Annotated in this window: 44 protein-coding genes and 1 pseudogene; 30 read left to right on the top strand and 15 right to left on the bottom strand. The window is 72.4% G+C overall.

Going from position 1 to position 51,542, the window contains the following annotated elements; genetic code table 11:
- Positions 1–201: 201 nt before the first annotated feature.
- On the bottom strand, positions 202–405 hold the full coding sequence (locus tag ACWGKU_RS18655; RefSeq protein WP_188301247.1) for a cold-shock protein: 204 nt from the start codon (positions 403–405) through the stop codon (positions 202–204).
- Positions 406–788: 383 nt separating this feature from the next.
- On the opposite strand from ACWGKU_RS18655, the gene ACWGKU_RS18650 reads away from it, so the two are divergent.
- From ACWGKU_RS18650 to ACWGKU_RS18620, 7 genes are all read left to right on the top strand, one after another.
- Entirely contained in the window at positions 789–1,721 is a 933-nt protein-coding gene (locus tag ACWGKU_RS18650; RefSeq protein WP_401053589.1) for a menaquinone biosynthetic enzyme MqnA/MqnD family protein, read from the top strand.
- A 233-nt stretch (positions 1,722–1,954) separates the two neighbouring features.
- On the top strand, positions 1,955–3,721 hold the full coding sequence (locus ACWGKU_RS18645) for a protein kinase domain-containing protein (protein ID WP_452179470.1): 1,767 nt from the start codon (positions 1,955–1,957) through the stop codon (positions 3,719–3,721).
- 195 nt (positions 3,722–3,916) lie between these two features.
- A complete protein-coding gene (gene mqnC / locus ACWGKU_RS18640; RefSeq protein ID WP_452179471.1) occupies positions 3,917–5,137 on the top strand; it encodes a cyclic dehypoxanthinyl futalosine synthase in 1,221 nt (406 codons plus the stop codon).
- 144 nt (positions 5,138–5,281) lie between these two features.
- On the top strand, positions 5,282–6,103 hold the full coding sequence (locus tag ACWGKU_RS18635; protein ID WP_452179472.1) for an amidohydrolase family protein: 822 nt from the start codon (positions 5,282–5,284) through the stop codon (positions 6,101–6,103).
- A 250-nt stretch (positions 6,104–6,353) separates the two neighbouring features.
- Positions 6,354–6,941 (top strand): hypothetical protein, encoded by a 588-nt coding sequence (locus ACWGKU_RS18630; protein ID WP_387691510.1) that lies wholly within the window; start codon positions 6,354–6,356, stop codon positions 6,939–6,941.
- Positions 6,942–7,170: 229 nt separating this feature from the next.
- Positions 7,171–7,866, top strand: a complete 696-nt coding sequence (locus ACWGKU_RS18625; protein ID WP_359902232.1) for a demethylmenaquinone methyltransferase — start codon at positions 7,171–7,173, stop codon at positions 7,864–7,866.
- A 156-nt stretch (positions 7,867–8,022) separates the two neighbouring features.
- On the top strand, positions 8,023–9,333 hold the full coding sequence (locus ACWGKU_RS18620; protein WP_359902234.1) for a geranylgeranyl reductase family protein: 1,311 nt from the start codon (positions 8,023–8,025) through the stop codon (positions 9,331–9,333).
- A 131-nt stretch (positions 9,334–9,464) separates the two neighbouring features.
- Here ACWGKU_RS18620 and ACWGKU_RS18615 read toward each other — a convergent pair whose 3' ends face one another.
- From ACWGKU_RS18615 to ACWGKU_RS18605, 3 genes are all read right to left on the bottom strand, one after another.
- Positions 9,465–9,821 (bottom strand): MazG-like family protein, encoded by a 357-nt coding sequence (locus tag ACWGKU_RS18615; RefSeq protein WP_452179473.1) that lies wholly within the window; start codon positions 9,819–9,821, stop codon positions 9,465–9,467.
- Between the two features lie 113 nt (positions 9,822–9,934).
- Positions 9,935–10,600 (bottom strand): peptidylprolyl isomerase, encoded by a 666-nt coding sequence (locus ACWGKU_RS18610; RefSeq protein WP_401047858.1) that lies wholly within the window; start codon positions 10,598–10,600, stop codon positions 9,935–9,937.
- A gap of 123 nt (positions 10,601–10,723) precedes the next feature.
- Positions 10,724–11,383, bottom strand: coding sequence for a TetR/AcrR family transcriptional regulator (locus ACWGKU_RS18605; RefSeq protein ID WP_452179474.1), 660 nt, complete (start codon positions 11,381–11,383; stop codon positions 10,724–10,726).
- A gap of 302 nt (positions 11,384–11,685) precedes the next feature.
- Here ACWGKU_RS18605 and ACWGKU_RS18600 point away from each other — a divergent pair, with 302 nt between their 5' ends.
- Positions 11,686–12,690, top strand: a complete 1,005-nt coding sequence (locus ACWGKU_RS18600; RefSeq protein WP_452179475.1) for a DMT family transporter — start codon at positions 11,686–11,688, stop codon at positions 12,688–12,690.
- A 13-nt stretch (positions 12,691–12,703) separates the two neighbouring features.
- Here ACWGKU_RS18600 and ACWGKU_RS18595 read toward each other — a convergent pair whose 3' ends face one another.
- Positions 12,704–13,288, bottom strand: a complete 585-nt coding sequence (locus ACWGKU_RS18595) for a hypothetical protein (RefSeq protein ID WP_452179476.1) — start codon at positions 13,286–13,288, stop codon at positions 12,704–12,706.
- A gap of 202 nt (positions 13,289–13,490) precedes the next feature.
- Here ACWGKU_RS18595 and ACWGKU_RS18590 point away from each other — a divergent pair, with 202 nt between their 5' ends.
- From ACWGKU_RS18590 to ACWGKU_RS18495, 20 genes and pseudogenes are all read left to right on the top strand, one after another.
- Positions 13,491–14,570: a sensor histidine kinase gene (locus ACWGKU_RS18590; protein ID WP_452179477.1), complete on the top strand. Its 1,080-nt coding sequence runs from the start codon at positions 13,491–13,493 to the stop codon at positions 14,568–14,570.
- 36 nt (positions 14,571–14,606) lie between these two features.
- Positions 14,607–15,308 (top strand): response regulator, encoded by a 702-nt coding sequence (locus ACWGKU_RS18585; RefSeq protein WP_380538434.1) that lies wholly within the window; start codon positions 14,607–14,609, stop codon positions 15,306–15,308.
- Between the two features lie 759 nt (positions 15,309–16,067).
- A complete protein-coding gene (locus ACWGKU_RS18580; RefSeq protein ID WP_030060100.1) occupies positions 16,068–16,427 on the top strand; it encodes an NADH-quinone oxidoreductase subunit A in 360 nt (119 codons plus the stop codon).
- Positions 16,428–16,555: 128 nt separating this feature from the next.
- The gene (locus tag ACWGKU_RS18575; RefSeq protein ID WP_074005520.1) at positions 16,556–17,110 is read left to right on the top strand and encodes a NuoB/complex I 20 kDa subunit family protein; all 555 of its coding nucleotides are present in this window, start codon (positions 16,556–16,558) and stop codon (positions 17,108–17,110) included.
- Positions 17,107–17,820, top strand: a complete 714-nt coding sequence (locus ACWGKU_RS18570) for an NADH-quinone oxidoreductase subunit C (RefSeq protein WP_401044030.1) — start codon at positions 17,107–17,109, stop codon at positions 17,818–17,820. Before ACWGKU_RS18575 ends, ACWGKU_RS18570 begins: the two co-directional genes overlap by 4 nt.
- On the top strand, positions 17,820–19,160 hold the full coding sequence (locus ACWGKU_RS18565) for an NADH-quinone oxidoreductase subunit D (protein ID WP_401044027.1): 1,341 nt from the start codon (positions 17,820–17,822) through the stop codon (positions 19,158–19,160). The genes ACWGKU_RS18570 and ACWGKU_RS18565 overlap by 1 nt, the downstream gene beginning before the upstream one ends.
- Positions 19,161–19,177: 17 nt before the next feature.
- Entirely contained in the window at positions 19,178–20,017 is an 840-nt protein-coding gene (gene nuoE, locus ACWGKU_RS18560) for an NADH-quinone oxidoreductase subunit NuoE (RefSeq protein WP_452179480.1), read from the top strand.
- On the top strand, positions 20,017–21,378 hold the full coding sequence (gene nuoF / locus ACWGKU_RS18555) for an NADH-quinone oxidoreductase subunit NuoF (protein WP_452179478.1): 1,362 nt from the start codon (positions 20,017–20,019) through the stop codon (positions 21,376–21,378). Before nuoE ends, nuoF begins: the two co-directional genes overlap by 1 nt.
- Positions 21,375–23,852 (top strand): annotated as a pseudogene (locus ACWGKU_RS18550) (NADH-quinone oxidoreductase subunit G); the annotation flags it as partial. The gene nuoF and the pseudogene ACWGKU_RS18550, both read left to right, overlap by 4 nt.
- Before the next feature lie 173 nt (positions 23,853–24,025).
- On the top strand, positions 24,026–25,354 hold the full coding sequence (gene nuoH, locus ACWGKU_RS18545; protein WP_359902264.1) for an NADH-quinone oxidoreductase subunit NuoH: 1,329 nt from the start codon (positions 24,026–24,028) through the stop codon (positions 25,352–25,354).
- 6 nt (positions 25,355–25,360) lie between these two features.
- Entirely contained in the window at positions 25,361–25,969 is a 609-nt protein-coding gene (nuoI, locus tag ACWGKU_RS18540) for an NADH-quinone oxidoreductase subunit NuoI (RefSeq protein ID WP_401044021.1), read from the top strand.
- On the top strand, positions 25,969–26,886 hold the full coding sequence (locus ACWGKU_RS18535; RefSeq protein WP_401044036.1) for an NADH-quinone oxidoreductase subunit J: 918 nt from the start codon (positions 25,969–25,971) through the stop codon (positions 26,884–26,886). The genes nuoI and ACWGKU_RS18535 overlap by 1 nt, the downstream gene beginning before the upstream one ends.
- The gene (gene nuoK / locus ACWGKU_RS18530) at positions 26,883–27,182 is read left to right on the top strand and encodes an NADH-quinone oxidoreductase subunit NuoK (RefSeq protein ID WP_195911268.1); all 300 of its coding nucleotides are present in this window, start codon (positions 26,883–26,885) and stop codon (positions 27,180–27,182) included. The genes ACWGKU_RS18535 and nuoK overlap by 4 nt, the downstream gene beginning before the upstream one ends.
- 14 nt (positions 27,183–27,196) lie before the next feature.
- Positions 27,197–29,125, top strand: coding sequence for an NADH-quinone oxidoreductase subunit L (gene nuoL / locus ACWGKU_RS18525; protein WP_452179479.1), 1,929 nt, complete (start codon positions 27,197–27,199; stop codon positions 29,123–29,125).
- 111 nt (positions 29,126–29,236) lie between these two features.
- Positions 29,237–30,856 (top strand): NADH-quinone oxidoreductase subunit M, encoded by a 1,620-nt coding sequence (locus tag ACWGKU_RS18520; RefSeq protein ID WP_380538445.1) that lies wholly within the window; start codon positions 29,237–29,239, stop codon positions 30,854–30,856.
- Between the two features lie 11 nt (positions 30,857–30,867).
- Positions 30,868–32,490: an NADH-quinone oxidoreductase subunit NuoN gene (gene nuoN, locus ACWGKU_RS18515; protein ID WP_401044033.1), complete on the top strand. Its 1,623-nt coding sequence runs from the start codon at positions 30,868–30,870 to the stop codon at positions 32,488–32,490.
- Between the two features lie 311 nt (positions 32,491–32,801).
- Positions 32,802–33,812: a polyprenyl synthetase family protein gene (locus ACWGKU_RS18510; RefSeq protein WP_359902275.1), complete on the top strand. Its 1,011-nt coding sequence runs from the start codon at positions 32,802–32,804 to the stop codon at positions 33,810–33,812.
- A 116-nt stretch (positions 33,813–33,928) separates the two neighbouring features.
- Entirely contained in the window at positions 33,929–34,591 is a 663-nt protein-coding gene (locus ACWGKU_RS18505; RefSeq protein ID WP_380538449.1) for a response regulator, read from the top strand.
- A gap of 278 nt (positions 34,592–34,869) precedes the next feature.
- The gene (locus ACWGKU_RS18500) at positions 34,870–36,867 is read left to right on the top strand and encodes a 2-oxoacid:acceptor oxidoreductase subunit alpha (protein WP_380351861.1); all 1,998 of its coding nucleotides are present in this window, start codon (positions 34,870–34,872) and stop codon (positions 36,865–36,867) included.
- Complete coding sequence (locus tag ACWGKU_RS18495) at positions 36,864–37,919, top strand: 2-oxoacid:ferredoxin oxidoreductase subunit beta (protein WP_401054562.1); 1,056 nt, start codon at positions 36,864–36,866, stop codon at positions 37,917–37,919. Before ACWGKU_RS18500 ends, ACWGKU_RS18495 begins: the two co-directional genes overlap by 4 nt.
- A 106-nt stretch (positions 37,920–38,025) precedes the next feature.
- Here ACWGKU_RS18495 and ACWGKU_RS18490 read toward each other — a convergent pair whose 3' ends face one another.
- The 3 genes from ACWGKU_RS18490 to ACWGKU_RS18480 form a co-directional block, all read right to left on the bottom strand.
- Complete coding sequence (locus ACWGKU_RS18490) at positions 38,026–38,406, bottom strand: VOC family protein (RefSeq protein ID WP_380538453.1); 381 nt, start codon at positions 38,404–38,406, stop codon at positions 38,026–38,028.
- A gap of 167 nt (positions 38,407–38,573) precedes the next feature.
- A complete protein-coding gene (locus tag ACWGKU_RS18485; RefSeq protein WP_452180729.1) occupies positions 38,574–40,196 on the bottom strand; it encodes an LCP family protein in 1,623 nt (540 codons plus the stop codon).
- Positions 40,189–40,542 carry a DUF6542 domain-containing protein gene (locus tag ACWGKU_RS18480; protein ID WP_401045600.1) on the bottom strand — a complete coding sequence of 118 codons (354 nt, stop codon included), beginning with the start codon at positions 40,540–40,542 and terminating at the stop codon, positions 40,189–40,191. The genes ACWGKU_RS18485 and ACWGKU_RS18480 overlap by 8 nt, the downstream gene beginning before the upstream one ends.
- Before the next feature lie 476 nt (positions 40,543–41,018).
- On the opposite strand from ACWGKU_RS18480, the gene ACWGKU_RS18475 reads away from it, so the two are divergent.
- Positions 41,019–41,681 carry a TetR/AcrR family transcriptional regulator gene (locus tag ACWGKU_RS18475; protein WP_380538459.1) on the top strand — a complete coding sequence of 221 codons (663 nt, stop codon included), beginning with the start codon at positions 41,019–41,021 and terminating at the stop codon, positions 41,679–41,681.
- 26 nt (positions 41,682–41,707) lie between these two features.
- On the opposite strand, the gene ACWGKU_RS18470 is transcribed toward ACWGKU_RS18475, so the two are convergent.
- The 6 genes from ACWGKU_RS18470 to ACWGKU_RS18445 all read right to left on the bottom strand — a co-directional run bounded on the left by ACWGKU_RS18470 (position 41,708) and on the right by ACWGKU_RS18445 (position 48,932).
- Entirely contained in the window at positions 41,708–42,415 is a 708-nt protein-coding gene (locus ACWGKU_RS18470; protein ID WP_401045606.1) for a hypothetical protein, read from the bottom strand.
- Positions 42,416–42,614: 199 nt separating this feature from the next.
- Positions 42,615–43,397, bottom strand: a complete 783-nt coding sequence (locus ACWGKU_RS18465; RefSeq protein ID WP_452180728.1) for a GNAT family N-acetyltransferase — start codon at positions 43,395–43,397, stop codon at positions 42,615–42,617.
- Positions 43,398–43,457: 60 nt separating this feature from the next.
- On the bottom strand, positions 43,458–44,024 hold the full coding sequence (locus ACWGKU_RS18460) for an RICIN domain-containing protein (protein ID WP_401045613.1): 567 nt from the start codon (positions 44,022–44,024) through the stop codon (positions 43,458–43,460).
- A 44-nt stretch (positions 44,025–44,068) separates the two neighbouring features.
- Positions 44,069–44,923: a peptidoglycan-binding protein gene (locus ACWGKU_RS18455; RefSeq protein ID WP_401045616.1), complete on the bottom strand. Its 855-nt coding sequence runs from the start codon at positions 44,921–44,923 to the stop codon at positions 44,069–44,071.
- Positions 44,924–44,965: 42 nt separating this feature from the next.
- On the bottom strand, positions 44,966–45,868 hold the full coding sequence (locus tag ACWGKU_RS18450; RefSeq protein ID WP_401045619.1) for a CAP domain-containing protein: 903 nt from the start codon (positions 45,866–45,868) through the stop codon (positions 44,966–44,968).
- A gap of 133 nt (positions 45,869–46,001) precedes the next feature.
- Positions 46,002–48,932 carry an AfsR/SARP family transcriptional regulator gene (locus ACWGKU_RS18445; protein ID WP_452180726.1) on the bottom strand — a complete coding sequence of 977 codons (2,931 nt, stop codon included), beginning with the start codon at positions 48,930–48,932 and terminating at the stop codon, positions 46,002–46,004.
- Positions 48,933–49,062: 130 nt separating this feature from the next.
- On the opposite strand from ACWGKU_RS18445, the gene ACWGKU_RS18440 reads away from it, so the two are divergent.
- Positions 49,063–50,505, top strand: a complete 1,443-nt coding sequence (locus tag ACWGKU_RS18440; RefSeq protein ID WP_401045624.1) for an AfsR/SARP family transcriptional regulator — start codon at positions 49,063–49,065, stop codon at positions 50,503–50,505.
- Here the strand turns inward: ACWGKU_RS18440 and ACWGKU_RS18435 are convergent.
- Positions 50,499–50,999, bottom strand: a complete 501-nt coding sequence (locus tag ACWGKU_RS18435) for a hypothetical protein (protein ID WP_401045627.1) — start codon at positions 50,997–50,999, stop codon at positions 50,499–50,501. The genes ACWGKU_RS18440 and ACWGKU_RS18435 overlap by 7 nt on opposite strands.
- Positions 51,000–51,542: the final 543 nt, after the last annotated feature.

The following is a 51,542-nucleotide window of genomic DNA, read 5'->3' as shown; positions in this document are numbered from 1 at the left end:
CTCCCGGTGACGGGAGAGGGCCCTTTCCGCATTCCTTCGCTCCGTGCCCGAACTTCCACTCCGGGACGGGCTTTCGAAAAGGCAGGGGGCCCGCCGACCGGCGGGCCCCCTTGGGTACTGCTCTTGTGCTCATGGTGGCGGCTGTCGGGAGCCGCCGGCGGACCCGTACGGGTCCCGAGCGATCAGAACATCAGAGGATGGTCAGACAGCGGTGACGTTCTCCGCCTGCGGGCCCTTCGGGCCCTGGGTGACGTCGAAGGTGACCGTCTGGTTCTCCTCCAGCGAACGGAAGCCGTTCGCGTTGATGGCGGAGTAGTGAACGAAGACGTCGGGGCCGCCGCCATCCTGGGCGATGAAGCCGAAGCCCTTCTCAGCGTTGAACCACTTGACGGTTCCCTGAGCCATGCCGTTCTCCTTGCGATGCGTGTCGGGGGCCACACCGTGTGACACCCGGTCCGCTGCGCTGATCGCCCTGCCTCCGGACGTGTCCGAAATTTTTCGATATTGCTGAAAAACTACAAAAAGCCTGCGGTTACATGCTCCGCAGGCTTCAAGTACTGCAAGGGGAATCAAACTGCAACTGAGGGCAACGCTAGCATGCGGCCGCTGTGACGACCAGAGGTCACTTGCGGCGTGGAAGGCGCGTGTCGTAAGGCCCGGAGCGGGCGTGGAAAGGAGCGTCGACGCCGCGTCGACGGCGCGTGAGGGCGTGTCGGACGGCCGGTGCGAGCCGCCGCGAACAGCAGGCATACGCTGCGGGGAGGCACGAACAGCAAGGGAGCGGCGCAGTGGCAGCACCGGAGGCACGGACACCGGACGCGCGGACGCGGGAGCCCCAGGAGAACACACCGGTCAGGCCCCGGGTCGGCCACATTCAGTTCCTGAACTGCGTACCCCTCTACTGGGGACTCGCCAGGACCGGGAACCTGCTCGATCTGGACCTCACCAAGGACACCCCGGAGAAGCTGAGCGACCAGCTCGTCGACGGCACCCTGGACATCGGCCCGATCACCTGCGTGGAGTACCTGCGCAACGCGGACGACCTGCTGGTCCTGCCGGACATCGCGGTCGGCAGCGACGGCCCGGTGATGTCCTGCCTGATCGTGAGCAAGGTGCCGCTCGCCGACCTCGACGGCCGCCGGGTCGCCCTCGGCTCCACCAGCCGCACCTCCGTACGGCTCGCCCGGCTGCTCCTGGAGGAGCGCGAGGGCGTGCGCCCGGACTACTTCAGCTGCCCGCCGGACCTCAGCGCGATGCTCGCCGAGGCCGACGCCGCCGTCCTGATCGGCGACCCGGCCCTGCGCGCCTACCTCGGGCAGGCCGCCGACCTCGGGCTGACCGTCCACGACCTCGGCGAGATGTGGAAGGAGTGGACCGGCCTGCCCTTCGTCTTCGCGGTCTGGGCGGTGCGGCGCGAGTTCGCCGAGCGCGCCCCGGAACTGACCGCCGCGGTGCACCGGGCCTTCCTGGAGTCCCGCGACCTGTCGCTGGTGGAGGCCGGCAAGGTCGCCGAACAGGCCGCCCGCTGGGAGGCCTTCGGGGCGGACGTGCTGGAGCGGTACTTCAGCGAGGCGCTCGACTTCTCGCTCGGCGAGCGGCAGCTGGCCGGCGTCACGGAGTTCGCCCGGCGGGTCGCGCACGACAGCGGGTTCGCCCCCGACGTCGCGGTGCGGCTGCTGGAGCCGGCGGCGTTGCCGCTGGGGATGCAGCAGGGAATGTAGGGGAGGTAGGGGGAGGCAGGGGATGTAGGGGCGCCGTCCGGCTGCGGGGTTCCCGCACCTGTTCGCGGGCCCCTGCCCGTCTTCGTACGACCGGCGCCGCCGCGCGGGCGGAAGGGTGAAGACAGGCCCGAGGGCCGGGCGGAGCACCGCCCGGCCCGGTACGGTCTGCACCCGAGGCGCGTCCGGTGGGCGGTCGGCGGAGCGCGCGTGCGAGGGCGAGGGGAGCGTGCGGGATGCGGGCACTGGGGTCGGACGATCCGCGCCGGGTGGGCGGCTACCGGCTGCTGCGGCGGCTCGGCTCGGGCGGAATGGGCCGGGTCTACCTCGGCCGGACGGCCGGCGGGCGCACCGTCGCCGTCAAGGTGGTGCGGTCGGAGCTCACCGACGACGCCGAGTTCCGCGCCCGCTTCCGTCAGGAGGTCGCCGCCGCCCGGCGGGTCGGCGGCGCCTGGACCGCGCCCGTGCTGGACGCCGACACCGAGGGCGCCCGCCCCTGGGTCGCCACCGGCTACGTGGCGGGCCCCGCGCTCGGCGACGCCGTCCGGACGTACGGGCCGCTGCCCGAGCCGGCCGTGCGCTCGCTCGGCGTCGGGCTCGCCGAGGCCCTGGCCCACGTCCACGGACTCGGCCTGGTGCACCGGGACGTCAAACCGTCCAACGTGCTGCTCACCCTGGACGGACCGCGGCTGATCGACTTCGGGATCGCCCGGGCCCTGGACGCCGCGGGCGGCCTCACCCGTTCCGGTTACGTGGTCGGGTCGCCCGGCTTCATGTCACCCGAGCAGGCGAACGGGCAGGCGGTCGGGCCGGCCGGGGACGTCTTCTCGCTCGGCGCCGTCCTCGCCTTCGCCGCCACCGGCGTCCACCCCTTCGGCGAAGGGGTCAGCGCGGCCGTGCTGCTCTACCGGGTGCTGCACGAGGAGCCGGACGTGGCCGGGCTGCCCGAGCCGCTGCGCGGGATCGTCCTCGGCTGCCTGGCCAAGGACCCGGCCGCCCGGCCCACCCCGCGGCAGCTGCGCGCCCGGCTGGACCCGGACGGTACGGCCGCCGCCCGGCTGGCGCAGGGCGGCTGGCTGCCGGGGGAACTGGCGGCGGGGGTGGGACGCAGCGCGGTGGAACTGCTGGACCTGGACCTGGACGGGGAGATGGGGGAGCCGGGGGAGCAGGGGGAGACGGGGGAAGCGGCTCCGGACGGGGTGGGCGCGGACGCGGGTGCCTCCGGTGCCTCGGCCAGGGCGGTGCGGACACCGACCTTCGTGTCCGCGGGCGGGCCGCAGGGCGCGGGGGAGCACCCGCCGCTGAGCGGGGCCGTCCGGGACGGGATCGCGAAGGGGGCGCGGCCGCGGCGGGCGCGGAACGCGGCGGCGGTCGCGGCGGTGCTCGTGCTGCTCGGGGGCGGTGGGTACGGGCTGTACGGGTGGCTGCACCGGGCCGAACCGGCGGTGTCGGGCCCCACGGCGGCGCCGCTGCCGGAGGCGTCCGCCGACCCGGGCCGGGCCGTCCCGCCGAGCGGCGTCGTCACCTCCGGGTCCACCTCGGCCTCCGGCGCTCCGGGAAGCGCGACGGCGTCCGCCCCGGGTGCGGTGCCGCCCGGGACGGGCGGGCCGAGCGTGGTGCCCGCCGCCTTCCTGGGCACCTGGAGCGGGGACATGGTCACCGACAAGGGGCTGCCCGGCGGGACCACCACGCTCACCGTCCGTCCGGCGGCGATCGGTCAGGAGAGCACCACCAGCCGCAACGCCGTCTCCGGGCTGCTCTCGATCAGCTGCGAGGGCGCCTGGACCCTCAAGTCGGCCTCCGCCACCAAGCTGGTGTTCCAGTCCCGACTGGTCCGTTCCTCGATCCCCGGCGCCTGCACCGGCGGCTCCAACGCGGAGACGCTCACCCTGCAGTCCGACGGGACGATCCGTTTCGCCTCCGCCGACCCGCCGGCCGGGAACCCGGCCGGCACGATGCGCAGGGCCGACGGGGCTGGCGGGGCTGGCGGGGCCGACGGCTGAGGGTTGCGGCGGGGACGGGCCGGGGCATGGTCCGGTCGCGGTCCGATCGTGTTCCGGTCGCGGTACAGGGGTGGCCCGGACGCGGCCCGGGGCGGCCCGTGCGCAGTTCAGCGGGCTGACGCGGGCGGCGGAATGTGCTGGCGTAGGCTGGTTCGGCCGTACCCGAGTAGCACTTGAGAGAGAGAAGGCCGCCAGGTGACCGAGCTCGCAGCGACCACCCTCGATGCGTCCAGCACCGACCTGAAGGCCGTGCTCGACCGCGCCACCGCCGGTGACCGGATCACCCCGGAGGAGGCGCTGGAGCTCTACCGCTCGGCGCCGCTGCACGCGCTCGGCTCCGCCGCCGACGCGGTGCGCCGCCGTCGCTACGCGGGTACCGAGCACATCGCGACGTACATCATCGAGCGCAACATCAACTACACCAACGTCTGCGTGACGGCGTGCAAGTTCTGCGCCTTCTACGTGCCGCCGAAGAGCGACAAGGGCTGGTCCCGCGAGCTCGACGAGATCCTGCGCCGCTGCGCCGAGACGGTCGAGCTCGGCGGCACCCAGATCATGTTCCAGGGCGGCCACCACCCGGACTACGGCGTGGAGTACTACGAGCGGGCGTTCTCGGCGATCAAGGCCGACTTCCCGGAGCTGGTGATCCACTCGCTGGGCGCCTCCGAGGTCGAGCACATGGCGCGGATCTCGGGCGTCTCCGTCGAGGAGGCCATCACCCGGATCCACAAGGCCGGCCTGGACTCCTTCGCCGGCGCCGGCGCCGAGCTGCTGCCGGAGCGGCCGCGCAAGGCGATCGCCCCGCTGAAGGAGTCCGGCGAGCGCTGGCTGGAGATCATGGAGATCGCCCACGGCCTCGGCGTGGAGTCCACCTCCACCATGCTGATGGGCACCGGCGAGACCAACGCCGAGCGGATCGAGCACCTGCGGATGATCCGCGACGTGCAGGACCGCACCGGCGGCTTCCGGGCCTTCATCCCGTACACCTACCAGCCGCAGAACAACCACCTGAAGGGCTCGACCCAGGCCACCGTCTTCGAGTACCTGCGGATGATCGCGATCGCCCGCCTGTTCCTCGACAACGTCGCCCACATCCAGGGCTCCTGGCTCACCACCGGCAAGGAGGCCGGCCAGCTGTCGCTGCACTACGGTGCGGACGACCTCGGGTCCGTCATGCTGGAGGAGAACGTCGTCTCGGCGGCGGGTGCCAAGCACCGCTCCAACCTCACCGAGCTGATCCACCTCATCCGGGCCGCCGACCGCGTCCCGGCGCAGCGCTCGACCACCTACGAGCACCTGCGGGTGCTGGACGACCCGGCCAATGACCCGGTCGACCCGCGCGTCGCCTCGCACATCGCCTCCACGGCGATCGAGGGCGGCACCGCGCACCCCGAGCTGAAGATCCTGGACAACTGAGTCCCCTTCTCCTCCTCTCCTTCTGGCCCTTCCCGTGCCGGTGTCGTTGATGCCGGTGTCCCTGTTGCTGTTGCCGTTGCCGTTGCCGTTTCCGCTGGCGTTGGCATTGCCGCCGGCGTTGCTGTCGAAGTCGAAGGCGCTGTTGTGCTGACTCTGCACCGGGCGGCGTTCGTGCTGCCCGACCCGGCCGATCCCACCGCCCCGTCCATCGCCGACGGGGCGGTGGTGGTGCGTGGCGAGCTGGTGGAGGCGGTCGGGCCGTACGGGGAGCTGGCGGCCGCCCACCCGGGCGCGCGGGTACGGGACTGGGGCGCGGCCGTGCTCACCCCCGGGCTGCGCAATCCGTACGGACACCGGCTGCTGGAACGGGCGTACCACCCCGATCCGCGGGAGGAGGTCGGCGTCGAGCCGGTGGCGGACGGGCTGGCCGGGTCCACGGACGAGGCGCGGTGCGGGGCCAGCGCACGGCGGGGACTGCAGCGGATGCTCGGGTACGGCGTGACGGCGGTGGCCGGGCCCTTCGAACGGGCCTCGGTGCGGACGGCGGTGGCGCGGTCGGGGGTCGTGGGACTGCCCGGGGCGTCCGCTTCCGCCGGTTCTGCTGCTTCTGCAGGTCCTACTGGTCCGGCCGGTCCTACTTGTCCGGCCGGACCTGCCGGTTCGTCAGGAGGGCCGGGCGACGAAGGCGCGGGGTCGCTGGACCCGCTGGCCGTCCTGCCGCTCGCGGAGGCCGTGTACGGGCGGGTGGCGGCCGGGCGGCGGGCGGACTTCGCGGTGTTCGCGGTCGCGGGGGGCGGGATCGGGGACGGGGGCGCGGAAGCCGTGTCGGGCGCGGACGTGGGCGCGGGTACGGGTACGGGTACGGGTACGGGCGCGGCGGCGGGCGCGGCGGCGGGCGCGGAGCCGGCGGCGGGTGGGTGCCTGGCCACGGTGCTGGGCGGGCGGTTGGTGTACCGCCGACGGTGAGACGGTCGTCACGGCGGGCGTGACGTACTCGTCAGTAGCCGGATTTTCTTGTGGCGAACGGGACTTCCTTCGTGTGCACCCGAACTCCGGTGCCGGTGCCGGAGAGTGATTGTCCCTTCATCGTGACCTGAGGGCCCGCCAGCGGATACGATCCCGGACAGCTCACTCCGTACCCTCACCACACCACTGCCCGCGCCCGCGGGCGGCGGGGCCGTGTCCCCGGCCCCGAAGGCAAGCCAGGACAGGAACCATGCAAACCGCGACCGTTCCCCCGCCGCGCACCCCGCGGATGGGCCGTGGTTGGTACCTCGCCGCCGTGCTCAGCGCCGTGCTGGCCGTCGGCATGTGCCTGCTCGGTTGGCGCCAGGCCGACCAGGCCGACCGGATCGAGGCGCACCCGGTGAGAGTCGAGGGGGTCGTCACCCAGCTCCCGACCGGCGGCGGCACCTACAGTGCCGTCAGCTACCGGGCCGGCGGGGAGCCGCACACCGCGGCCGCGCTGCCGCTCTCGGACAGCGCCAGGCTCGGCGACAGGATCTGCCTGGAACACGCCGCCGACGACCCGGGCGCGGTGCGGATCTGCGGCGACACCTACCCGCAGCCCGTCGGCGTGGGCCTGGCCCGGTTCAGCGTGCCGGTGGCCGTCGTGCTCTTCGTGATCTGCGTGCTGCGCATCCGACGGCATCACAAGGCCCTCGCGCTCCGCGGCGGGCAGGGGAAGCTGGCCGCCAACCTCGCGCTGGCGACGGGGGCGCTGGCGGACGGGATGCCCGCGATAACGCACGGCAAGCGGTCGCGTCGGCGGCGCCGCGCGGGCGGGCGGCGCGCTCAGCACTGACCGGCCGAGCCCGGTACGGGTGGGCCGGGTCCGGCACCGGCGGGCCGAGCCCGGTAGCGGCGGGCGGCTGCTAGACGTCGGGCGCGTGCCGGGTCCGGCCGCGGGCCCGGCGATCGGCCCCGGGCCCGCGGGCGCGGGCCGGGGTTCGGCCGGGTTCGACTCCGGGGTCGGGTCCGGGTCGGTGTGCCCCGTTGGTCGGGGCGTCCGTGCGAGGGTGAACAATGGGGGCGTGACCCGAGCCTCTCTGGACAAGCAGCCGCACGAAGTCGCCGCCATGTTCGACGACGTCGCGGCCAAGTACGACCGCACCAACGACGTGCTCTCCCTCGGCCAGGCCCGTGCCTGGCGTCGGGCGGTGGCCGAGACGGTGGCCGCCGGGCCGGGGGACCTCGTGCTCGACCTCGGGGCCGGCACCGGCACCTCCTCACTGCCCTTCGCCGAGGCCGGGGCCGAGGTCGTCCCGTGCGACTTCTCGGTCGGCATGCTCGCCGAGGGCAAGCGCCGCCACCCCGAGCTGGCGCTCACCGCCGGCGACGCCACCCGGCTGCCGTTCGCGGACGACACCTTCGACTCGGTGACGATCTCCTTCGCGCTGCGCAACGTCCAGGACACCGACGCGGGGCTGCGCGAGATGCTGCGGGTCACCAAGCCCGGCGGCAAGCTGGTGATCTGCGAGTTCTCCACCCCGACCTGGACGCCGTTCCGGACGGTCTACACCGAGTACCTGATGCGCGCGCTGCCGCCGGTGGCCACCGCCGTCAGCAGCAACCCGGACGCGTACGTCTACCTCGCCGAGTCCATCCGGGCCTGGCCGGACCAGCCCGGGCTGGCCACCAGGCTCCAGGACAACGGCTGGTCGAAGGTCGCCTGGCGGAACCTGACCGGTGGGATCGTCGCGCTGCACCGGGCCTACAAGATCGCGTAGCCGGGCTCGGCCGATCCGGCCCCGGCCGATCCGGGCGCGGGCCCGCGGCGCGGGTCCGGCGGTCGGGGGCGGGGGCGCATCCGGTGACGTGAGCGGAACTAGACTGCCGGAGACAGAGCCGCCGTCCCCCAGCCGCAGTTCCAGGAGTGTGTCCACGTGTCCGAGACCGCAGCCGATCTGACGAAGCCGGACAGCCCCGTGGAGAGCACGGCCGACGTCATCGTGGTCGGCGCGGGCCCGGCCGGCTCCACCACCGCGTACTACCTGGCCCAGGCCGGGCTGGACGTGCTGCTGCTGGAGAAGACCGCCTTCCCGCGCGAGAAGGTGTGCGGCGACGGCCTGACCCCGCGTGCCACCAAGCAGCTGGTGGACATGGGCATCGACGTCTCCACCGAGAACGGCTGGCTGCACAACAAGGGCCTGCGCATCATCGGCGGCGGTGTCCGGCTGGAGCTGGACTGGCCCGAGCTGTCCTCCTTCCCCGACTACGGCCTGGTGCGCAAGCGCGCCGACTTCGACGAGCTGCTCGCCCGTCAGGCCGAGAAGGCCGGCGCGCGGCTCTACGAGCGCTGCAACGTCAGCGGGCCGGTCCTGGACGAGCGCACCGGCCGGATCGTCGGCGTCACCGCCAAGCTCGGCGACGAGAAGCGACCGGTCACCTTCCGGGCCCCGCTGGTGGTCGCCGCCGACGGCAACTCCACCCGGCTCTCCCTCGCCATGGGTCTGCACCGGCGCGAGGACCGCCCGATGGGCGTCGCCTACCGCACCTACTTCACCTCGCCGCGCCACGACGACGACTACCTGGAGTCCTGGCTGGAGCTGTGGGACACCCGCGGCAGCGAGCGCAAGCTGCTGCCCGGGTACGGCTGGGTCTTCGGCATGGGCGACGGCACCTCCAACGTCGGCCTCGGCATCCTCAACTCCTCGCCGGCCTTCGGCGAGCTGGACTGGCGCGAGGTGCTCAAGGCCTGGTGCGCCGGCATGCCGGAGGAGTGGGGCTACACCCCCGAGAACATGACCGAGCCGATCCGCGGCGCCGCACTGCCGATGGCCTTCAACCGGCAGCCGCACTACACGCGCGGCCTGCTGCTGGTCGGCGATGCGGGCGGCATGGTCAATCCCTTCAACGGCGAGGGCATCGCCTACGCGATGGAATCCGGCCAGATCGCCGCCGGGGTCATCGTGCAGGCCCTCGCCCGGGTCACCGACGGCGGCCGCGAGCGTGCCCTCCAGGCCTACCCGCGCATCCTCAAGGACGTGTACGGCGGCTACTACACGCTGGGCCGCGCCTTCGTGAAGCTCATCGGCAACCCCAAGGTGATGCAGATCGCCACCCAGCGCGGCCTCACCCACCCGATGCTGATGCGCTTCACCCTCAAGCTGCTCGCGAACCTCACCGACCCGCAGGGCGGCGACGCGATGGACCGCGTGATCAACGGTCTCGCCAGGGTCGCGCCGAACGCCTGACCAGGATCGGGTGCCCGGTCCGGTTCGGTGCCCGGTCCGGTTCGGCGCCTGGTCCGGTCGGGTGTCTGGCCCGTCCGGGCCAGGAGGAGGCCTGACCCGAGGGGACGGCGCGCCTCTGACGGGGGCGTCGCCTATGCCTCATCGACCGCCGGGGGTTCCTCCGGTGCCCGCCGGGAGGCGGTGGAGCGCTGTTCGACGTAGGCGAGGCGCTCGGCGAAGACCCGGGCCGCGTCGGGGGTGAGGGTCCTCAGAGCGACGAGGGCGGAGAAGACGACGTCGCAGAGCTCGTGCTGGACGTCCTCCCAGGTGTGGGTGACCCCCTTGCGCGGGTTCTGGCCGGTGGCACCGACCACCGCCGCACCGACCTCGCCGATCTCCTCGGAGAGCTTGAGGATCCGCAACAGTCGCTCCTCCTGGGGCGACTGCGTGCTCTGCTCGTCCAGCCATGCGACCAAGTGGTCGACGCTCTCCCAGATCCGGCTGTCCATGCGGTGCTGCTCCTGCTCCCGTTGCGGTGTCGTTGGTGCTGCCACCGTACGGGAGCGGGGAGCGGGGAGCGGGGGATGGCGGGTGGCGGGCCGGGGCTGTCCGGCCCGCCCGGTCAGCGGGCGTTGATCTTCACGTTGCGGATGTTCACCGGGAGCGTGGGGAAGCCGTCGCCCGGGTTGTTCTGGTCGTCCTCGCCGCCGGCGGCGATCTTCTGGAGCACGTCCAGTCCGGCGGTGATCCGGCCGAAGGGCGTGTAGGCGGGGGAGAGCTTGGTGTCCTTCCAGACGAAGAAGAACTGGCTGCCGTTGGTGTTCGGGCCGGCGTTGGCCATGGCCACGGTTCCGGCCGGGTAGGTGGCGCCGGTCAGGTTCTCGTCCGGGAAGGAGTAGCCCGGACCGCCGCTGCCCGTGCCGGTCGGGTCGCCGCACTGGAGGACGTAGATCCGCTGGGTGGTGAGGCGGTGGCAGTGGCTGCGGTCGAAGTAGTCGTGCTCGGCGAGGAACCGGAACGAGAAGGTGGTGCAGGGCGCCTTGTCGGTCAGCGCCTCGAAGGTGATCTGGCCCTGGCTGGTCCGCAGTGTCGCGCGGTAGGGCTTCGCCGCCTTCTTGGCGTCGAACACCGGGATGCCCTTGAAGTTGTCGGCCGGGACGGCCGGTGTGTAGGTGCAGCCGGCGGTGGGGGTGCCGGCCGCGGGGGCGTCCGCGACGGCGGTGCCGGTGCTCGCCACGAGCGGGAGGACGGTGGCGGCGGCGACCAGCGCCCAGTGCGTGCGCTTCACGTGACGGACCTTCCGGGGAGTGGACGGCGGGGTTGTCATGGGTGCATCATCCACGGCCGGATGGGGATGCGGTAGGGGTTGGGGCGGCCGTGGCTCCTCGGGCGGCAGTGGTGTGACGGTTTGTCAGTTCTGTTCCGTGGTGGTCGTGGTGGTCGCGGTGGTCGTGAAGAGCCCGGCGCTCGCGGCCAGGGCGGCGGCGTCGGCGGCCCGCTCGGCGGTGCGGGCGTCCAGGGGCTCGCCGGAGACGAACAGGCGGTAGTAGAGCGGTGCGGTGGCGGCCCGGACCACCTCGGCACCGTCCGTCCCCGTGGGGAGCTCGCCCCGGGCGACGGCCCGTTCGGCCACCTCGGCGGCCTGGCGGTGCCGGGCCGCGAAGAAGGCGCGGAGGGCGGCCGCGCCGGCGTCCGAGCGCTGGGCGGCGGAGATCAGCGCTATCGGTGTGGGGCCGAGCACCGGGTCGGTGAAGACGCTGAACACCTCCTGGGTGATCCGGCGGAGGTCCTGCTGGAGGTCTCCGGTGTCGGGCAGGGGCCAGGGCTGGTCGGCGGAGGCGGTCAGGGCGTCGGCGACCAGGCCGTCCACTCCGCCCCAGCGTCGGTAGAGGGTCGCCTTGTGGGCGCCGGAGCGGGTGGCGACCGCCTCGACGGTGAGGCCGTCGTACCCCTTCTCGGTGACTTCGGCGAGCGTCGCGGCGACCACTTCCGCTCGGACCCGGGCGCTGCGGCCGCCCGGGCGCGGGGTGGGGGTGCGGGGTTCCGGCGCGGGGTGGGTGGCCTCAGTCAAAGTCGACTCCGGTCGCGTCAGGGATTGCTGTGGCGTGACGGTCGCGCCGTGCTCATCGTAATGCGACTCAAGTTGCATTACGAGCAGAGCCTGCCGGCCCGCCGCGGCCCCCTGCTCGTCGCCCGACCCATCGGTGCCCGCGCAGGGCATTGATCATCGGCGGTTTGGTGCGCGAGGATGGCGCACCTTTGCTCCACGCTCCACCTCGTCCACCGCCGGGCTCTCCGCCCGGCCTTTGGGTCCGTCCGACGCCGTACGGTACTCGCGCCCGCCGGTTCCGTCCGTTCGGAGGGATCTTTCGCATGTCAGCCTCCTTGTCCGACCTGCCCGAGGGTTCGTCCTCGTCGGTCCTTCGTGATCTTCCGGTCCTGCTCGTGGCCGTGGTGTGGGGATCGAGCTTCCTCGCCGTCCAGCGCGTGGCCGAGCCCGGGACGGTCGTGGCGATGCTCGTGCTGCGGTTCGGGCTGGTGCTGCCGCTGCTCGGGATGGTCGCCTGGCGCGCCCTGCGGAGGCTGAGCCGTGCCGAGTGGCTCGGCGGTGCCGCACTGGGGCTGGTGCTCAGCGGGATCTTCCTGCTGGAGACCTACGGAGCCGTGCACACCTCCGCGACCAACGCCGGACTGATCATCAGCCTCGCCATGGTGCTCACCCCGCTCGGCGAGAGCGCCCTCGGCCGGACCGCACCACCGAAGGCCTTCCTCGCGGCCGCCGGGCTGGCCGTCCTCGGTGTCGCCCTGCTCACCGGCGACGGCGGGCTGCGCCCTCCGACGCTCGGAGATCTGCTGGTGCTGGGCGCCGCCCTCGTCCGCTCGGCGTACGTCCTCGCGATGGCCCGCACCCGAGCCGTCCGTGACACCGACATGCTCGCCGTCACCTGGGTCCAACTCGCCGTGGCCACCGGCGTGTTCTCCGTCGTCGCGCTGTCGGTCGGCCCTGCGCCGTGGACGGTCGCCCGTTCGTACGGAGCCGGCCAGTGGGCCTGGCTGCTGCATCTGTCCTTGTTCTGCACTCTGTTCGCCTTCTTCGTCCAGATGTGGGCCGTGCGGGCCACGTCGCCCTCGCGGGTGAGCCTGTTGCTCGGCACCGAGCCGTTGTGGGCCGCCGTCTTCGGGATCACCCTGGCCGGGAACCGGATGGGCCCGCTCGCCCTGCTCGGCGGAGCCCTGGTGCTGGTCGCGACGGAGTGGGGCCGGCGCACGGCCCCCGCGTCGGCCCCCGCGCCGGCCCTGATCCGGAACGAGGGCGAGGGCGAGGGCGCGAGCGGGAGGGATGCGGTGGGGCCGAGCGCGGAGCCGGCCCAGGGGTGACCGGCCGCCCTCGTCACCGGTGCCGCCACAGCGTCCGGCGGGCGTAGTCGAGGGTGACCGCACCGAGCAGCGGGCCCCAGGCGACCAGGGGCAGGTAGGCGAGCGTCATCACCACGCCGGCCAGCCCGTGCGGAGAATCCGGTTCGGCCAGGTTGCGGGCCCAACCGCCGAGGAGCGCGGTCGTACCGAGGGAGGTGAGGATCACCGAGCCCAGCAAGGCCGGGACGATCGCGGCGAGTGGCCGGACCCGTCGGCCGCCCAGCAGCGGTATCCACCGGGGCGCCACCAGCCCCCAGGGCCGGACCAGGCCCAGGGTCAGGAAGGCCAGCGACTCGGCCAGGGCGCTCAGCGCCACGCAGTAGAGCGTGCCCCAACCCGGTTGGTGCTCGGCGTACGCGGCGAGCGTCGCGCCGCTGAAGCCGACCGGGACGCCGAAGCCGAAGGCGATCCGCCACAGCCCCGAGGGGACGGTGGTCAGGACGGCGGCCTTGGCGGCGAGCCGGGCCCAGCGCGGCGCGGGCGGGACGTCCGGGACGTCCGGGGTGTCCGCCGCGGCCCGGTGGGCGGTGCCGCGGGCGTTGATCACGAGCTTCGACATGGTGGTGGACTCCCTTCGGCTCCGGCCTCCGTGGCCGGTGCGACGACTCAAGACTGGAGCCCCGCCAGGGGTTCGCGGCAGATGCCGATCGGGCTGTTCCTCCTGCTCAACCCGCCTTTGAAATATGCCGATCGGCACAGGCGCGGCGCATGGGCGGCGTCGTAATGTGACGGCAGTCGAGGAGTCGAGGAAGGTGGTGACGATGACTCAGATCCTGTCCGGGGTCGTCCTGGTCCTGGTGCCGACCGCCTGGTCGGTGCGGCGGCGGTACGGGGCGGCGGCCGCGACCATGGCGCTCGGGGCTGCGTCGGTCGCGGTCACGGCCGCCGTCTGGTTCCTCGGCCGCTGGGTGGAGGGGCAGCGCTGGGCCGGGCTGTTGGGCCTGGTGGAGCTGGCCGTCCTGCTGCTGTCGGTGGTCGTCGGCCTGCGCGCCGAGGACGGCCCGTGGTGTGCAGCGGCCGCCTGGACGGCCTGCGGAGCGGTCGCCCTCTGGCCGTCCCGGTTCGTGTTCATCGAGGGGCCCGCGGACACGCTCACGCTCTTCGGGTTCGGATCGATGCTCTCCCTGCCGGCCGTGCTGATCGGGCTCTACCTGCGGGGCCTGGACGAGGTGCGCAACAAGGCAGTGGCCGAGGCCAGGCGGGCGCAGCGGCTGGAGCTGGCCCACGACCTGCACGACTTCGTGGCGCACGATGTCAGCGGCATGGTCGCCCAGGCCCAGGCGGGTGCCTACCTGGCCGGGATCGATCCGGCCCGGGCGGCGGAGATGTTCCAGCGAATAGAGCAGGCCGGGCAACGGGCGCTGGCCTCGCTGGACCGGACGGTACAGCTGCTGCGCAGCGAGGAGGGCGGAGGCCGCGGTCCGCAGCCCGGACTCGCCGAACTTGCCGAGGTGGCCGAGCGGTTCACCGCGACGGGTGGAGCCGAGGTCCGTCTGGAGCTGCCGGAGGAGCCGGTGCCGCGCGAGGTGGAGGGCACCGTCCACCGGATCGTGGTCGAGTCCCTGACCAATGTCCGGCGGCATGCTCCGGCCGCGCGGGAGATCGAGATCCGGGCCCGCCGCAGCGGCGGACGGCTGGAACTGATGGTGACCAACGACGGTCGGGCCCCGGGCCCGGCAGGGCGGCCGCGCCGGGGCGGCGGCAGCGGCCTGCCGGGCTTGGCGGCCCGGGTCGAGGCCCTCGGAGGTTCGCTGGAAGCCGGCCCGCACGAGCGGGAGGCCTGGCGGGTGACGGCGGTGCTGCCACTGGAGGTGGCCGGTGCGGGGCCGACGGGTTCGTAGGAGCCGAGGCGGGACGGGTAGCGGGGAGGTACGGAGATGGGCAGCGGCACAGGGCCGATTCGGATTCTGATCGCGGACGACCAGGCGGACGTGCGCAGTGCGTTCCGGATGATCCTGGACGTTCAGCCGGACATGGTGGTGGTGGCGGAGGCGGCAGACGGTGCCGCTGCGGTGCAGGAGGCCAGGAGGCTGCGGCCGGATGTGGTGCTCGCGGACATCCGGATGCCGAAGCTCGACGGTCTGGAGGTCACGCGGCAGTTGGCCGACCAGTGCAAGGTGATCGTGGTGACCACCTTCGACCTGGACGAGTACGTGCACACGGCACTGCGGCACGGGGCGGCCGGATTCCTGCTGAAGCGGTCGGGGCCGGTGCTGCTGATCGAGGCGGTCCGGGCGGCGATGGCGGGGGATGCGTTGATCAGCCCGCAGATCACCGTCCGGCTCCTGCGGCACATGGCACTCCCGGGTGCGGAGCCGGTGCCCGGGCGGGGCGGCGCCAAGGCGGCCGCGGTGGCTCCGCAGTCGACAGCCGGCCCGACGGAGGAACTGACCACGAGGGAAAGGGAGATCGCCGAGCTGGTGGCAGACGGCGCGACCAACGCCGAGATCGGCGCGGGGCTGTTCATCTCGCCGGGGACGGTGAAGAACCACCTCGCCAACATCCAGCGCAAGATCGGAGCCCGTAACCGGGTGGGCATCGCGGCCTGGATCTGGGAGCAGGCGGCCGGCCGCCAGTAGCCGGCCCCAGTCCGGGGCGAGGGCCCGGAGGCGAGGGACCGGGGCCGTCCGCACCCCGCCTGCCCCACCCCGCCTGCCCCACCCCGCCTGCCCCACCCCGCCTGCCCCGCCCTGCCCTGCACGCCTCCCCTTGCGCGCCTCCCCCTGCGGGCCTGCACCGGGCACCCCGTCTGCGCGCCTCGGCCCGCTCGAAATGCCGGGCCGAGGCGGGCCTGTCCGAGGCGACACGGAGGCGGCACGGAGGCGACGCGGAGGTGGCACGTGAAGGTGCCCGATGGAGGAATCGGGCGGCTGGGGGAGCGCCAGGGGAACCCCGTTCAACGACAAGCTCGCGCGCTTGTGAACGAAGGGTCAAGCGAGCGTTCGGACCCCCGCCACCCCTGCGAGTGAGCCTCTATAACACGTCAACATGACGCCTGGAAATTTGCTCAGGTCGACGCATAGTTGATATAGGAACACGCCCCTGACCTGCCGCTTCACAGGTAAATGCGACTGCTTGTGATCATTTGACTGCTTTGCGTCGACAAATCTGGGCATGTTCATATTCGACCCCATTCGAAGGGTGTCGTAGATCACAAAGGTGACCGTGAACTGCGTGTCGCAGATCACAAGCCGACGGGCATAGGATGCGCTCGTTCCAGGCTTTGTGAACTGCCTCACATGAGGTGGATCTCGGGAACTGGAACGCGGGTTCACCTCTGTGTGACCCGCCGGTTCCGATCTGCAGTCAAGGACGACTGGACGGAGGGAGCGGGGGCTATGAATGCCTACGCGCCGATCCTCGTACTCGGTGCCATCGCGGCGGCGTTCGCGGTCGGCTCCGTCGTGATGGCCTCACTCACCGGCCCCAAGCGCTACAACCGGGCCAAGTTGGAGGCGTACGAGTGCGGCATCGAGCCGACCCCGCAGCCCGTGGGCGGCGGTCGGTTCCCGATCAAGTACTACCTGACGGCGATGCTCTTCATCGTCTTCGACATCGAGATCGTCTTCCTCTACCCCTGGGCGGTGACCTTCGACGCCCTGGGGATCTTCGGGCTGGTCGAGATGCTCCTGTTCATCGCCACCGTCTTCGTCGCGTACGCCTACGTGTGGCGGCGCGGCGGCCTGGAGTGGGACTGAGCGCGGGGTGGTCCGAGCGCGGGGTGGCGACCCCACCCGTCCGCCGGCTGCGCGCCCGCTTGTGAACGAGCGGACAAGCCAGAACCGGCCCACGTATCAGCGGACTCGAGGGCATTGAGAGGGATCTGATGGGAATCGAGGAGAAGCTGCCGAGCGGCTTTCTGCTCACGACGGTGGAGACGGCCGCCGGCTGGGTGCGCAAGGCGTCACTCTTCCCGGCCACCTTCGGTCTGGCCTGCTGCGCGATCGAGATGATGACCACCGGGGCGGGCCGTTACGACCTGGCCCGGTTCGGCATGGAGGTCTTCCGGGGCTCCCCCCGGCAGGCCGATCTGATGATCGTGGCGGGGCGGGTGAGTCAGAAGATGGCCCCGGTGCTGCGCCAGGTGTACGACCAGATGCCCAACCCCAAGTGGGTCATCTCGATGGGCGTCTGCGCCTCGTCCGGCGGGATGTTCAACAACTACGCGATCGTCCAGGGCGTCGACCACATCGTGCCGGTGGACATCTACCTGCCCGGCTGTCCGCCCCGTCCGGAGATGCTGATGGACGCCATCCTGAAGCTGCACGACAAGATCCAGCACGAGCCGCTGGGCGTGAACAGGCGCCGGGCCGAGGAACTCGGTGAGGCGCTCGCCCTGAAGGCCACCCCGATCAGCGAGATGCGGGGGCAGCTGCGATGAACGACCAGGTACCCGAGACCCGCCGCGAGCAGCCGGTCCGTGAGATCCCGGTCGAGGTGGTCGGCCGCCGCCAGGGCATGTTCGGTGCCACGGGCAGCGGCGACACCTCCGGCTTCGGAGGTCTGGCCGACCCGATCGTGCTGCCCGGTCCGAGCGAACGCCCGTACGGCGGCTGGTTCGACGAGGTCGCCGACGAGCTGGAGGGCGCCCTGGAGGAGCAGGGCCTGGACCCGGTCGAGGTGATCGAGAGGACCGTGGTCGACCGCGGCGAGCTCACCTTCCACATCGACCGCGACCACCTGCTGGGGACCGCCCGCATCCTCCGCGACGACCCGGCGCTGCGCTTCGAACTGTGCCTGGGCGTGAGCGGCGTGCACTACCCCGGCGACAAGGGCCGCGAGCTGCACGCGGTCTACCACCTGCGCTCGATCACCCACGGCCGGCTGATCCGGCTGGAGGTCACCGCACCCGACGCCGACCCGCGCATCCCCTCCGTGGTGAGCGTCTACCCGACCAACGACTGGCACGAGCGCGAGGCCTACGACTTCTTCGGCCTGGTCTTCGAGGGCCACCCTGCGCTCACCCGGATCATGATGCCGGACGACTGGCTGGGCCACCCGCAGCGCAAGGACTACCCGCTCGGCGGCATCCCCGTCGAGTACAAGGGCGCCCAGATCCCGGCTCCCGACCAGCGGAGGTCGTACAGCTGATGAACACCCAGCACTTTGGAGAGACCGAGGAAGCGGACGCCCGCGATACCACCGAGGGCCGGGTCTTCACCGTCACCGGCGGTGACTGGGGCGAGGTGGTCGAGGCGGTCGGCCGGGCCGACGACGAGCGCATCATCGTCAACATGGGCCCCCAGCACCCGTCCACCCACGGCGTGCTGCGGCTGATCCTGGAGATCGACGGCGAGACGGTGAAGGAGGCCCGCTGCGGCATCGGCTACCTCCACACCGGCATCGAGAAGAACATGGAGTTCCGCAACTGGGTCCAGGGCACCACGTTCGTGACCCGTATGGACTACCTGACCCCGCTGTTCAACGAGACCGCCTACTGCCTGGCGGTCGAGAAGCTGCTCGGCATCACCGACGACGTCCCGGACCGCGCCAACGTCATCCGCGTGATGATGATGGAGCTCAACCGGATCGCCTCGCACCTGGTCTGCCTGGCCACCGGCGGCATGGAGATCGGCTCCACCACCCTGATGATCTACGGCTTCCGGGACCGCGAGCTGATCCTGGACGTCTTCGAGCTGGTCACCGGTCTGCGCATGAACCACGCGTACGTGCGCCCCGGCGGCCTCGCCCAGGATCTGCCGCCCGGCGCCGTCGACCAGATCCGCGAGGCGGTCAAGGTCTTCCGCTCCCGGATGCACGAGTACGACAAACTCGCCACCGGCAACCCGGTGTTCAAGGCCCGCCTGGTCGACGTCGGCTTCCTGGACCTGCCCGGCTGCCTGGCCCTCGGCGCCACCGGCCCGATCCTGCGCGCCACCGGCCTGCCGCACGACCTGCGCAAGACCGACCCGTACTGCGGCTACCAGGACTACGACTTCGAGGTCGCGATCGCCGACAGCGCCGACTCCTACGGCCGCTTCCTGATCCGCCTGGAGGAGATGAAGCAGTCGCTGCGGATCGTCGAGCAGTGCCTGGACCGGCTGCGTCCGGGCCCGGTCATGGTGGCCGACAAGAAGATCGCCTGGCCCGCCCAACTGGCCGTCGGCCCGGACGGGCTGGGCAACTCCCTCGACCACATCCGCAAGATCATGGGGACCTCGATGGAGGCCCTGATCCACCACTTCAAGCTGGTCACCGAGGGCTTCCGGGTCCCGGTCGGCCAGGCGTACGTGGCGGTCGAGTCGCCCAAGGGCGAGCTGGGCGTGCACGTGGTCAGCGACGGCGGGACGCGCCCGTACCGGGTCCACTTTCGGGATCCGTCGTTCACCAATCTGCAGACGATGGCGGCGATGTGCGAGGGCGGCCAGGTGGCCGACGTGATCGTCGCGGTGGCCGGGATCGACCCGGTGATGGGAGGCGTGGACCGGTGACCAACGTCGAACTCGGACTGCCGGCACTGCCGGCCGCACCGTACTCCGAGGAGGTGCACGCCAGGCTGGCCGCCGACGCCGCCGAGCTGATCGCCCGCTACCCGCAGCCCCGCTCGGCGCTGCTGCCGCTGCTGCACCTGGTGCAGGCCGAGGAGGGCTTCGTCAGCCCGACCGGGATGCGCTTCTGCGCCGAGCAGCTGGACCTCACCACCGCCGAGGTCACCGCGGTCGCGACCTTCTACACCATGTACCGGCGCCGCCCGGCCGGGAAGTACCACGTCGGGGTCTGCACCAACACGCTGTGCGCGGTGCTCGGCGGCGACCAGATCTTCGCCGAGCTCCAGGAGCACCTGGGTGTCCGCAACAACGAGACCACCGAGGACGGCGAGGTCTCGATCGAGCACATCGAGTGCAACGCGGCCTGCGACTACGCGCCCGTGGTGATGGTCAACTGGGAGTTCTTCGACAACCAGACCCCGGAGAGCGCCCGGCAGCTGGTCGACGACCTGCGCGCCGGCCGTGAGGTCCGGCCCACCCGCGGTGCCCGGCTGTGCGGCTTCAAGGAGACCGCCCGGATCCTGGCCGGCTTCCCGGACGAGCGTCCGGGCGCCAACGACGAGTCCGGAGCCGGCGGCGCGCCGTCCCTGGCCGGTCTGCGGCTGGCCCGCGGCGAGGCGCTGCCCGGCACCGCCGGCACCAAGGTGGTCTCCCCCCGCCCCGCGTCCCCCCGCCACGAGGGCAGCGGCCAGGCGAGCAACGGCCAGGCGAGCAACGGCCCGGCAAGCAACCCCCAGGCGAGCAACAGCCAGACGAACAACGGCCAGGCGGGCAAGGGCCAGGAAGGGAGCGAAGCGTGATGACCTCCGCCGAGCCGGCCGAGAAGCTGCTCACCCCGGTCCTGTCCGACTCCTGGGACGACAGCCGCCCCTGGACGCTCGACACCTACCGCCGCCACCACGGCTACGAGGGCCTCAAGGCGGCCCTCGCCATGCCGCCGGACGACGTGATCGCCCTGGTCAAGGAGGCCGGCCTGCGCGGCCGCGGCGGCGCAGGCTTCCCGACCGGCATGAAGTGGCAGTTCATCCCCCAGAACGACGGCAAGCCGCACTACCTGGTGGTCAACGCGGACGAGTCCGAGCCGGGCACCTGCAAGGACATCCCGCTGCTGTTCGCCAACCCGCACGCGCTGATCGAGGGCATGATCATCGCCTCCTACGCGATCCGCTGCGACCACGCCTTCATCTACCTGCGCGGCGAGGTCGTCCCGGTGCTGCGCCGGCTGCACGCGGCCGTCGCCGAGGCGTACGGGGCCGGGCTGCTGGGCCGGAACATCCTCGGCTCGGGGATCGACCTCGACATCACCGTGCACGCCGGGGCCGGCGCCTACATCTGCGGCGAGGAGACGGCGCTGCTGGACTCGCTGGAGGGCCGCCGCGGCCAGCCGAGGCTGCGGCCCCCGTTCCCGGCGATCGCCGGCCTGTACGCCTGCCCGACGGTGGTCAACAACGTCGAGTCGATCGCCTCGGTGCCGCCGATCCTGTCCCGCGGCAAGGAGTGGTTCAAGGCCCTGGGCACCGAGAAGTCCCCCGGCTTCACGCTCTACTCGCTCTCCGGCCACGTCACCAACCCCGGCCAGTACGAGGCCCCGCTCGGCATCACGCTGCGCCAGCTGCTCGACCTCAGCGGCGGCATCCGCCCCGGGCACCGGCTGAAGTTCTGGACCCCGGGCGGCTCCTCCACCCCGATGTTCACCGACGAGCACCTCGACGTCCCGCTGGACTACGAGGGCGTCGGCGCGGCCGGCTCGATGCTCGGCACCAAGGCGCTCCAGGTCTTCGACGAGACCACCTGCGTGGTGCGGGCCGTCACCCGCTGGACGGAGTTCTACGCCCACGAGTCCTGCGGCAAGTGCACCCCCTGCCGCGAGGGCACCTACTGGCTGGTCCAGCTGCTCCAGCGGATCGAGGCGGGCGAGGGCGTCGACGGGGACCTGGAGAAGCTCCTCGACATCGCCGACAACATCAACGGCAAGTCCTTCTGTGCCCTGGGCGACGGCGCGGCCAGCCCGATCGTCTCCTCGCTCCAGCACTTCCGGGCCGAGTACGAGCAGCACCTGGCCGAGCGCCGCTGCCCGTTCGACCCGGCAGCCTCCACCGTCTGGGCCGACGGCCCCCGCCCCGGCCACCAGTCCGCCACCGAAAGGGAGGTGCACGCGTGACGATCACAGAGCCAACCGCCTCCGAGACCGCGGTCGAACTGGTCACGCTCACCATCGACGGCGTCGAAGTGCGGGTCCCCAAGGGAACGTTGGTGATCCGGGCCGCCGAGACCATCGGCACCCAGATCCCGCGCTTCTGCGACCACCCGCTGCTCGATCCGGCCGGTGCCTGCCGCCAGTGCATCGTCGAGATCGAGGGCCAGCGCAAGCCGGTCGCCTCCTGCACCGTTCCGGTGGCCGAGGGCATGGTGGTGCGCACCCAGCTCAGCTCGCCGGTGGCCGAGAAGGCCCAGCGCGGCGTGATGGAGCTGCTGCTGATCAACCACCCGCTGGACTGCCCGGTCTGCGACAAGGGCGGCGAGTGCCCGCTGCAGAACCAGGCGATGACCAGCGGCGCCGCCGACTCCCGTTTCGAGGGGATGAAGCGCACCTACGAGAAGCCGGTGCCGATCAGCAGCCAGGTGCTGCTGGACCGCGAGCGCTGCGTGCTGTGCGCGCGCTGCACCCGCTTCTCGCAGCAGATCGCCGGGGACCCGTTCATCGACCTGGTGGAGCGCGGGGCACTGCAGCAGGTCGGCACCGGCGAGGGCGACGACTTCGAGTCGTACTTCTCCGGGAACACCATCCAGATCTGCCCGGTGGGCGCGCTGACCTCGGCGGCGTACCGGTTCCGCTCGCGTCCCTTCGACCTGGTCTCCTCGCCGAGCGTGTGCGAGCACTGCGCCTCGGGCTGCGCGCAGCGCACCGACCACCGGCGCGGCAAGGTGCTGCGCCGGCTGGCGGGCGAGGACCCGGCGGTGAACGAGGAGTGGAACTGCGACAAGGGCCGCTTCGCCTTCCGCTACGCCCAGCAGCGCGACCGGCTGACCACCCCGCTGGTGCGGGTGGACGGCGAGCTGGTGCCGGTCTCCTGGCCGGAGGCGCTGGCCCGGGCGGCCGAGGGGCTGCGCGGGGCCCGGACCGGGGTGCTGGCCGGCGGCCGGGTGACGGTCGAGGACGCCTACGCGTACGGGAAGTTCGCTCGGGTGGTGCTGGGCACCAACGACGTGGACTTCCGGGCCCGCCCGCACAGCGGTGAGGAGGCGGACTTCCTGGCCGCGGCGGTGGCCGGGCGGGGCGTCGACGTGAACGGCGCCGGTGTGGCGTACGAGGACCTCGACCGGGCGCCTGCGGTGCTGCTGGCGGGCTTCGAGCCGGAGGAGGAGTCGCCGATCGTCTTCCTGCGGTTGCGCAAGGCGACCAGGGCGACGGGCCTGAAGGTGTTCTCGGTGGCCGCGTTCGGTTCCCGGGGCCTGGCGAAGCTGCGCGGCGCGCTGCTGCCGGCCGCCCCCGGCACCGAGCCGGAGTGGTTCGCGGCGCTGGCGGCGGACGAGCCGCTGAACGACGACGCGGGCCGGGCGGCGGAACTGCTGCGCACCCCGGGTGCGGTGATCCTGGTGGGCGAGCGGCTGGCCGCCGTCCCGGGCGGGCCGACGGCGGTGCTGCGCCTGGCGCACGCGACCGGCGCCAAGCTCGCCTGGGTGCCGCGCCGGGCCGGTGAGCGCGGGGCCGTGGAGGCGGGCGCGCTGCCGGGCCTGCTGCCCGGCGGCCGTCCGGTGGCCGTCGCGGCGGCCCGGTCGGAGGCGGCCGCGCTGTGGGGCGGGGCCGAGCTGCCGTCCCGGCCGGGCCGGGACACCGACGGGATCCTGGCGGCGGTCGTGGCCGGAGAGCTGGACGCGCTGCTGGTCGGCGGCGTGGATCCGGACGACCTGCCGGACCCCGTGCTGGCCGACGAGGCGCTGGCGGCGGTGCCGTTCCTGGTGTCGCTGGAGCTGCGGCCCTCGGCGGTGACGGCGCGCGCCGACGTGGTGCTGCCGGTGGCTGCGGCGGCGGAGAAGGCCGGCACCTTCCTGGACTGGGAGGGCCGGGTGCGGATGTTCGAGGCCGCGCTCAAGCCGGACCAGCAGATGGGCCGTCACCTCCAGCCGGACCTGCGGGTGCTGAGCATGCTGGCGGACGCGTTGGGCGGGCGGCTGGGACTGCCGGACGTCCGGGCGGCCCGGCTGGAGCTGGACCGCTTCGCCCCCTGGGAGGGCGACCGCACGGCCGACCCGGCGGCCCACCCCGGCCCGCTGCCCCGGCCGGCCGCCGGCCAGGCGGTGCTGGCGGGTTGGCGGCTGCTGCTGGACAACGGTGCGCTGCAGCAGGGGGATCCGCACCTGGCGGGCACCCGGCACCGGGCGGTGGCCCGGATCTCGGCGGAGACGGCCAAGGAGATCGGCGCGGTGGCGGCCGGGGCCCTGCGGCTGACCGGCCCGGCCGGATCGCTGACCCTGCCGCTGGAGGTCACCGACTCGATCCCGGACCGCACGGTCTGGGTCCCGCTCGGCTCCACTCCGGGCGGTGCCCCGCGCGCGCTCGGCACTACCGTCGGCCACCTGGTCACGATCGCCGCGGCCGAGGCGGAGCCCGAGCCCGAGCCCGCGGTCGAGGTCGAGGTCGATCCCGGCCCGACGACACAGGACGGGGCGGCACAGGACGGGGCGGGACAGGCCCGGGCCACACCCGACCGGTCGGCGCAGGACGAGCAGGAACAGGACGAGTCGGCCCGGGCGCAGGCCCCGGCCGGTTCGACCGTGGACGGGACCGCGGGAGAAGGGGAGGACCGATGACTCCGCAGCCGTACGAGACGCTCCACTTCTTCGGGCAGGACCCGTGGTGGCTGGTGCTGCTGAAGGCGGTGTTCTGCTTCGCCTTCCTGGTCCTGACGGTGCTGATCGCGATCGTCTGGGAGCGCAAGGTGGTGGCCTGGATGCAGCTGCGCATCGGGCCCAACCGGCACGGCCCGTGGGGCATGCTGCAGTCGCTGGCGGACGGCGTGAAGCTGGCGCTGAAGGAAGACCTGGTGGTCAAGGGCTCGGACAAGGTGGTCTACATCCTGGCCCCGATCGTCTGCGCCATCCCCGCGTTCATGGCCTTCGCGGTGATCCCGTTCGGCCCGGCCGGCAACGAGGTGTCGATCTTCGGCACCCGCACGCCGCTCCAGCTGACGGACTTCCCGGTGGCGTTGCTGTACGTCCTGGCGACGGCCGCGGTGGGCATCTACGGCATCGTGCTGGCGGGCTGGTCCTCGGGTTCGACGTACCCGCTGCTGGGCGGGCTGCGCTCGTCCGCGCAGATGATCAGCTACGAGATCGCGATGGGCCTGTCCTTCGCGGCGGTGTTCATCTACTCGGGTTCGATGTCGACCTCGGAGATCGTGGCGCACCAGCAGCCGACCTGGTTCGCGGCGCTGCTGCCGGTGTCGTTCATCGTCTACATCATCGCGATGGTCGGCGAGACCAACCGGGCGCCGTTCGACCTCCCGGAGGCCGAGGGCGAGCTGGTCGGCGGCTTCAACACCGAGTACTCCTCGCTGAAGTTCGCGATGTTCATGCTGGCCGAGTACGTGAACATGGTGACGGTCTCGGCGGTGGCCTCGACCCTCTTCCTGGGCGGCTGGCGGGCCCCGTGGCCGGTGTCGACGTTCTGGGAGGGCGCCAACCACGGCTGGTGGCCGATGCTGTGGATCACGCTGAAGATCCAGTTGCTGCTGTTCTTCTTCATCTGGCTGCGCGGCACGCTGCCCCGGTTCCGCTACGACCAGTTCATGAAGCTGGGCTGGAAGGTGCTGATCCCGGTCTCGCTGGTGTGGCTGGTGCTGATCGCGAGCGTGCGGGCGCTGCGCAACGAGGGCTACGACTTCGGCGAGGTGGTGCTGTACGTGGGCGCGCCGGTCGGCGTGATCCTGCTGCTGGCGCTGCTGCGGGACTTCCTGAGGAAGCAGCCCGAACCCGAGGTCACCCCGCCCAAGGCCGATTTCGACCCGATGGCGGGCGGCTATCCGGTCCCGCCGCTGCCCGGCCAGGTGCTCCCGCCGGTGCCGCGCCGGCGCAGCCGCGCCCCGAAGCAACTCCAGGACGCCCTCAACGGGGCCGACCATTCCGAAGGGAGCTGAACCGAGATGTCCGACCAGTCCGATCGTACGGGTCGCCCCGAACGGGCCGACCGTCCGTCGATCCTCGGCCCGGCCGCCGGCTTCGGCGTGACCTTCAAGGCCATGTTCAAGAAGCGGCTCACCGAGCAGTACCCGGAGCAGAAGAAGCCCACCGCTCCGCGCTTCCACGGCCGCCACCAGCTGAACCGGCACCCGGACGGCCTGGAGAAGTGCGTCGGCTGCGAGCTGTGCGCGTGGGCCTGCCCGGCCGACGCGATCTACGTGGAGGGCGCGGACAACCGGGACGAGGAGCGCTACTCCCCGGGTGAGCGCTACGGCGTGGTGTACCAGATCAACTACGCCCGCTGCATCCTGTGCGGGTTGTGCATCGAGGCCTGCCCGACCCGGGCGCTGACCATGACCAACGAGTACGAGCTGGCCGACTCCTCCCGGCGGGACCTGATCTTCACCAAGGAGCAGCTGCTGGTGGGCCTGTCCGAGGGCATGGTCGACACCCCGCACGCGATCTTCCCGGGCACCGACGAGGGCGCGTACTACCGGGGCGAGATCACCGCGGCGGCGCCGGGCACGGTCCAGCAGGAGCGCACCGACCGGGACCAGGAGGTGCAGCAGTGATCGCGCGGCTGGCGGAAGCGACCGGGACGACCTCGACGGGTGAGGCCGTCCAGTTCTGGGTGCTCGCGGTGATCGCGGTCGGCGGCGCGCTCGGCATGGTGCTGATGCGCAAGGCCGTGCACAGCGCGCTCTGCCTGGCGGCCACCATGCTGGCGCTGGCGGTCTGTTACATGGCCCAGGGCGCGGTGTTCCTGGGCGTGGTGCAGATCGTGGTCTACACCGGCGCGATCATGATGCTGTTCCTGTTCGTGGTGATGCTGGTCGGTGTCACCAGCGAGGATTCGCTGAAGGAGCAGCTGAAGGGCCAGCGGTTCGCCGCGGCGCTGTGCGGGCTGGGCTTCGGCGTGCTGCTGATCGCCGGGATCGCCAACGCGAAGCTGGACCACTTCACCGGGTTGTCCGAGGCGAACGCCGAGGGCAACGTGCCGGGCCTGGCCCGGCTGATCTTCACCCGGTACGTGTGGGCCTTCGAGGTCACCGGCGCGCTGCTGATCACCGCGGCGATCGGTGCGATGGTGCTGACCCACCGGGAGCACGTGAAGGCGCCGAAGACGCAGCGCGAGCTGGCGGCGCAGCGGATCATGGACAACATCCAGCTGCCGCCGCTGCCGGCGCCGGGCGTGTACGCGCGGCACAACGCGGTGGACGTCCCGGCGCTGCTGCCGGACGGCACGATCGCCGAGGACTCGGTGATGGCGACGCTGCGCGAGCGCGGCCAGGTCCGGGACGTCAGTCAGGCGATGCTGCGGCGGATGGCGGAGCTGGAGAACAGCACGGCGGACTGGTTGGGCCGTCCGTCCTCGGAGCGGCCGGCGGCGACGGCTCCGCGCAAGTCGCTGGAGCCGGTGCCGGCGAACGGCGAGCCGGTGCCGGCGAACAACGTGAAGCACCCGGCCGGCGAGGAGGGCGCGGAGTGAACCCGGTCAACTACCTCTACCTGTCGGCCCTGTTGTTCACCATCGGCGCGGCCGGGGTGCTGATCCGGCGCAACGCGATCGTGCTGTTCATGTGCGTGGAGCTGATGCTGAACGCCTCGAACCTCGCCCTGGTGACCTTCTCCCGGCTGCACGGGACCCTGGACGGCCAGATCATCGCGTTCTTCACGATGGTGGTGGCGGCGGCCGAGGTCGTGGTCGGCCTCGCCATCATCGTCTCCATCTTCCGGACCAGGCACTCCGCTTCGGTCGACGACAGCAACCTGATGAAGCTGTAGGCGGAGGACCTTCGGTGAACTCTCTCATTCCGCTGCTGGTGGCGGCTCCACTGGCCGGTGCCGCCCTGCTGCTGCTCGGTGGCCGGGTGCTGGACCGCTACGGCCACTGGCTGGCCACCGCGCTCGCGGCGCTCTCGTTCGGCTTCGGCCTGGCCCTGTTCTCGGACATGCTCGGCCGTGACGCCGAGAACCGGGCGCTCACCGTGCACCTGTTCAGCTGGATCCCGGTGAACGGCTTCCAGGCCGACTTCTCCTTCCTGCTCGACCAGCTGTCGATGACCTTCGTCCTGCTGATCACCGGCGTCGGCACGCTGATCCACCTCTACTCGGTGGGCTACATGGCGCACGACGAGCGCCGGCGCCGCTTCTTCGCGTACCTGAACCTGTTCCTGGCCGCCATGCTGCTGCTGGTGGTCGCGGACAACTACCTGCTGCTGTACTTCGGCTGGGAGGGCGTGGGCCTGGCCTCGTACCTCCTGATCGGCTTCTGGCAGCACAAGCCGAGCGCGGCGACGGCGGCGAAGAAGGCCTTCATCGTCAACCGGGTCGGCGACATCGGCCTGTCCGTCGCGATCATGCTGATGTTCGCGGAGTTCGGCTCCTTCGCCTTCGGCCCCGTCTTCGGCGGTGCGCACGAGGCGAGCGAGGGCAAGCTGACGGCGATCGGCCTGATGCTGCTGCTGGCGGCCTGCGGCAAGTCGGCCCAGGTGCCGCTGCAGTCCTGGCTGGGGGACGCGATGGAGGGCCCGACCCCGGTGTCGGCGCTGATCCACGCGGCCACCATGGTGACCGCGGGCGTCTACCTGATCACCCGTTCCTCGGCGATCTTCGACCTGGCGCCGGACGCGCAGACCGCCGTGGTGGTGGTCGGCGCGGTCACGCTGCTGTTCGGTGCGATCGTCGGTTGCGCCAAGGACGACATCAAGAAGGCGCTGGCCGGCTCGACCATGTCGCAGATCGGCTACATGGTGCTGGCGGCCGGGCTCGGTCCGATCGGCTACGTCTTCGCGATCATGCACCTGGTGACCCACGGCTTCTTCAAGGCCGGGCTGTTCCTCGGCGCCGGGTCGGTCATGCACGGCATGAACGACGAGGTGAACATGCGTCACTACGGCGGCCTGCGCACGTACATGCCGGTCACCTTCGTCACCTTCGGCCTCGGCTACCTGGCGATCATCGGCTTCCCGGGCCTGTCCGGTTTCTTCTCCAAGGACAAGATCATCGAGGCGGCCTTCGCCAAGGGCGGCACCGAGGGCTGGATCCTCGGGCTGTGCACGCTGGTCGGCGCGGCGATCACCGCGTTCTACATGACCCGGGTGATGCTGCTGACCTTCTTCGGCGAGAAGCGCTGGCAGCCGGCCGGTGGCACCGGTGGCACCGGCGGCTCCGCCGCGGGGGAGGGCGACCTGCCGCACCCGCACGAGTCGCCCAGGACCATGACGATCCCGATGGTCCTGCTGGCCTTCGGCTCGGTGTTCGCGGGCGGGCTGTTCGCCTTCAACGACTCCTTCCTGAAGTGGCTGGAGCCGGTCACCGGGTACGAGGAGGGCAACTCCCCGCTCGCCCCGCTGACCGTCACCCTGCTGACCACGGCCTGCATGCTGGCCGGCGTCGGCCTCGCCTACCTGATGTACGGGCGCTCGCCGGTCCCGGTGGTGCCGCCGGTCGGCTCCCCGCTCACCCGGGCCGCCCGCCGGGACCTGCTGCAGGACGACTTCAACCACGCGGTGCTGGTGCGGCCGGGCTCGGCGCTCGCCGCGGCGCTGGTCTTCTTCGACAGCCGCGGCCTGGACGGTGTGGTCAACGGCCTGGCCGCCGCGATCGGCGGGCTCTCCGGCCGGCTGCGGCGGATCCAGAACGGCTACGTCCGCTCCTACGCGCTCTCCATGTTCGGCGGCACGCTGGTGCTGGTCGCCACGACTCTCCTGATGAGGTCCACGTGATGACTCGTCCTGATATCCGTTGGGAGGGCAGGCCATGAGTGAGCGCAGCGAACGAACCGTCAAGCGGTGCGCGCGGACGGACGCCCCTGCCGGGCGCGGCGAGGTGGGCGCATGAGCGTCCTCCTGACCGCCACCTGCGCCGTGCCGGCGGCCGGCGCGGTGCTGACCGCGGCGCTGCCGGCCGGGTCCTCCGAGAGCCGGCGCCGGAACACCAAGGCCGTCGCGCTGGGCGTCTCGGCCGTCACCCTGGTGCTGGCCGCCGTGGTGGCGACCCGGTTCGACCCTCAGGGCGCCCGCTTCCAGCTGAACGAGTCGTACAGCTGGATCCGCTCCTTCGGCATCACCTTCTCGCTCGGCGTGGACGGCATCGGTGCGGTGCTCGCCCTGCTCACCGCCGTCCTCGTGCCGTTGGTGATCCTCGCCTCCTGGCACGACGCCGATCCGGGGCCGGCCGGTCCCGACGGCACCTTCGAGAACAGCAGGAGGACCCAGGGCTTCTTCGCCCTGATCCTGGCGGTGGAGGCGATGGTGGTCGTCTCCTTCTACGCCACCGACGTCTTCGTCTTCTACGTGTTCTTCGAAGCCATGCTGATCCCGATGTACTTCCTGATCGGCGGCTTCGGCGACCGGGCGGGCGGCCCCGAGTCGGCGCGTCAGCGCTCCTACGCGGCTGTGAAGTTCCTGCTCTACAACCTGCTCGGCGGCCTGGTGATGCTGGCGGCCGTGATCGGCCTGTACGTGATCGCGCAGGACCAGGGCTTCGGCACCTTCGACCTGCCGACGCTGACCTCGGCGATCGCCGACGGCCGGCTCCAGCTGACCGGCACCGCCGAGAAGGCGCTGTTCCTGGGCTTCTTCTTCGCCTTCGCGGTGAAGGCCCCGCTGTGGCCGCTGCACACCTGGCTGCCGAACGCGATGGGCGAGTCCACCGCCGGCACCGCGGTGCTGATCACCGCCGTGGTGGACAAGGTCGGCACCTTCGCGATGCTGCGCTTCTGCCTCGGGCTGTTCCCGGACGCCTCGAAGACCTTCGCCCCGGCGATCCTGGTCCTCGCGCTGATCGGGATCGTCTACGGCGCGCTGCTGGCGGTCGGGCAGAAGGACATCAAGCGCCTGGTGGCGTACGCCTCGATCTCGCACTTCGGCTTCATCATCATGGGCATCTTCGCGCTGACCAGCCAGGGCCAGAGCGGCGCCACCCTCTACATGGTCAACCACGGCCTGTCCACGGCGGCGTGGATGCTGGTGGCCGGCTTCCTGATCTCCCGTCGCGGTTCGCGGCTGATCGCCGACTACGGCGGTGTGCAGAAGGTCGCCCCGGTGCTCGCCGGGACGTTCCTGATCGGCAGCCTGGCCACCCTGTCGCTGCCCGGGCTCGCCCCCTTCGTCAGCGAGTTCCTGGTGCTCGTGGGCACCTTCACCCGCTACCCGGCGATCGGCGTCGTGGCCACCTTCGGCATCGTGCTGGCCGCGCTGTACGCCCTGCTGCTGTACCAGCGCACCATGACCGGCCCGGTGAAGGACGGGGTGCGCACGATGCCCGACCTCAAGGCCCGGGAACTCGCCGTGGTCGGCCCGCTGGTGGCGCTGACCATCCTGCTCGGCGTCTACCCCAAGCCGCTCACCGACCTGGTCAACCCCTCGGTGAACGCGACGCTCTCGCAGATCCACCAGACCGACCCGGCGCCGGCCCACCCGGTCGCCGCCACCTCAGGAGGTGAGCAGAAGTGAGCGCCACCGCGATGCTCGCCGCCGCGGGCGGCAACACCCCCAGCATTCCGGCGCCGCACATCGAGTACGGCCAGCTCTCGCCGATGCTCGTGGTGTTCGCCGCCGCCGTGGCCGGCGTCCTGGTGGAGGCCTTCGTGCCCCGCCGGTACCGGCACTGGACCCAGGTGACGCTCGCGCTGGCCGGGCTGGTCGGCGCCTTCGTCGCCGTGGTGGTGCTGGCCGTGCAGAGCCACGGCTTCACCCGGATCGACCTGCTGGCCATGGAGTCGGTCGCGATGGACGGCCCGGCGCTGTTCCTCCAGGGCGTGATCCTGCTGGCCTCCGTGGTCGCGGTGCTCACCTACGCCGAGCGCAGGCTGGAACCGAAGGCCGGTGGCCTGCCCGCCGACGCCTTCGCCGCCCAGGCCGCCGCCACCCCCGGCGGCGAGCAGGAGCGGGCCGCGGTCCGGGCCGGCTTCGCCACCAGCGAGGTCTTCCCGCTCACCATGTTCGCGGTCGGCGGCATGCTGCTGTTCCCCGCCGCCAACGACCTGCTGACCATGTTCGTGGCGCTGGAGGTCTTCTCGCTGCCGCTGTACCTGCTGTGCGCGCTGGCCCGACGCCGCCGGCTGCTCTCCCAGGAGGCCGCGGTCAAGTACTTCCTGCTCGGCGCCTTCGCCTCGGCGTTCTTCCTCTTCGGGACCGCGCTGCTGTACGGCTACGCGGGCAGCGTGAAGCTCGGGGACATCGGGGACGTCATCTCCGGCAAGGCGATGACCACCCCCGCGCAGCTGAGCACCACCCAGAGCGACGCGCTGGTGCTGACCGGCCTGGCGATGCTCGCGGTCGGCCTGCTGTTCAAGGTCGCCGCGGTCCCCTTCCACTCCTGGACCCCGGACGTCTACCAGGGCGCGCCGACCCCGGTGACCGGCTTCATGGCGGCGGCCACCAAGGTCGCGGCGTTCGGGGCCTTCCTGCGGCTGTTCTACGTGGCCTTCCCGGGCCTGCGGCTGGACTGGCGGCCGGTGATGTGGGGCGTGGCGATCCTCACCATGGTGGTGGGCGCGGTGCTCGCGGTGACCCAGCAGGACGTCAAGCGCCTGCTGGCGTACTCCTCGATCGCGCACGCCGGGTTCATCCTGACCGGCGTGATCGCCGTCAACAAGCAGGGCATCTCCTCGGTGCTGTTCTACCTGTTGTCGTACTCCTTCGTGACGCTCGGCGCGTTCGCCGTGGTCACCCTGGTGCGCGACTCCAAGGGCGAGGCGACCCACCTGTCCAGCTGGGCCGGGCTCGGGCGGCGCTCGCCGCTGGTGGCGGCGGTGTTCGCGCTGTTCCTGCTGGCCTTCGCCGGGATTCCGCTGACCTCCGGCTTCACCGGGAAGTTCGCGGTCTTCCAGGCCGCGGCCAGCGGCGGGGCGACCCCGCTGGTGGTCGTCGGTGTGCTGAGCTCGGCGGTGGCCGCGTTCTTCTACATCCGGGTGATCGTGCTGATGTTCTTCTCGGACCCGCAGCCGGGCGGCCCCACGGTGGCGATCCCGAGCGCCTTCACGGCGACCGCGATCGGGGTGGGGGTGCTGGTCACACTGGGTCTCGGGCTGCTCCCGCAGTACTTCCTCGACCTGGCGTCCAAGGCCTCGCTGTTCGTGCGCTGATCCTGGCGTGCACCGCCTCCGACCAGGGCCCCGTCCGGGCCGCGCCCAGTCCGCGCGGCCCGGACGGGTCTTTGTCGGGAGCCGGGGCCGGGGGAGTTCCGAGGGCTCTCCCACCTTTATTTCCAGCCGAATTCGCCCCCACCGCCGTCCGGCCCGCACAGCCGCCCTGACCAGGGCATCAGGCCCGATCATGACAGGATCCGCACGCCCGTGCAGTGATCCACTCACGACCGGATACCCTGCCTGTATGGCCAGCGGCGGCACTCAGGGACCAGGCCGCTAGATCGACCAGGGACAGAGGAGTGGTCTTCGTGACCGTCGTGGAACCCTTCGGGCTCAGCGTGCAGGACCGCGACCTGACCCGGGATGTCCAGGCCGGACTGGACGCGGTGGAGGCGGCGCTCGGCGAGGCCGTCAAGTGCGACGTCCCGTTCATCACCGTCACCGCCAGTCACCTCCTCGAAGCCGGCGGCAAGCGCTTCCGTCCGCTGCTCCTGCTGCTGGCCGCCCAGTTCGGCGACCCGGGGGCGCCCGGCGTGGTGCCCGCCGCCGTGGTGGTCGAGCTGACCCACCTGGCCACGCTGTACCACGACGACGTGATGGACGAGGCGCCGGTGCGCCGGGGTGCCCCGAGCGCCAACTCCCGCTGGGACAACTCGGTCGCGATCCTCACCGGCGACTTCCTGTTCTCCCGCGCCTCCCAGGTGCTCGCCGATCTCGGCCCGGAGGCCGTGCGGATGCAGGCCGAGGCCTTCGAGCGGCTGGTGACCGGGCAGATCCTGGAGACCCGCGGCCCCGGTCAGGACATGGACCCGCTGCTGCACTACCTGGACGTCCTGGAGGGCAAGACCGGCTCGCTGATCGCCGTCTCCTGCCGGATAGGAGCGCTGATGGCCGGTGCCGAGCGCGAGCTGGTGGACACCCTCGGCGAGTTCGGCGAGCGGATCGGCATCGCCTTCCAGCTGGCCGACGACGTGCTCGACATCGCCAGTGACGGCCACGAGTCCGGCAAGACCCCCGGGACCGACCTGCGCGAGGGCGTGCCGACCCTGCCGACCCTGCTGCTGCAGCAGATGCCCGTCGACCCGGCCGACCCGGCCGACGCCCGGCTGCGCGAACTGCTCGACCAGGACCTCTCCGACGACGACCTGCACGCCGAGGCGCTGCGCCTGCTGCGCGCCCACCCGGCGCTGGAGCGCGCCCGCGCCGAGACCCTGCGCCGGGCCGAGGAGGCCAGGGCGCTGCTGGCCCCGCTGCCGGACTGCGCCGCCAAGGCCGCCCTGGAGGGGCTCTGCGACGCGGTGGCGATCCGCACCATGTGAGCCCCCGGGCTCGTCCGGGCCGGGCCGCGGTGCGGCCGGGCCCGGCCCCCCACCGCACTGACTCCGGGATGGGGGAGACTGACTCCCGTCAGCACACGCCTGCCGGGAAGGTCGTTATGCGTCGCGTCGTCATCGCCGAGGACTCCGTACTTCTGAGGGAGGGACTGACCCGGCTGCTCACCGATCGCGGCATGGAGGTCGTCGCCGGGGTCGGGGACGGCGAAGCCCTGGTGAAGACCATCCACGACCTGGCGGCGGCCGACGCCCTGCCGGACGTCGTGGTCTCCGACGTGCGGATGCCGCCGAGCCACACCGACGAGGGGCTGCGGGCCTGCGTGGAGCTGCGCGGCCGTTACCCGCAGCTGGGTGTGCTGGTGCTGTCGCAGTTCGTGGAGGAGCGCTACGCCTCCGAGCTGCTGGCCGGTTCCACCCGGGGCGTCGGCTACCTGCTCAAGGACCGGGTCGCCGAGGTGCGCGAGTTCGCCGACGCGGTGGTCCGGGTCGCCGATGGCGGCACGGCGCTGGACCCGGAGGTGGTGCAGCAGCTCCTCAGCCGCAGCCGCAAGGGCGACGTTCTGGCCAATCTCACGCCGCGCGAGCGCGAGGTGCTCGGGCTGATGGCGGAGGGCCGCACCAACGCGGCGGTGGCCAGGCAGCTGGTGGTCTCCGACGGCGCGGTGGAGAAGCACGTCAGCAACATCTTCCTCAAGCTGGGGCTGGCTCAGAGCTCGGAGGACCACCGCCGGGTGCTGGCGGTGCTCACCTACCTCAACTCCTGACGCCCCGGCTCCGTCGCCCGGGCTCCCCGGGGGCGCGCCCCCGGGGAGCGCATCTCGGCCATGCGCCTCCGAGGTGCTCGCGTCCGCCCGCCCGAGCCGGAATGATCTCCGGCGGGCGGGCGTTGTTGCTCACGTGCGGTATGGCCGCGGGCCGGTGAAATTGCTGCCGTGGTTCCGGCCGCCGTCGTGTCGGCCCGCATAGGATGCGAGAGGTGCACCAGGCGGACGGGGCACGGGGCCGCGCCCGCGGTGGTGTGCCCACGAGGAGGTCCGCGGCAGTGACCAGTCAGGTCGATCAGTCAGAGGCAGTGGACGGCCCGGACGGCGACGAGGCCCGCGCCGGGAACGGTGACGCGCGCTCGGGTGCGGCCGCTCCCGCCGGACCGCCGGCCCCGGGCGGCCCTCCGGTGAAGCCGGGCAAGCCCATCCGCAGACTCGATCGGGTGATCATTCGCTTCGCCGGCGACTCCGGTGACGGCATGCAGCTGACCGGTGACCGGTTCACCTCGGAGACGGCGTCCTTCGGCAACGACCTGTCCACGCTGCCGAACTTCCCGGCCGAGATCCGGGCGCCCGCCGGCACCCTGCCGGGCGTCTCCTCCTTCCAACTGCACTTCGCGGACCACGACATCCTGACCCCGGGCGACGCCCCGAACGTGCTGGTCGCGATGAACCCGGCCGCGCTGAAGGCGAACCTGCCGGACCTGCCGCGCGGCGCCGAGATCATCGTCAACACCGACGAGTTCACCAAGCGCGCGCTGGCCAAGGTCGGTTACCCGGCGGACCCGCTGACCGACGGTTCGCTGGACGGCTTCCACCTGCACAAGGTGCCGCTGACCGCGCTGACCCTGGAGGCGCTCAAGGACAGCGGCCTGGCCCGCAAGGACGCGGAGCGGGCGAAGAACATGTTCGCCCTGGGCCTGCTGTCCTGGATGTACCACCGGCCCACGCACGGGACGGAGTCGTTCCTGCGCACCAAGTTCGCCAAGAAGCCGCAGATCGCCGAGGCGAACATCAGCGCCTTCCGGGCGGGCTGGAACTTCGGCGAGACCACGGAGTCCTTCGCGGTCTCCTACGAGGTGCCGCCGGCCAGGCTCCCGGCCGGGCGCTACCGCAACATCTCCGGCAACCTCGCGCTGTCCTACGGGCTGATCGCCGCCGCGAAGCGCTCCGGCCTGCCGCTGTACCTGGGGTCGTACCCGATCACCCCGGCCTCGGACGTGCTGCACGAGCTGAGCCGGCACAAGAACTTCGGGGTGCGCACCTTCCAGGCGGAGGACGAGATCGCCGGCGTCGGCGCCGCGCTCGGGGCCGCCTTCGGCGGGGCGCTCGGGGTGACCACCACCTCCGGGCCGGGGGTCGCGCTGAAGTCGGAGGCGATCGGCCTGGCCGTCTCGCTCGAACTGCCGCTGCTGATCGTGGACATCCAGCGCGGCGGCCCGTCCACCGGCCTGCCGACCAAGACCGAGCAGGCGGACCTGCTGCAGGCGATGTTCGGCCGCAACGGCGAGGCGCCGGTGCCGATCGTCGCCCCGGCCACGCCCGCGGAGTGCTTCGACGCGGCGCTGGAGGCGGCCCGGATCGCGGTCACCTACCGCACCCCGGTGTTCCTGCTCTCGGACGGCTACCTGGCCAACGGCTCGGAGCCCTGGCGGATCCCCGCCGTCGACGAACTGCCGGAGATCGACCCGCAGTTCGCCACCGGCCCGAACCGCGAGGACGGCGCCTTCTGGCCGTACCTGCGCGATCCGCGGACGCTGGCCAGGCCCTGGGCGGTGCCCGGCACGCCCGGCCTGGAGCACCGGATCGGCGGCATCGAGAAGCAGGACGGCACCGGCAACATCTCCTACGACCCGGCCAACCACGACTTCATGGTCCGCACCCGGCAGGCCAAGATCGACGGCATCACGGTGAAGCCGGTCGAGGTGGACGACCCGACCGGCGACGCCCGGGTGCTGGTGATCGGCTGGGGTTCGACCTACGGGCCGATCACCGCCGCGGTGCGCCGGGTGCGCGCGGACGGCGGCGAGGTCGCCCAGACGCACCTGCGCAACCTCAACCCGTTCCCGGCCAACCTGGGCTCGGTGCTGCGGAGTTACGAGAAGATCATCGTGCCCGAGATGAACCTGGGGCAGCTGGCCCTGCTGCTGCGGGCGAAGTACCTGGTGGACGCCGAGTCCTACAACCAGGTGCGCGGGCTGCCGTTCAAGGCCGCCCAGTTGGCGGACGTGCTGTGGGCCGCGATCGGCACCCTGGACGAGGAGGACCACCGATGAGCGAGCACGCCTTCCCGTCCCTGAAGCTGGTGCCCAAGGCCGAAGGGCCGCAGAGCGCCCGGGACTTCAAGACCGACCAGGAGGTGCGCTGGTGCCCCGGCTGCGGGGACTACGCGATCCTGGCGGCGGTGCAGTCCTTCATGCCGGAGCTGGGCATCAAGCGCGAGAACACGGTGTTCGTCTCGGGCATCGGCTGCTCCTCGCGCTTCCCGTACTACATGAACACCTACGGGGTGCACTCGATCCACGGCCGGGCGCCGGCGATCGCGACCGGGCTGGCCACCGCGCGCCAGGACCTGAGCGTCTGGGTGGTGACGGGCGACGGCGACGCGCTGTCGATCGGCGGCAACCACCTGATCCACGCCCTGCGACGGAACGTCAATCTGAAGATCCTGCTGTTCAACAACCGTATCTACGGCCTCACCAAGGGCCAGTACTCGCCGACCAGCGAGGTCGGCAAGATCACCAAATCCACCCCGATGGGCTCGCTGGACGCGCCGTTCAACCCGCTGTCGCTGGCGATCGGCGCCGAGGCCACCTTCGTCGCGCGCACCATCGACTCGGACCGCCAGCACCTCCAGTCGGTGCTGCGGGCGGCCGCCGAGCACCGGGGCACGGCGCTGGTGGAGATCTACCAGAACTGCAACATCTTCAACGACGGCGCCTTCGAGGTGCTGAAGGACCCCGGCAGCCGGGACGAGGCGCTGATCCGGCTGGAGCACGGGCGGCCCGTCCGCTTCGGCGCGGACCTGGCGAACGGCGTCTTCCGGGGGCCGGACGGCGAGCTGTTCACCGCCCCGGTCACGGCGGAGAACGAGGCGGACGTCCTGGTCCACGACGCGCACGCGGCCGGCCCCGCCGCCGCCTTCGCGCTCTCCCGGATCGCCGACGCGGACACCCTGCACCACACCCCGATCGGCGTGCTGCGCAGCGTCGAACGGCCGGTCTACGACGAGCTGATGGCGGACCAGCTGGCCACCGCCGCCACCCAGCGTGGCGAGGGCGACCTGACCGCGCTGCTCGCCGGCAACGACACCTGGACGGTGGACTGACCGCCCCGCCGTCCGGTCCGAGCGAGCGGCGCCCCCTGTCCCGGCCGGGACAGGGGGCGCCGTCGTCATTTCCTGCGGCTCGTCATTTCCTGCCGCTCGTCGTGGCCTACTGCTCGGCCCACTCGACCAGCTCGACCACCACGCCGTTCGGGTCGCTGACCTGGAAGAGCTTCTCGCCCCAGGGCTCCTCGCGCAGCGGGAGGGTGATCGTGACGCCCTCGGCGCGCAGCCGCCGTTCCTCGGCGGCGATGTCCTGGACGACGAACGCCAGGATCACGCCGTCCGCGATGCGGTGGCGCTGCTCCTCCGGCAGGACTTCGAGGCCGCGCCGCAGGTAGACGACGTTGACCCCGCCGCCCGGGTGTCCGAGCGAGACGAAGCCGTCGGCCGACATCTCCTCGGTGTAGCCGAAATGCCGCTGGAGGAAGGCGGCGGAAGTGGTGACGTCCTCGACGGTCAGGGAGACGGCGGTCCTGGTGATCTGCAAGGCGGAGAACCCTTTCGTCGGCGTTCGGGCGTTATCCCGTACGCAGTACACTATACATAGTACGGAGAATTGCGCCAGGGGCTTCCGCGAGGACCCCTCCGGGCCGGAACGGCCGAGGGAGGCTCCCCGGGCGGGGAGCCTCCCTCGGACGGCCGATGCGGAGCGGGTCAGTAGACGCAGGGGATGCCGCCGTCGGCCTGGGCGTCGACGGCGGGGCCCTGCATGGGCAGATTGGCGGCCGGGTCGGCCGGGGCGCCGCCCGCGGAGGTGGTGGGTTCGTCGGCGGCGACGCCGGTGAAGGTGGTGCCGAGGGTGACGACGACGTGGTCGGCGGCGGCGCTCGCGGACTCGGCGGCCGTCACGCCGTAGCGGGCCGCGATCTGCTCGGCGGCCTCCCTGGCGCCCTTGCCGTAGACGACCGTGGTGGTCTTCGGCCGGGTGCCGGCCGACCCGGTGCGGCCCTCCTTGAAGCCCAGGCCCGCCAGGGCCTTGGCCTCGGCGGCGGAGGTCACGCCCGCGGCGGAGGAGGCGTTGAAGACGTCGACCGTGACGGGCCTGGCGGAGGTCGCGGTCGGCGTCGGGGCCGCGGTCGGCTGGGCCGCTGCGGGGGCCGCCCCCGCGGCCGGGTCGGCCGGGGCCGGCGCCGCGGCGGCGTCGGCGTAGCCGAAGAGCTGCTTGACCACCTTCTGGACCTTCGCCGGGGTCACCAGGTTGACGTCCTGGCCGTTCCTGGTGCCGAACCCGTCGAAGGTCAGGGTGTTGAACTCGACGTTGCCGCCGGTGAGGTTGGGGGCCTGCTGGGCGAAGTCGAGCACGTTCCACTCGTTGTCGATCACCAGGTCCTTCTGCATGACGCCCATCAGCTCCTGCATCTTGCCGAGGTCGCCGATGACGCCCTTCTGCTTGAGGTTGTGCACGACCGAGGAGATGAAGGCCTGCTGGCGGTGGGTGCGGGCGAAGTCGCCGGAGTTGCCGTCCGGGCCGTCGAGGTTGTGGCGCTGGCGGACGAAGGAGAGCGCCTGCGAGGCGTTGAGCTTGTTGACGCCCTTGTGGAAGTCGGCACCCGAGCCCTGGCCCTCCATGGCCGGGTCCCTGGTGTCGTGGGTGAGGCAGACCTCGATCGGCTGGAGGGCCTTGGCGATGTCGTAGAAGCCCATCAGGTTGACCTCGGCGATGTGGTCGATGGGCTGGTCGAGGAACTTCTGCACGGTGCGGATGGTGGCCGCGCGGCCGATGTCCCGGCCGGCCTTCTCCAGGTCGGCGCCTTTGAGGCCCTTGGCGCGCAGGCCCGCGTCGGCCTTGTCCTTGGCCGCGCCGTAGGCCTCCTTGATCTTGGCCATGCCCAGCTGGGAGCCGTCGGCGCCGTAGGTCATCACATAGTCGTCGCGGGGTATCGAGACGGCCTGCACCTTGCCGCCGTTCGCCGGGATGTGCAGCAGGATCAGGGAGTTGGTGTTGTAGCCGCCGATGTCGGAGCTGTGGCCGGCGTGCAGTTCGTCCTGGACGAACTCGGGCGGCAGGTCCGTGCCGTCCATGTTCTTGCGGCTGTCCAGGCCGATCAGCAGCAGGTTGACCGAGTTGTCGAGGTGCTTGGGCGCGTCCTTCTTGGTCTCGGCGATGACGCCGGAGGTGGTCATCCCGTCGGTGAGCTGCTTGTACTCGTACCAGACCACCCCGCTGGCGGCGAACACCGCGAACCCCACGGTGCAGGCCACCACCCGGCCCGCGATCAGCACGGGGGAGGAGCGGCGGGCCGCGGCGCGTCCGTCGGTTCCGGCGTTGTCAGCCATGCTGCCTCCTCCTCGCCCGGACCAGCCGGAACGCGATCACGACGACGGCCGCGACCGCGGCCTCGGCCATCACGGGAAAGCCGTGCACCACCCACGTGGCGGCGCCGGTGGCCAGGGCCTTGCCCTGGTACCGGTCGCGGTGGGCGGCCAGCTCGACGGCGGCCGTCACCCCCAGGACGACCAGCGGCGAGGCGGCGAGCACCCACCACCAGCCGTGGCGGCCGCTCAGCGCCGCCGCCAGGCCGGTGCCGAGCACCGCGGCCACCGCGAAGGCCAGGCCCATCCCGGGGCCGGAGAGTTCGTCGACCGCGGCGCCGGCCAGCGGCAGTCCGATCGCGAGTGCCACCGGCAGCGCGGGACCGCCGGGCAGGGGGCGTATGTGTCCGGCGGGTCCGTCCGCCGCCCGTCGGCGCGCCCGCTTGTCGGCCGACCGTCCTCGTTGCCCCGCCACGCCCTCACCCCGGTGTTCCCGTGCTCCGCGCGCCACGGTGGCGCCTGCGCCGCGTGCCGACCGTCCGGTCCGTCCGGTCCGTCCGGTCCCGGGCCGGTCCTCGTCCGGACCGTGGGCCCGTCGTCCGTCGTTCCGGAACTCTGTTCGTGGCGCTGCCAGTTCCGGACGCCGGTTTCCGGCCGGCCGGTTCCCGCCCGGCCGCCCGAGATCGGGGGAGGCGCTTCCGTATCACCTCTACACGGGTGTAGAAGTCGTACGCAGCATAGAGCACACGTGTTCGGCGGCACGTCCGGGTTCGCCGTGACCCGGATAAACTACACCGGGTAGTTTCTGAGCGGCCGGCCGATGCGCCGGCGGAAGAGGAGAGGGCCGTGGCGACGACGGGCGGAGCGGGTCGGCCGGAGAAGCGCAAGGCGATCACGCAGGCCGCGACGGCGGTGTTCGGGCGCGAGGGGTACGTCCGGGCCAGCATGGACGCGATCGCGGCCGAGGCCGGGGTGTCCAAGCGGACGGTCTACAACCACTTCGCCGACAAGGAGACCCTCTTCCTGTCGGTGGCCCTGCAGAACTCGGCGGAACTGACGGAACGCATCCGGGAGTTGATGGCGAAGTACCTCGACCGGGTGGTGGAGCTGCGCCAGGACCTGATCGACTTCGCCGTCCAGCGGGCCCGCGCCGTCCTGTCCGCCGGGGAACACGGGGCGCTCGGCCGGGCGATCCGGGCCGAAGTGGCCAACATCCCGGCGGACGTCCTGGAGGCCTGGCTGGAGGCCGGGCCGATCGCCTCCCAGCGCGACCTCGCGCAGCACTTCGCCGCGCTCGCCGAGCGCGGGCTCCTCACGGTCGAGGACGCCGCGCTGGCCGCCGAGCAGTTCACGCTGCTGACCTTCCACGGCATCGCCGAGCGCTCCTTCTGGGGCGCCCTCCCGGTGGCGGACGAGGAGGTCGAGCGGATCGCGGCGGCAGGTGTGGACGCCTTCCTGCGGATCCACGGCGCGTCGTCGGCGGCGTCGTCGCCGACGGCACGGGGCTGACGGCACGGGCTGGGCAGGTCCGGGCATCACTTCCAGTTGAGGCCCTTGCCGAGGGTGTACGGCTCGCCCCAGTACTCCGCGCCCGCGACCTTGGAGGCCTCCGGGGACATCGCCACCGCACAGGACGTGGCGGACTGGCCGTTGGTGAAGCCCTTGGGCAGCGACTCGCTCTTGCACTTGGGGAAGGAGCCGATGACCATCAGCTCCTGCGCCTCGGTGCCGTCCGCCAGCAGGCCCTTCATGTGGTTGACGCTGGTGTAGGACAGGTCGGTGCTGCCGGCGTTGGTGACCTTGTAGTGGATGTAGTACGGCACCAGCCCCTTGGCCTTGTCGCCCAGGTTGAGCGAGGTGAGGTCGGCCGGGTCGCCCTTCTCGATCGAGGTGACCGCGAGCGCGATGGTGCCCTTGGTGCTGCCCGAGCTGAACGGGATGGTGGCGGCGTCGCCGAGCTTCAGGGTGGTCCCGGCCGCCGGGGCGCTGCCGGCCGGCGCGGGCGCGGCGGCCGTACCGGAGGCGCCGCCGCCCGCCGGGGCGGAGGCCGAACCGGAGGCGGCCGGGGCGGTGGCCGCGGCGGTCGGCGAGGCGGCCTGGGTGGCGGGCGCGCCGGTCGCCGGCGGGGTCGTCGCGGTGTCGGATGACGAGGCGTCGTCGTTGCAGGCGGTCAGGGTGAGCGCGCCGACAGCTGCCAGCGAGGCCAGGGCCAGGGCGTGGCGACTGCTGCGGATGGGCTTCACGTGTGGATCCCCCGTGGTTGCGGACCCCCGGTGCCGGCGGTCCTCCTGAGGGACGTTCATAGCGCAGCGCGAACGATCGGGACCATGGGTTCGGCGCCGCTTTGACACGCTCGTGACGAGTTCCTGGCGCGGCTGTGACAAGGGATATCGACTCGTGATCCGCCGCACCGGCCCCGGGCCGTGCCCTAGTAGTGCTTTGTTAGGTGGCGCCGAGCACCAGCTCGTTGTACGTGGCGACGGTGGTGAAGCCGAGCCGCTCGTACAGTCGGATCGCCGGGGCGTTGTCGGTGCGGACGTTCAGGCCCAGGTGGTCGGTGCTCGCGGCCAGCCGGCGGCAGAGCGCGGTGACGCAGGCCCGGGCGAGGCCGCGGCCGCGGGCGTCGGGGTGGGTGGTGACGTTGCCGAGCACGGCGACCCGCTGGGCGGGCGAGTGGACGTGCACTCCGGCGACGGCCAGCAGCCGGCCGTTCTCGCGGACGCCGACGTAGCCGCCGCCGGCCAGCATCCGGGGGTCGAACCAGGAGTCGGGGTAGGACTCGGCGAGCAGGGCTCGGACGCCGTCGACGTCGGCGAGGCCCAACGGCCGGGTCTCGTGCGTGTCCTCGGCCGGGGGCTCCGCCGTGAGGAGCATCCGCAGCAGCGGCGTCCGGTGTTCGACCGCGTAGTCGGGTGCGAGCGCCCGCTCGGCGCCGTCCGGCAGCCCGGCCGTGAACCGGCGGGGGAGGAAGGGGCGGAGGTCGCGCAGCAGCGCCTCCAGCGGGGGGAGGCCGGCGGGCCGGGCGAAGGCGAGCAGGACGGGGGTGTCGCCGCCGCTGTAGAGCAGTGCGACCGGTCCGTGCCCGGCGTCGGGAGCGGCGGTGTACCAGGTGGTGTTGGGCCAGAGGGTGTCGTCCAGGTCGCCGAGCTCGAAGAGGTGCAGCGCCGGATCGGTGTGGAAGCGGGCGGCGAGCGCGGCGCGGTCGTGCAGGCTGATGAGGGGCACGCGGACGAGGATAGGCCCGGTCCGCTCGACGTCGAGGAGCGGACCGGGCCCGGTGGTTCGTCAGCCCAGCAGCCAGCGCTGGGCCGGGTCACCGGTGTTGCAGGAGGCCACCCCGGTGGCCTGGCCGCCGCCGTTGGAGGTGAGGCACTGCCCGGTGGCCGCGCTGCGGATCAGGTACCAGCCGCGGTCGTTGTCCGTCAGCAGCCACTTCTGGTTGGCCGGCATCCAGTCGCCGGTCGGCCGGTTGAGGCCGTCCAGCCCGCCGGGGGTGTCCCAGAGGTGGACCGCGCCCGAGCCGGTGTCGAGGTCGATGACCTTGCCCTGTCCGTGCGAGATCGCCGTGGTGCCGTCGCAGTACTTCCAGAACGACCAGGTCTGCGCGGGCGACTGGTTGGCCGGATAGATGATGATCGGCTGACCGTTGACCTCGACGTTGTGGTACAGGTCGAGCGCGCCGGCCCCGGAGCCGTTGTTCACGGCCGTCATGCCTCCCACGGACGGCGACAGGTCGCAGGCGCCGGCCTGCGCCGCCTGTGCGGCGGGCGCGCCCGCCACGACCGCCCCCGCGACGGCCGCGACGGTCCCGACCGAGGCGAGGAGCCTGCGGGTACGGGTGATGGTGCTCATCGGGTTTCTCCTTCTGGTGAGGTGGGTGTGCCGTGTGCCCGGCGTCAGCCGCGCGGGACCGCGAGCGCGGCCCACTGCTTGGGGCCGGGGACGCCGTCGGCGTCCGCGCCCGAGTCGCCGAGCTTGTGCTGCCAGTTGCGGAAGGACTCGCGGTCGGCGCCGGACCACTCGGGCCCGGGGCCCTCGGCGTAGGCGGAGCAGCCCTCGGCGACGAGGCGCTCTCCCATCCGGGTGATGACGTCGCTGTTCTGGCCGTCGTGGAAGAAGTCGGCGCCGGGGAAGGGCTCGTAGCCGTCGCCGCCGTCGCCGCCGGCCGCCGGGGCGGTCCCGGACGGGGCGCCGCCGGCGGGGCTGTCGTCGGCGGACGCCTCCTGCCCGAAGTAGAGCGCCCCGGAGCGGTCCTTCCACTGCGGATCGGCGAGGACGACGCCCTCGGCGAAGTCCGGGATGCCGTAGCCGTGGACCCAGTCCGAGTGGCGCTCACGGGTCTTGAGGTAGACGCCGTCGCCCTCGGAGCTTCCCCCGTCGTTGGTGTTGCCCTCGACGGTGGTGATGGTGGAGCTGGTGTAGGCGACGCAGATGCCGGTGTGGCTGCCGCCGCCGGGCCCGAAGAAGACCTGGCCGCCGATGACCGGGTACTCGGTGAAGCGGTCGCGCTCCTTGAACCAGGCGACGCCCTCCGCGCAGGAGGCGCTCACCGGGAAGAGCCCGCCGTTGCCGGACTGCTCGGCGCACCAGGCGACGAAGGTGGCGCACCAGGCCTCGCCCTGGGACCACTCCAGGCCGGCGACGGCGGGGGAGAACTTCTGGATGTTGTTCCAGTGCCCGCCGCTGCGGCCCTCGTGGTAGCCGACCTCGTCTCGGGCGATGCGGATCAGGTCCGCCGCGTTCGAGGACATGGGTATGGACTCCTTGTTGCTGGAAGGGTGCCGGTCGGGGTCTCAGGCCTTGCCGAAGGTCTGCACGTAGCGGCCCCAGTTGCCGCGCTGGCGGGGCGCGTAGCCGATGCCGATGAAGTTGTAGTCGGGGTTGAGGATGTTCACCCGGTGGCCCGGGCTGTTCATCCACATCTGCATCGCCTCCGGCACGCTGTTGCTCGGGGTGACGTTCTCGGCGGAGGCCCGCGAGGAGAAGCCGGCGGCCGCGATGCGGTCCCAGGGGGTGCTGCCGTCGGTGCCGTTGTGCTGGGTGAGGTCGTGCGAGGCCATGTCGTTGGCGTGGCGCTGGGCGGCCGCGCTGAGGCGGTCGTCCAGGCGCACCGGCGGGGCGCCGACCCGGCCGCGCTCGGCGTTGACGGAGTTCAGCATCTCGGTGCGGAAGTCACCGCCACCGGGCTGCGGCTGGGGCTGGGGCTGCGGCTGGGGCTGCTGCTGGCCGCCGCTGCCGGCGCCCCCGGCCGGGACGAGCTGCCAGCGCTGCGCCGGGTTGCCGTCGTCCTGCTTGGCCAGGGTGAGGGGCGAGCCGGGGGCGGCGGCGGTGAGGAAGAGCATGCCGTCGTTGGTGCGGGTGGTGCGGATGCGCACCCAGTCGTTGTCGAGGGGCTCGAAGCACCAGTGCTGGTTGGGCTGGTTGTGCTCGTTGTAGAGCCAGGTCTGGCCGATGGAGTAGTTGAAGTCCATGACCATGGCCTGGCCGCCTGCGTGCCGCCCGGTGGTCAGCAGGGTCTCCAGGAGGAAGCTGCCGTTCTCCTTGGCCCAGAAGGTCCAGCCCTGGGCGGTGGTGCCGTTGGGGCCCCAGGACTGGATGGCGGTGCCGGCGGTGGTCTGGCTGGAGCGGAGGTCGGCGACGGTTCCGTTGGCGGACTTGAGCGTCCAGTTCTGACCGTGCTGGGGGAGCGTGGGCATGGTTGCGCCTCTCGTCTGTGGTGTCGCCCCGGGCCGCAACCGCTGCGGCCCGGGGCCTGACGAGAGAGACGTTCCGGCACCGCGGTAGACGGTCGGTCAACGCGCGTAGTGCACCTTCGCGTTGATGCCGTGTCTACCGCTCCAGCAGCCCCCTGACCTGCTCGGATTCCTCCTTGAGCCCCAGCCGCTCGTACACCTCCAGGGCGTCCGTCAGACAGGCCCGGGCCTGGCGCGGGCGGCCGAGGCCGGTGAGCGCGGTGCCGAGGGTGCGCAGCAGGGCGGCCTCCAGGGCGGCGCTGGTGCGGCGGGCGAGCGGGAGGACGGCCTCGGCGGCGTCGACGGCGAGCAGCCAGCGGCCGGCCTCGGCGTGGATGCGGGCGGCGAGGTCCCCGGACGCGGCGGCGAAGACGGTGACCTGGAGGGCGGCGAACTCCTCGCGGGCGCCGACGGCGTGGGCGAGCGCCGCCTCCGGGTCGCCGCACAGCCGCAGCACCCGGGCGAGGTAGTAGCGGCCGGTCGCGGCGGAGACCGGGCCGGAGTCGCTCATCAGGCGGGCGCAGCGTTCGGCGGCGTCCCGGGCCTCGGCGAGGCGTCCGGTCTGGGCCGCGCTGAAGGCGAACTCGCCGAGCGCGCTGCCCTCGGAGCGTCCGGCGTCCAGGCGGTGGAACAGCCCCGCGGCGCGGCCGGCGTGCTCGGCGGCCTCGGCGTAGCGGCCGTGGACGCGGGCGTTGCCGCCGAGGGTGAGCAGGGCCTTGGCGAGGACCCGCTCGGTGCCGGTGGCGGTGCAGATGTCGACGACCCGGCGGATCTCCTCCGCGGACTCGGCGTAGCGGTTGACGTGCCAGAGCATGGAGCCGCGCACGTACCGGGCGAGGGCGTGCGGGCCGTGGTCGCCGCGGGCCTCGGCTTCACCGGCGAGGCGTTCGGCGAGGTCGGCGATGACGGTGGTCTGGGTGCGTTCGGCGAGCACCGAGCTCATCCGGTCGGCGAGTTCGGCGGCGCGGTCGAGCGGCACGGCCGGGTCGGCGCAGCTCAGGGCGATGACGGCGGCGTGCACCTCGGCCTGCTCGCGCATCCAGCGCACGGCTTGCGCGCCGTCGGCGACCGGTCGGCCGGGGTGGGACACGGCCGCGTCGAGCAGGCTGAGCTCGACCGGGTCGGGCCTGCGGGCGGCCAGGTCGGCGTTGCGGGCGCTGGCGAGGCAGAAGTCGAGCAGCCGGTCGGTGGCGGCGGTGCTCTCGGTGGCACCGTCCTCCTCGGCGAGCCGACCGCGGGCGTAGGCACGGACGAGGTCGTGGAACCCGTAGCGGCCGAAGCGCGGGGAGTGCAGGAGGTTGAGGTCGACGAGGGTTTCGAGCAGCTCTCCGGTCTCGGCCTCGGTGCGGTCGAGCAGGGCGGCGGCGCAGGGCAGCGGGACGTCGGGGGCGTCGGGCAGGGAGAGCAGCCGGAAGGCGCGGGCGAGTTCGGCGTCGAGGCGGCGGTAGGAGAGCGCGAAGCTGGCTTCGACGGTCCGTTCGCCGTCGCTGAGTTCGACCAGCCGGTGCTCGCGGCGAAGCCCTTCGGTGAGCGCGGCCAGGGTGAGCGAGGGGTCGGCGGCGAGCCGGGAGGCGACGATGCGGACGGCGAGCGGCAGCAGCCCGCACGCCCGGACGACCTGCTCGGCGGCCCCGGGCTCGGCGGCGACGCGTTCGGCGCCGACGATCAGGGTGAACAGCTCCAGCGCCTGCTCGGGCGGCAGGGTGTCCAGGCGCAGCTGGTGGGCCCCGGCGAGGCCGGTCAGCCGGTGGCGGCTGGTGACGAGGACCGCGCACCCGGGTGAGCCGGGCAGCAGCGGTTCGACGTGGCCGGTGGTGGCGGCGTTGTCGAGGACGACCAGGACGCGCCGCCCGGACAGGGCCGAGCGGTAGAGCGCGCTGCGTTCGCCGGTGTCCGGAGGGATCTCGCCCGGGTCGACGCCGAGGTCCCGCAGGAAGCCGGCGAGCACCGTGCCGGGGTCGGGCGGGGTGCGGTCGGCGCCGCGCAGGTCGGCGAAGAGCTGTCCGTCGGGGAAGCGGTCGCGGACCCGGCGGGCCACGTGCACGGCGAGGGTGGTCTTGCCGACGCCGCCCATGCCGTCCAGGGCGGAGACCACGACGGCCCGGCCGCCGGCGCCGGCGAGGCGGTCGGCGAGGGTCTCGGCCTCCTCGGTGCGGCCGGTGAAGTCGGGCAGGCCGGACGGGAGCTGGTCGGGCGCCTGCCAGCTGTCGGTTTCGGTGGCGGCCGGTTCGGTCGGGCCGGTGGTGGCGTTCGCGGGCAGCAGGGAGGCGTCCTCGCGCAGGATGCGCAGCTGGAGTCCGGCCGGTCCGTCCTCGCCCGGCGGGAGCCAGGCGCGGGCGTCCTCGTACACGGCGAGCGCCTCGGCCTTGCGCCCGGCCTGGTAGAGGGCGCGCATCAGGACGACGGTGAGCCGGGGGCGGCCGGGGTGCTCCAGGGCGAGGGCGGCCGTCGCGGCGGTGAGGTCGGTGCGGTCGCCGAGGTCGGCGTCCAGCTCCAGTTCCGTCTCCTTGGCCGAGACCCGCTGTTCGGTCAGGCGGGCGCGGACGGCCTCGGCGTGCGGCCCGGGCAGTCCGGCCAGTGGCTCGCCGACCCACATCCGGTGGGCGCGGCGCAGCACCTCCCGGACCTCCTGCGGCGGCGCGTCCGCGTCGCGCAGCCGTCGGGCCTCGGCCAGCAGGGCGTCCCACTCGGCCGAGTCCAGCTCGGCCCCGGCCGCCCTGAACGCGTAGCCGTCGCCGACCCGGACCAGCGGCATCCGCTCCGGGTCGTCCCCGGCGTACGGCCGGAACGCGGCGCGCAGCCGGGAGACGGCGAGCTGGACGGCCTTGCGCGGGTCGGCCGGTGCGGCCCCGCCCCACACCCCCTCGACCAGCACCGGGACGGCCACCGTCCGCCCGGCCGCGCCCAGCAGGACGGCGAGCACGGCCCGCTGCTGCGGCCTGCCCAGTTCCAGTTCCTGCTCCCCGTACCAGGCCCGCAGCGGTCCCAGCAGTCCGAACCGCAGTCCGGACCCCCCGATGTCACCCATGTCCCGTCCCCGAAAGTCGTTCTGTGCCGGGATCCCGCCAGTTCCGGCCGGACGGCGGGGCCCCCATACCCCGGCGGCCTATTCTCTGTCACAGATTGTGTACCGGATCGACGTCTTCGAGGGGTGGGCGGTGGGGCTCGATTTCAGCCTGCTGGGTCCGCTGCGGGCCCGGTGCGACGGCCGTGAGCTCGACCTCGGCCGGCCGCAGCAGCGGGCCGTGCTGGCGGCGCTGCTGATCCCGCCGGGGCAGCTGGTGTCCACGGATCGGCTGGTCGAGGACCTGTGGGGGGCGGACGACACCCGCTGGCCGAAGGATCCGGTCGGGCAGATCGGCACGCACATCCACCGCCTGCGGCGTGCCCTGGGCACGCCCGGGCTGCTGGTCGGGACCGCGGGCGGCTACCGGCTGGAGGCGCCGCGTACGGCGGTGGACCTCTTCCGTTACGAGGTCGCGGTGGCCGAGGCCATTGCGCTGCGTCACCAGGATCCCCTGCGGGCGCGCGAGTCGCTGGCGCGGGCACTGGGTTCCTGGGAGGGGCAGCGCGCCCTGGACGGGGTGCCCGGGGCGTTCGCCGAGCGGGTCCGGGAGCGGCTCGCGGCGGGGCGGTTCGCGGCGGTGAAGGCACTGCTCGGCCTGGACCTGGCGCTCGGCCGGCACGCCGAGGCGCTGGATCCGCTGGCCGGGCTGGCGGCGTCGTACCCGCAGGACGAGGAGGTGCACCGGCTGCACCTGCTGGCGCTGCACCGCTGCGGCCGTACGGCGGAGGCGCTGGCGGGGTACGAGGCGTTGCGGGAGCGGTTGGACGGGGAGCTCGGGCTCGAACCCGCCCCGGCGCTGGTCGAGCTGGCGGAGCAGATCCGGCGCGGCGAGACCCCGGTGATGCTGCGGCGGCTGCCGAGGCCGTGTCAGCTGCCGCCGGACATTCCGGACCTGGTCGGGCGGGCGGCGCAGGTGCGGGAGGCGGAGCGGGCGCTGCGGGCGGGCGGCACGCCGGTGTTGGGGCTGTCGGGCCCGGCGGGCTGCGGCGCGTCGGCGCTGGCGGTGCATGTCGCCCACGCCGCCCAGGACGCCTTCCCGGACGGGCAGCTGTACGCGAGCGGCGGCGGCTCGGGCGCGGTGCTGGCCGGCTTCCTGCGGGCGTTGGGGGATCGCGCGGACTCCTCGGCCGGCCTCGACGAGCTGTCCGCGCGCTACCGCGCGGCGCTCGCCGGGCGTCGGGTGCTGGTGCTGCTCGACGGGGTGGCCGAGCCGGGGCCGCTGCTGCCGGCGGCGCCCGGCTGCGCCGCGGTGGTGGCGGGCGCGGAGCCGGGCGCGCTGCCCGAGGTCGCCGTGCGGCTGGCGGTGGGACCGCTGGAGCCGCACGACGCCTATGAGCTGCTGGCCCGGATCGTCGGCGCGGAGCGGGTCCGGCGGGAGCCGGAGGCGGTGGCCGAGGTGGCCGCGCTCTGCGGCCACCTGCCGGTGCTGCTGCGGACGGCGGCGGAGCGGCTGGCCGCCCGGCCGCGGTGGACGGTGGCCGACCTGGTCAGCTGGCTCGGGCTCCGGGGGGACGGGCCGGGGAGGACTCAGTAGAGGTCGGAGGAGAAGAAGACCGAGCCCGGGCCGGAGAAGGGGCCGCGGTCGGAGGAGTGGGCGAGACGGGGGATGATGCCGCCGCCCCAGTAGACGCCGGAGGTGCCGCCGGAGGTGACGGTCAGCTTGGCGTGCGGGTGGCCGGCGGTGCCGGACGACCAGCAGGCGTAGCCGTTGGCGGCGTAGACGACGAAGTTGCCGTCGACCTGCATGACGGCCTTGTAGCCGCAGCCGACGGTGTTGCTGGCCATCTTGACGTCGCTGCCGAACTGGTAGACGACGAAGTTGCCGTCGGGCTGCATGATCATCCTGGTGGAGCCGGACTCGATGTACCAGCCCGGGTAGAGCGGCTCGTCGTCCCAGATCGAGACGTGGTCGCCGGCCCGGTCGATCGCCGCCTCCGCGGTGCCGGTGGAGGCCACGGCCCCGGCCAGCGCGAGCGCGGTGGTGGCGGTGACCAGGGCGATCTGCCGGAGGGCCTTCATCGTCTTCATGTCCCCGTGTACCTCGTGGTTCTCTCGTGCGATCGCGCCGCCAGGTCCTCGGGGCGCGGTGTGGCACGAGCTTGGGGCAGGGCGGTAGACAAACGATGAACGCCGACGTTGGTCGGCGTCCGGGGGTGTGGGGCGGGGAGGAGCCGGGCAGGGGCGTTTGGCTTGGGCCCGGAGTAGGAGTACTGTCTCCTAGTCGCCTGACAGGGAGCACCGGACACGCAGCCGCGCGGACGGTCCCGGGGTGGCCAATCCTCCGAAACACCACTTCCCGGTTCGGGCCGGGTCGCTTCGTCTGTGTGCGTCGTGGCCTGGTGCGTATTCGGCGTGCTCGTTTTATTGGGTTGCGGTCGGATTCGCTTTTCGGAGCGGGGATCGGCTAGAGTTTGAAACGTCGGACGGGGCGTCAAACCCCGGAAGACACCGGCGAGTTGGATGAACGAAGCCCCGGAAACGGAGCGGAAAACATCTGATAAGCTGGAAACACGAAAGAACGAAGCCCGGAGGGTCCGCTGGAAGGCGGTCCGAAGGAAGCGTCCGTTCCTT

The organism is Kitasatospora sp. NPDC054768 (assembly GCF_053612025.1).
This window is presented reverse-complemented; position numbering and strand designations above follow the sequence as displayed.

Bases quoted from the DNA above. Each gene is read 5' to 3' on its own strand.
- ACWGKU_RS18495 (WP_401054562.1), top strand. From the start codon at position 36,864: ATGAGCGAGCACGCCTTCCCGTCCCTGAAGCTGGTGCCCAAGGCCGAA.
- ACWGKU_RS18570 (WP_401044030.1), top strand. From the start codon at position 17,107: ATGAACGACCAGGTACCCGAGACCCGCCGCGAGCAGCCGGTCCGTGAG.
- nuoN (WP_401044033.1), top strand. From the start codon at position 30,868: ATGCTCGCCGCCGCGGGCGGCAACACCCCCAGCATTCCGGCGCCGCAC.
- ACWGKU_RS18575 (WP_074005520.1), top strand. From the start codon at position 16,556: ATGGGAATCGAGGAGAAGCTGCCGAGCGGCTTTCTGCTCACGACGGTG.
- ACWGKU_RS18655 (WP_188301247.1), bottom strand. From the start codon at position 405: ATGGCTCAGGGAACCGTCAAGTGGTTCAACGCTGAGAAGGGCTTCGGC.
- ACWGKU_RS18630 (WP_387691510.1), top strand. From the start codon at position 6,354: ATGCAAACCGCGACCGTTCCCCCGCCGCGCACCCCGCGGATGGGCCGT.
- ACWGKU_RS18600 (WP_452179475.1), top strand. From the start codon at position 11,686: ATGTCAGCCTCCTTGTCCGACCTGCCCGAGGGTTCGTCCTCGTCGGTC.
- ACWGKU_RS18595 (WP_452179476.1), bottom strand. From the start codon at position 13,288: ATGTCGAAGCTCGTGATCAACGCCCGCGGCACCGCCCACCGGGCCGCG.
- ACWGKU_RS18460 (WP_401045613.1), bottom strand. From the start codon at position 44,024: ATGAGCACCATCACCCGTACCCGCAGGCTCCTCGCCTCGGTCGGGACC.
- ACWGKU_RS18565 (WP_401044027.1), top strand. From the start codon at position 17,820: ATGAACACCCAGCACTTTGGAGAGACCGAGGAAGCGGACGCCCGCGAT.
- ACWGKU_RS18585 (WP_380538434.1), top strand. From the start codon at position 14,607: ATGGGCAGCGGCACAGGGCCGATTCGGATTCTGATCGCGGACGACCAG.
- nuoF (WP_452179478.1), top strand. From the start codon at position 20,017: ATGACCTCCGCCGAGCCGGCCGAGAAGCTGCTCACCCCGGTCCTGTCC.
- nuoH (WP_359902264.1), top strand. From the start codon at position 24,026: ATGACTCCGCAGCCGTACGAGACGCTCCACTTCTTCGGGCAGGACCCG.
- ACWGKU_RS18435 (WP_401045627.1), bottom strand. From the start codon at position 50,999: ATGAAGACGATGAAGGCCCTCCGGCAGATCGCCCTGGTCACCGCCACC.
- ACWGKU_RS18505 (WP_380538449.1), top strand. From the start codon at position 33,929: ATGCGTCGCGTCGTCATCGCCGAGGACTCCGTACTTCTGAGGGAGGGA.
- ACWGKU_RS18645 (WP_452179470.1), top strand. From the start codon at position 1,955: ATGCGGGCACTGGGGTCGGACGATCCGCGCCGGGTGGGCGGCTACCGG.
- nuoI (WP_401044021.1), top strand. From the start codon at position 25,361: ATGTCCGACCAGTCCGATCGTACGGGTCGCCCCGAACGGGCCGACCGT.
- ACWGKU_RS18520 (WP_380538445.1), top strand. From the start codon at position 29,237: ATGAGCGTCCTCCTGACCGCCACCTGCGCCGTGCCGGCGGCCGGCGCG.
- ACWGKU_RS18450 (WP_401045619.1), bottom strand. From the start codon at position 45,868: ATGCCCACGCTCCCCCAGCACGGTCAGAACTGGACGCTCAAGTCCGCC.
- ACWGKU_RS18590 (WP_452179477.1), top strand. From the start codon at position 13,491: ATGACTCAGATCCTGTCCGGGGTCGTCCTGGTCCTGGTGCCGACCGCC.
- ACWGKU_RS18445 (WP_452180726.1), bottom strand. From the start codon at position 48,932: ATGGGTGACATCGGGGGGTCCGGACTGCGGTTCGGACTGCTGGGACCG.
- ACWGKU_RS18485 (WP_452180729.1), bottom strand. From the start codon at position 40,196: ATGGCTGACAACGCCGGAACCGACGGACGCGCCGCGGCCCGCCGCTCC.
- ACWGKU_RS18580 (WP_030060100.1), top strand. From the start codon at position 16,068: ATGAATGCCTACGCGCCGATCCTCGTACTCGGTGCCATCGCGGCGGCG.
- ACWGKU_RS18615 (WP_452179473.1), bottom strand. From the start codon at position 9,821: ATGGACAGCCGGATCTGGGAGAGCGTCGACCACTTGGTCGCATGGCTG.
- ACWGKU_RS18455 (WP_401045616.1), bottom strand. From the start codon at position 44,923: ATGTCCTCGAACGCGGCGGACCTGATCCGCATCGCCCGAGACGAGGTC.